46 protein-coding genes and 1 pseudogene (1 of these 47 running past the window's edge) are annotated in these 57671 nt (G+C 72.2%); 27 read left to right on the forward strand and 20 right to left on the reverse strand.

The window, feature by feature from the left end; translation table 11 throughout:
* From J7E97_RS16690 to J7E97_RS16715, 6 genes and pseudogenes are all read left to right on the forward strand, one after another.
* Positions 1-286 (forward strand): annotated as a pseudogene (locus tag J7E97_RS16690) (hypothetical protein); the annotation flags it as partial.
* A gap of 203 nt (positions 287-489) precedes the next feature.
* Positions 490-1332 carry a nitrilase-related carbon-nitrogen hydrolase gene (locus tag J7E97_RS16695; RefSeq protein ID WP_215027835.1) on the forward strand — a complete coding sequence of 281 codons (843 nt, stop codon included), beginning with the start codon at positions 490-492 and terminating at the stop codon, positions 1330-1332.
* Positions 1329-2624, forward strand: coding sequence for an aspartate aminotransferase family protein (locus tag J7E97_RS16700; RefSeq protein ID WP_308346542.1), 1296 nt, complete (start codon positions 1329-1331; stop codon positions 2622-2624). Before J7E97_RS16695 ends, J7E97_RS16700 begins: the two co-directional genes overlap by 4 nt.
* A 193-nt stretch (positions 2625-2817) precedes the next feature.
* On the forward strand, positions 2818-4206 hold the full coding sequence (gene hydA, locus J7E97_RS16705; RefSeq protein WP_215027837.1) for a dihydropyrimidinase: 1389 nt from the start codon (positions 2818-2820) through the stop codon (positions 4204-4206).
* Positions 4207-4255: 49 nt separating this feature from the next.
* Positions 4256-5272 (forward strand): TIGR03842 family LLM class F420-dependent oxidoreductase, encoded by a 1017-nt coding sequence (locus J7E97_RS16710; protein WP_215027839.1) that lies wholly within the window; start codon positions 4256-4258, stop codon positions 5270-5272.
* A 123-nt stretch (positions 5273-5395) separates the two neighbouring features.
* A complete protein-coding gene (locus J7E97_RS16715; RefSeq protein ID WP_215027841.1) occupies positions 5396-6922 on the forward strand; it encodes an NCS1 family nucleobase:cation symporter-1 in 1527 nt (508 codons plus the stop codon).
* Between the two features lie 292 nt (positions 6923-7214).
* Here J7E97_RS16715 and J7E97_RS16720 read toward each other — a convergent pair whose 3' ends face one another.
* Together J7E97_RS16720 and J7E97_RS16725 are read right to left on the reverse strand one after the other, a co-directional pair.
* Complete coding sequence (locus J7E97_RS16720) at positions 7215-7697, reverse strand: iron chaperone (RefSeq protein WP_215027843.1); 483 nt, start codon at positions 7695-7697, stop codon at positions 7215-7217.
* A gap of 107 nt (positions 7698-7804) precedes the next feature.
* Entirely contained in the window at positions 7805-8260 is a 456-nt protein-coding gene (locus J7E97_RS16725; RefSeq protein ID WP_215027910.1) for a carboxymuconolactone decarboxylase family protein, read from the reverse strand.
* A 231-nt stretch (positions 8261-8491) separates the two neighbouring features.
* Between J7E97_RS16725 and J7E97_RS16730 the strand changes: the two genes are divergently transcribed.
* From J7E97_RS16730 to J7E97_RS16765, 8 genes are all read left to right on the forward strand, one after another.
* Complete coding sequence (locus J7E97_RS16730) at positions 8492-10942, forward strand: tetratricopeptide repeat protein (protein WP_308346543.1); 2451 nt, start codon at positions 8492-8494, stop codon at positions 10940-10942.
* Positions 10943-11082: 140 nt separating this feature from the next.
* The gene (locus tag J7E97_RS16735; protein WP_215027847.1) at positions 11083-11748 is read left to right on the forward strand and encodes a hypothetical protein; all 666 of its coding nucleotides are present in this window, start codon (positions 11083-11085) and stop codon (positions 11746-11748) included.
* Between the two features lie 202 nt (positions 11749-11950).
* On the forward strand, positions 11951-12157 hold the full coding sequence (locus J7E97_RS16740; protein ID WP_215027849.1) for a hypothetical protein: 207 nt from the start codon (positions 11951-11953) through the stop codon (positions 12155-12157).
* Positions 12158-12316: 159 nt separating this feature from the next.
* The gene (locus tag J7E97_RS16745) at positions 12317-13141 is read left to right on the forward strand and encodes an inositol monophosphatase family protein (protein ID WP_215027851.1); all 825 of its coding nucleotides are present in this window, start codon (positions 12317-12319) and stop codon (positions 13139-13141) included.
* Between the two features lie 74 nt (positions 13142-13215).
* Positions 13216-14634 (forward strand): NAD(P)/FAD-dependent oxidoreductase, encoded by a 1419-nt coding sequence (locus J7E97_RS16750; protein WP_215027853.1) that lies wholly within the window; start codon positions 13216-13218, stop codon positions 14632-14634.
* A gap of 225 nt (positions 14635-14859) precedes the next feature.
* On the forward strand, positions 14860-16320 hold the full coding sequence (locus J7E97_RS16755; protein WP_374224167.1) for an APC family permease: 1461 nt from the start codon (positions 14860-14862) through the stop codon (positions 16318-16320).
* Positions 16321-16414: 94 nt separating this feature from the next.
* Entirely contained in the window at positions 16415-17368 is a 954-nt protein-coding gene (locus J7E97_RS16760) for a hypothetical protein (RefSeq protein ID WP_215027855.1), read from the forward strand.
* Positions 17369-17486: 118 nt separating this feature from the next.
* Positions 17487-19547 carry a SpoIIE family protein phosphatase gene (locus tag J7E97_RS16765; RefSeq protein ID WP_215027857.1) on the forward strand — a complete coding sequence of 687 codons (2061 nt, stop codon included), beginning with the start codon at positions 17487-17489 and terminating at the stop codon, positions 19545-19547.
* Between the two features lie 13 nt (positions 19548-19560).
* On the opposite strand, the gene J7E97_RS16770 is transcribed toward J7E97_RS16765, so the two are convergent.
* Together J7E97_RS16770 and J7E97_RS16775 are read right to left on the reverse strand one after the other, a co-directional pair.
* Positions 19561-22215: a SpoIIE family protein phosphatase gene (locus J7E97_RS16770; protein ID WP_374224165.1), complete on the reverse strand. Its 2655-nt coding sequence runs from the start codon at positions 22213-22215 to the stop codon at positions 19561-19563.
* A 299-nt stretch (positions 22216-22514) separates the two neighbouring features.
* The gene (locus J7E97_RS16775; RefSeq protein WP_215027859.1) at positions 22515-23510 is read right to left on the reverse strand and encodes a GlxA family transcriptional regulator; all 996 of its coding nucleotides are present in this window, start codon (positions 23508-23510) and stop codon (positions 22515-22517) included.
* Positions 23511-23638: 128 nt separating this feature from the next.
* Between J7E97_RS16775 and J7E97_RS16780 the strand changes: the two genes are divergently transcribed.
* Both J7E97_RS16780 and J7E97_RS16785 read left to right on the forward strand, forming a co-directional pair.
* The gene (locus tag J7E97_RS16780) at positions 23639-24250 is read left to right on the forward strand and encodes a cysteine hydrolase family protein (protein ID WP_215027861.1); all 612 of its coding nucleotides are present in this window, start codon (positions 23639-23641) and stop codon (positions 24248-24250) included.
* A 144-nt stretch (positions 24251-24394) separates the two neighbouring features.
* Positions 24395-25741: a (2,3-dihydroxybenzoyl)adenylate synthase gene (locus J7E97_RS16785; protein WP_251054684.1), complete on the forward strand. Its 1347-nt coding sequence runs from the start codon at positions 24395-24397 to the stop codon at positions 25739-25741.
* A 76-nt stretch (positions 25742-25817) separates the two neighbouring features.
* Here J7E97_RS16785 and J7E97_RS16790 read toward each other — a convergent pair whose 3' ends face one another.
* Positions 25818-26966: a glycerate kinase gene (locus tag J7E97_RS16790; protein ID WP_215027863.1), complete on the reverse strand. Its 1149-nt coding sequence runs from the start codon at positions 26964-26966 to the stop codon at positions 25818-25820.
* A 144-nt stretch (positions 26967-27110) separates the two neighbouring features.
* Between J7E97_RS16790 and J7E97_RS16795 the strand changes: the two genes are divergently transcribed.
* From J7E97_RS16795 to J7E97_RS16805, 3 genes are all read left to right on the forward strand, one after another.
* Positions 27111-28841, forward strand: coding sequence for a BCCT family transporter (locus J7E97_RS16795; protein ID WP_251054685.1), 1731 nt, complete (start codon positions 27111-27113; stop codon positions 28839-28841).
* 120 nt (positions 28842-28961) lie between these two features.
* Complete coding sequence (locus tag J7E97_RS16800; protein ID WP_215027865.1) at positions 28962-29462, forward strand: NUDIX hydrolase; 501 nt, start codon at positions 28962-28964, stop codon at positions 29460-29462.
* Between the two features lie 52 nt (positions 29463-29514).
* A complete protein-coding gene (locus tag J7E97_RS16805; protein WP_215027867.1) occupies positions 29515-29943 on the forward strand; it encodes a hypothetical protein in 429 nt (142 codons plus the stop codon).
* A gap of 93 nt (positions 29944-30036) precedes the next feature.
* Here the strand turns inward: J7E97_RS16805 and J7E97_RS16810 are convergent, their stop codons facing one another.
* From J7E97_RS16810 to J7E97_RS16860, 11 genes are all read right to left on the reverse strand, one after another.
* Complete coding sequence (locus J7E97_RS16810; protein ID WP_215027869.1) at positions 30037-30558, reverse strand: methylated-DNA--[protein]-cysteine S-methyltransferase; 522 nt, start codon at positions 30556-30558, stop codon at positions 30037-30039.
* Positions 30559-30615: 57 nt separating this feature from the next.
* Positions 30616-32094, reverse strand: a complete 1479-nt coding sequence (locus J7E97_RS16815) for an AlkA N-terminal domain-containing protein (protein WP_215027870.1) — start codon at positions 32092-32094, stop codon at positions 30616-30618.
* Between the two features lie 243 nt (positions 32095-32337).
* Complete coding sequence (gene pssA, locus J7E97_RS16820; protein WP_215027920.1) at positions 32338-33120, reverse strand: CDP-diacylglycerol--serine O-phosphatidyltransferase; 783 nt, start codon at positions 33118-33120, stop codon at positions 32338-32340.
* Between the two features lie 70 nt (positions 33121-33190).
* Positions 33191-33847 (reverse strand): phosphatidylserine decarboxylase, encoded by a 657-nt coding sequence (locus tag J7E97_RS16825; RefSeq protein WP_215027872.1) that lies wholly within the window; start codon positions 33845-33847, stop codon positions 33191-33193.
* A 185-nt stretch (positions 33848-34032) separates the two neighbouring features.
* Entirely contained in the window at positions 34033-35238 is a 1206-nt protein-coding gene (locus J7E97_RS16830; RefSeq protein ID WP_215027875.1) for an acyl-CoA dehydrogenase family protein, read from the reverse strand.
* Between the two features lie 4 nt (positions 35239-35242).
* Positions 35243-35755 carry a MaoC family dehydratase gene (locus J7E97_RS16835; protein ID WP_215027877.1) on the reverse strand — a complete coding sequence of 171 codons (513 nt, stop codon included), beginning with the start codon at positions 35753-35755 and terminating at the stop codon, positions 35243-35245.
* A gap of 4 nt (positions 35756-35759) precedes the next feature.
* Positions 35760-36752 (reverse strand): CoA ester lyase, encoded by a 993-nt coding sequence (locus tag J7E97_RS16840; protein ID WP_215027879.1) that lies wholly within the window; start codon positions 36750-36752, stop codon positions 35760-35762.
* Positions 36749-38854 (reverse strand): protein meaA, encoded by a 2106-nt coding sequence (locus J7E97_RS16845; protein ID WP_251054686.1) that lies wholly within the window; start codon positions 38852-38854, stop codon positions 36749-36751. The genes J7E97_RS16840 and J7E97_RS16845 overlap by 4 nt, the downstream gene beginning before the upstream one ends.
* Before the next feature lie 31 nt (positions 38855-38885).
* Entirely contained in the window at positions 38886-40223 is a 1338-nt protein-coding gene (ccrA, locus tag J7E97_RS16850) for a crotonyl-CoA carboxylase/reductase (RefSeq protein ID WP_215027881.1), read from the reverse strand.
* 450 nt (positions 40224-40673) lie between these two features.
* Entirely contained in the window at positions 40674-41543 is an 870-nt protein-coding gene (locus J7E97_RS16855; RefSeq protein WP_374224166.1) for a TetR family transcriptional regulator, read from the reverse strand.
* 166 nt (positions 41544-41709) lie between these two features.
* Complete coding sequence (locus tag J7E97_RS16860; RefSeq protein ID WP_215027885.1) at positions 41710-43533, reverse strand: 3-hydroxyacyl-CoA dehydrogenase family protein; 1824 nt, start codon at positions 43531-43533, stop codon at positions 41710-41712.
* A gap of 470 nt (positions 43534-44003) precedes the next feature.
* Between J7E97_RS16860 and J7E97_RS16865 the strand changes: the two genes are divergently transcribed.
* Positions 44004-44573 carry a HEAT repeat domain-containing protein gene (locus J7E97_RS16865; RefSeq protein WP_215027887.1) on the forward strand — a complete coding sequence of 190 codons (570 nt, stop codon included), beginning with the start codon at positions 44004-44006 and terminating at the stop codon, positions 44571-44573.
* Here J7E97_RS16865 and J7E97_RS16870 read toward each other — a convergent pair.
* From J7E97_RS16870 to J7E97_RS16880, 3 genes are all read right to left on the reverse strand, one after another.
* Positions 44566-44991: a RidA family protein gene (locus tag J7E97_RS16870; RefSeq protein ID WP_215027889.1), complete on the reverse strand. Its 426-nt coding sequence runs from the start codon at positions 44989-44991 to the stop codon at positions 44566-44568. The two genes, J7E97_RS16865 and J7E97_RS16870, sit on opposite strands and share 8 nt — an antisense overlap.
* Before the next feature lie 74 nt (positions 44992-45065).
* A complete protein-coding gene (locus J7E97_RS16875; protein ID WP_215027891.1) occupies positions 45066-46652 on the reverse strand; it encodes an alpha/beta hydrolase in 1587 nt (528 codons plus the stop codon).
* A gap of 135 nt (positions 46653-46787) precedes the next feature.
* The gene (locus J7E97_RS16880) at positions 46788-47879 is read right to left on the reverse strand and encodes an Rv2578c family radical SAM protein (RefSeq protein ID WP_215027893.1); all 1092 of its coding nucleotides are present in this window, start codon (positions 47877-47879) and stop codon (positions 46788-46790) included.
* A gap of 291 nt (positions 47880-48170) precedes the next feature.
* Between J7E97_RS16880 and J7E97_RS16885 the strand changes: the two genes are divergently transcribed.
* From J7E97_RS16885 to J7E97_RS16900, 4 genes are all read left to right on the forward strand, one after another.
* Positions 48171-48614, forward strand: a complete 444-nt coding sequence (locus tag J7E97_RS16885) for an SRPBCC family protein (protein ID WP_215027895.1) — start codon at positions 48171-48173, stop codon at positions 48612-48614.
* Positions 48615-48865: 251 nt separating this feature from the next.
* On the forward strand, positions 48866-49699 hold the full coding sequence (locus tag J7E97_RS16890) for a M55 family metallopeptidase (protein WP_215027897.1): 834 nt from the start codon (positions 48866-48868) through the stop codon (positions 49697-49699).
* A 1-nt stretch (position 49700) separates the two neighbouring features.
* Positions 49701-51068, forward strand: a complete 1368-nt coding sequence (locus J7E97_RS16895) for a M20/M25/M40 family metallo-hydrolase (protein WP_251054687.1) — start codon at positions 49701-49703, stop codon at positions 51066-51068.
* Positions 51068-53245: a prolyl oligopeptidase family serine peptidase gene (locus tag J7E97_RS16900; protein ID WP_215027901.1), complete on the forward strand. Its 2178-nt coding sequence runs from the start codon at positions 51068-51070 to the stop codon at positions 53243-53245. The genes J7E97_RS16895 and J7E97_RS16900 overlap by 1 nt, the downstream gene beginning before the upstream one ends.
* 72 nt (positions 53246-53317) lie before the next feature.
* Here J7E97_RS16900 and J7E97_RS16905 read toward each other — a convergent pair whose 3' ends face one another.
* On the reverse strand, positions 53318-54031 hold the full coding sequence (locus tag J7E97_RS16905; protein WP_215027902.1) for a hypothetical protein: 714 nt from the start codon (positions 54029-54031) through the stop codon (positions 53318-53320).
* 34 nt (positions 54032-54065) lie between these two features.
* On the opposite strand from J7E97_RS16905, the gene J7E97_RS16910 reads away from it, so the two are divergent.
* The 3 genes from J7E97_RS16910 to J7E97_RS16920 all read left to right on the forward strand — a co-directional run.
* The gene (locus tag J7E97_RS16910) at positions 54066-54641 is read left to right on the forward strand and encodes a GNAT family N-acetyltransferase (protein WP_215027903.1); all 576 of its coding nucleotides are present in this window, start codon (positions 54066-54068) and stop codon (positions 54639-54641) included.
* Positions 54642-54645: 4 nt separating this feature from the next.
* Positions 54646-55545, forward strand: coding sequence for an arginase family protein (locus J7E97_RS16915; RefSeq protein ID WP_215027904.1), 900 nt, complete (start codon positions 54646-54648; stop codon positions 55543-55545).
* A 197-nt stretch (positions 55546-55742) separates the two neighbouring features.
* Positions 55743-57671, forward strand: partial view of a DUF5107 domain-containing protein gene (locus tag J7E97_RS16920; protein WP_215027905.1) — the 5' portion only. It continues 42 nt past the right edge of the window; 1929 of the gene's 1971 nt are visible here — the first part of the coding sequence; its start codon is at positions 55743-55745; the stop codon falls past the right edge of the window.

Raw genomic sequence — 57671 nt, forward strand, 5'->3', positions numbered from 1 at the left:
CGGCCCGGCCGACTGCGAAGCCCTGCTGCGCCAGGGCGCGGCCCGCCCGGCGGCGGAGATCGCCGAGGCGGCCCTCGTGCTCGGCGAGGCCGGCCGCTCCCGCGAGGCCGACGCGCTCCTCGCGGCCTTCGTCCGGGTGCGTACCGCCGAGGAGTCGGCCCGGCTCGCCCGCCGGGACCCGGGGTGGTTCGCGCCCCGGCTGCTCCGCGCGGCCGAAGCCCTCTCGGGGTCCCACCACCGGGACTTGCTGCACGCCCTGCGCGTCGCGAAGCTGCCCGTCCCCTGACCGCAAACGATCACGTGGCGACGTATCCACGGCGCATCGCCGACGCATCCGCCGCCATCCGGGGCATAACTTGATCGACTACTCCAACCGCGCACGGCGGTCTTGCCCCGCGCTGTAGCGAGGCCTACCTTCAACTCCCTACGCGCAGCCGTGCAGCCCTCTACGTGCGTAGAAGCCGGCGTACCCGTCGCGAGGAGCAGCTCATGGCCCAAGTCGTCCGCGCCGCACTGGTCCAGGCCACCTGGACCGGGGACACCGAATCGATGATCGCCAAACACGAGGAGCACGCCCGCGGGGCCGCTGCCCAGGGCGCGAAGATCATCGGCTTCCAGGAAGTCTTCAACGCACCCTACTTCTGCCAGGTCCAGGAGCCCGAGCACTACCGCTGGGCCGAGGCCGTACCCGACGGCCCCACCGTCCAGCGGATGCGGGCCCTCGCCCGCGAGACCGGCATGGTGATCGTCGTACCGGTCTTCGAGCTGGAGGCCGAGGGCTTCTACTACAACACCGCCGCCGTCATCGACGCCGACGGCAGCTACCTCGGCAAGTACCGCAAGCACCACATCCCCCAGGTCAAGGGATTCTGGGAGAAGTACTACTTCCGTCCGGGCAACCTCGGCTGGCCCGTCTTCGACACCGCGGTCGGCCGCATCGGCGTCTACATCTGCTACGACCGGCACTTCCCCGAGGGCTGGCGCCAACTCGGTCTCGCCGGAGCCCAGTTGGTCTACAACCCGTCCGCCACCCACCGCGGACTCTCCGCCCACCTCTGGCAGTTGGAACAACCCGCCGCGGCCGTCGCGAACGAGTACTTCATCGCGGCCATCAACCGCATCGGCCAGGAGGAGTACGGGGACAACGACTTCTACGGCACCAGCTACTTCGTCGATCCCCGCGGCCAGTTCGTCGGGGAGGTCGCCAGTGACAAGGAGGAGGAACTCCTCATCCGCGACCTCGACTTCGACCTGATCAAGGAGGTCCGCGACCAGTGGGCCTTCTACCGCGACCGCCGCCCCGACGCCTACGGAGGGCTCGTACAGCCGTGACCAACCCGATCCCCCTGCACAACCGCCACCGCACCGTACTGCCCGACTGGCTCGCGCTCTACTACGACCGCCCCATCGAGCTCACCCACGGCGAAGGCCGCCACGTCTGGGACGCCGACGGCAACCGCTACCTGGACTTCTTCGGCGGCATCCTCACCACGATGACCGCACACGCCCTGCCCGAGGTCACCAAGGCCGTCTCCGAACAGGCCGGGCGGATCATCCACTCCTCCACCCTGTACCTGAACCGGCCGATGATCGAACTGGCCGAGCGGGTCGCCGCGTTGTCGGGAATCCCGGACGCCCGGGTCTTCTTCACCACCTCCGGCACCGAGGCCAACGACACCGCCCTGCTGCTCGCGACGACGTACCGCCGTTCCAACCAGATCCTGGCGATGCGCAACAGCTACCACGGCCGGTCCTTCTCCACCGTCTCGATCACCGGCAACCGGAGCTGGTCCCCGACGAGCCTCTCCCCGCTCCAGACGTACTACGTGCACGGCGCCGTCCGCTCCCGCGGGCCCTTCGCGCACCTGAACGACGCCGACTTCACCGCGGCCTGCGTCGCCGACCTCGAAGACGTCCTCGGCCAGGCCCGCGGCGGTCTCGCCGCGCTCATCGCCGAACCGATCCAGGGCGTCGGCGGCTTCACCTCCCCGCCGGACGGGCTCTACGGGGCCTTCCGCGAGGTCCTCGACCGCCACGGCATCCTCTGGATCAGCGACGAGGTGCAGACCGGCTGGGGCCGTACCGGCGAACACTTCTGGGGCTGGCAGGCCCACGCCCAGAACGGCCCGCCGGACATCCTCACCTTCGCCAAGGGCATCGGCAACGGCATGTCCATCGGCGGGGTCGTGGCCCGCGCCGAGGTGATGAACTGCCTCGACTCCAACTCCATCTCCACCTTCGGCGGTTCGCCCGTCACCATGGCGGCCGGCGTCGCGAACCTCGCGTACCTGCTGGAACACGACCTCCCGGGCAACGCCCGCCGCGTCGGCGGCCTGCTGCTGGAGCGCCTGCGTGCCATCGCCGCGACCGTGCCCGCCGTACGGGAGGTCCGCGGCCGGGGCCTGATGGCCGGACTGGAGCTCACCAAGCCCGGCACCGACCGGGCCGACCCGGACGCGGCCGCCGCCGTACTGGAGGCCGCCCGCGCCGGCGGCCTGCTGCTCGGCAAGGGCGGCGGCCACAACACGAGCGTGCTGCGCATCGCGCCGCCGCTCTCCCTGACCGTCGCCGAGGCGGAAGAGGGCGCCGACATCCTCGCCGGGGCCCTGCGCGGCCTCAACTAGCCTCGCCCGCCCGTGTCACGGGGCGAACGCGTCCGCGTCGCGGGGTGAACGACGCAACGCACGGCGGCGTGACGGACGGTTGTCGGCGTCGTTACACCCGCTTCTGCCGCCGACCGGTACGCCGCCTTCATCGCGGTGTCCCGGTCGGCGGCCCTCCAAGTCCCGCATTCCGACGGGAAGGGATTTCTCAGGTATGACCAGAACTCTCATTACCGGTGGCCTCGTGATCACTGCTGCCGAAGAGTTGCATGCGGACGTTCTGATCGAGGACGGCCGCGTCGTGGCGATGGCGACCACGGGCAGCCAGGACTGGACTGCCGACCGTGTGATCGATGCCGCCCACAAGTATGTGATTCCGGGCGGGGTCGACGCACACACGCACATGGAGCTGCCGTTCGGTGGCACCTCCGCGTCGGACACGTTCGAGACCGGGACGCGAGCCGCCGCATGGGGCGGGACGACGACGATCATCGATTTCGCGGTGCAGTCACAAGGGCGGTCGCTCCGCGCCGGCTTGGACGCCTGGTACGCCAAGGCCGACGGCCAATGCGCGATCGACTACGCATTTCACATGATCGTGTCGGACGTCAACGAACGCACGCTCAAGGAAATGGATGGACTCGTCGAAGAAGGCGTGAGTTCGTTCAAGTTGTTCATGGCGTACCCGGGGGTCTTCTATTCGGATGACGGGCAGATCCTGCGCGCCATGCAGAAGGCCTCCGGCAACGGCGGGCTGATCATGATGCACGCCGAGAACGGCATCGCGATCGACGTGCTGATCGAGCAGGCCCTGGCGCGCGGGGAGAGCGACCCCCGTCACCACGGCGAGGTCCGCAAGGTGCTCCTGGAGGCCGAGGCCACCCATCGGGCGATCCAGCTCGCCCGGGTCGCGGGCGCCCCGCTCTACGTCGTCCACGTCTCGGCGGAGGAGGCCGTGGCCGAGCTGGCCGCCGCGCGGGACAAGGGTCTGCCGGTGTTCGGGGAGACCTGCCCCCAGTACCTGTTCCTGTCCACCGACAACCTGGAGGAGCCGGACTTCCAGGGCGCCAAGTACGTCTGCTCCACCCCGCTGCGCCCGCGCGAGCACCAGGCGGCGCTGTGGCGGGGCCTGCGGACGAACGACCTCCAGGTGGTCTCCACCGACCACTGTCCGTTCTGCTTCCGCGGTCAGAAGGAGCTGGGCCGCGGGGACTTCTCGAAGATCCCGAACGGGCTTCCGGGGGTGGAGAACAGGATGGACCTGCTCCACCAGGCCGTCCTGGACGGGCACATCAGCCGCCGCCGCTGGATCGAGATCGCCTGCGCGACCCCGGCCCGGATGTTCGGCCTCTATCCGCAGAAGGGCACCATCGCGCCGGGCTCCGACGCCGACATCGTCCTCTACGATCCGCACGCCGAGCAGGTCATCTCCGCCGAGACGCACCACATGAACGTGGACTACTCGGCGTACGAGGGCAAGCGGATCACCGGACGCGTCGACACCGTGCTCTCGCGCGGCGAACTGGTCATCGACCGGCGCGAGTTCACCGGCCGGGCCGGCCACGGGGCCTTCATCCACCGCTCCACTTGCCAGTACTTGTAAGCCGTAAACCGTAAGCCGTAAGCCCGCACGCAGCAGCTAGGAGCCATGCATGGACTTCGGCCTCGTCCTGCAAACCGACCCGCCCGCCTCCCAGGTCGTCAGCCTCATGAAGCGCGCCGAACGCAACGGCTTCCGCTACGGCTGGACCTTCGACTCCGCCGTGCTCTGGCAGGAACCCTTCGTCATCTACAGCCAGATCCTGGCCAACACGCAGAAACTGCACGTCGGACCGATGGTCACCAACCCGGGCACCCGCACCTGGGAGGTCACCGCCTCCACCTTCGCCACCCTCAACGACATGTTCGGCAACCGTACGGTCTGCGGCATCGGGCGCGGCGATTCGGCGATGCGGGTGGCCGGCCGCGCTCCGAACACCCTGGCCCGGCTGGGGGAGGCCATCGACGTCATCCGGGACCTGGCGGAAGGCCGCGAGGCGCAGGTCGACGGCAACCCGATCCGCATCCCCTGGGTCACGGACGGGAAGCTCCCGGTATGGATGGCCGCCTACGGGCCCAAGGCGCTGGCCCTGGCCGGGCAGAAGGCGGACGGGTTCATCCTCCAGCTCGCCGACCCGTATCTGACGGAGTGGATGGTCAAGGCGGTGCGCGCCGCGGCGGTGGAGGCCGGACGCGACCCCGCCGCGATCAGGATCTGTGTCGCCGCGCCCGCCTATGTCACCGCCGACGACTCGCCGCAGGCCCTCGCGCACGCCCGTGAGCAGTGCCGCTGGTTCGGCGGCATGGTCGGCAACCACGTCGCCGACCTCGTCTCCCGTTACGGCGAGCACTCCGGCATGGTTCCCGAGGCCCTCACCGCGTACATCAAGGCCCGCAAGGGCTACGACTACTCCCACCACGGGCGCGCCGACAACCCCGACACGGCGTTCGTGCCGGACGAGGTGGTCGACCGGTTCTGCCTGATCGGCCCGGCCGAGGTCCACATCGAGAAGCTGAAGGCACTGCGTGGCCTGGGGGTGGACCAGTTCGCGGTCTACGACATGCACGACGCCAAGGAAGCGGTGATCGACGCCTACGGCGCGCAGATCATCCCGGCGCTCACGCCATGACCGGCATGACTGCCGTGACCGCCATGACCGCCATGACCGCCGTCTCCGGCACGACCGGCACGACCGGCACAACCGGCACGACCGCCACGACCGTCCGCACCGGCAGCTGAAAGGCCCCGCAGCATGACCGCGACCGTCCCGCCCGAAGGACCCATAACCGACCCGGCGGGACGCGTCGAACTCCCGCCGGCCACCCGCCTTCCCGACCACCGCTTCGTCAACGACGACCTGCTGCCCGTACCGGTCGCCCGCCGGCAATGGACCACGTACAACTTCGTGGCCCTGTGGATCGGCATGGCCCACTGCATCCCGTCCTGGACCCTGGCCTCCGGCCTGGTCGCGCTCGGCATGGACTGGAAACAGGCCGTGCTCACCATCGCGCTCGCCAACGTGATCGTGCTGCTGCCGATGCTGCTGACCGGGCATGCCGGACCCAAGTACGGCATCCCGTTCCCGATCCTGGCCCGCGCCTCGTTCGGGATACGTGGAGCGAATCTGCCAGCCATGGTGCGTGCCGCGGTGGCCTGCTGCTGGTTCGGCATCCAGACGTGGATCGGCGGGCAGGGCATCTTCGTGCTCCTCGGGAAGATCTTCGGGGGGTGGGGCGACGCGTCCGAGGTCGGCGGCTACCCGTGGACCCTCTGGCTGTGCTTCGTCATCTTCTGGGCGCTCGAACTCGCCATCATCCACCGGGGCATGGAGGCCCTGCGCCGCTTCGAGAACTGGGCCGCTCCCTTCGTCCTCGTCGGCGCCGTCGTCCTGCTGGTCTGGATCGCGAACAAGGCGGGCGGCTTCGGCCCGCTGCTGCACGAGCCGTCGAAGGTCGGCTGGGGCGTGGACTTCTGGAAGGTCTTCTTCCCGGGCCTGATGGGCATGATCGGCTTCTGGTCCACCCTGTCGCTCAACATCCCGGACTTCACACGCTTCGGTAAGGGCCAGCGTGCCCAGGTCTGGGGCCAGACCCTCGGCCTGCCCACCACGATGACGGCCTTCGCCCTCATCTCCGTTCTGGTGACGGCCGGTTCGCAGAAGGTCTACGGCGCGGCGATCTGGGACCCCGTCGAACTGGCCGCCAAGACCGACAACGTCTTCGGCCTGCTCTTCGCCCTCGTCACCGTCTTCGTCGCGACGATCTCCGTGAACATCGCCGCGAACGTCGTCTCACCCGCGTACGACCTCGCGAACCTGGCGCCCAAGGTCATCAACTTCCGTAGGGGAGCGCTCATCACGGGTGTCGTCGGCGTCCTCGTCATGCCGTGGAAACTCACCTCCACGCCCGAGCTGTACATCTTCACCTGGCTCGGCGTGGTCGGCGGTCTCCTCGGCACGATCGCCGGGATCCTGATCGCCGACTACTGGATCATCCGCCGTACCGTGCTGCACCTCCCGGACCTGTACCTGGCAGGCGGCGGCTACTGGTACGCCGCCGGGTGGAACTGGCGGGCGGTCGCGGCCTTCGCGGTCGGCGGGGCGCTCGCCGTGGGCGGCTCGTACTCGACCCTCGACGCGAAGGGCGACAAGGCGGGCCCGTTCCCCACCGACGGCATCATCCCGCTGCTCAAACCGCTCGCGGACTACGGCTGGGCCGTCGGACTCGGCGTGTCACTCGTCGTGTACGTGGTCCTGATGGCAGGCCGGAGGCGCGGATGAGCGGCACCGTCTTCGGCCAGTCGTCCCTGGTAGCGCTCGGTCATGCCCGTGAGGACGGCGAGGGGAGTGGCGAGGGAGGGCGCCCTCACCGGTCTCACGCCTCAACCGCCTTTGGCCGCGTCAGTCGCCGCGGACTTCACGACCGCCCTGGAGAGGACCGCCGAGCAGTCCGACTGACACCCGCGTCCGGCTCCCTGCCCCTCGGGGGTGACGCCCCCGGCGCTGCCCGGACACATCGGGCCGGCCGGGACGTCATCACCGCAGGGGAGAGGGCCGCCCACCGAGGAGGGGGTCAGTTCGCTGCCTTCTTCACCAGGGTGGCGATCCGGACCTCGTCGGCCGGGGTCAGCCGCGTCAGGCCGTACGAGGTGGCCCACATGGACCCCTCGTCGAGGTGGGCCTGGTCGCTGAAGCCGAGGGTGGCGTAGCGGGCCTTGAACTTCTCCGCGCTCTGGAAGAAGCAGACGACCTTGCCGTCCCTGGCGTACGAGGGCATGCCGTACCAGAGCTTCGGCGCGAGGTCCGGGGCGTTCGCCGTGACGATCCCGTGGATGCGTTCGGCCATGACCCGGTCCGCGTCCCGCATTTCGGCGATCTTCGCGAGAACGGCGGCTTCCTCCTCGGCCGCCCTCTCGGTGCGCGACATGCGGCGTGCGGAGGCCTTCAGCTCCTTCGCGCGCTCCTTCATCGCGTCGCGCTCCTCGTCCGTGAACCGCTCGGACGTCGTGTCGGTGGCGGAGGACTTGCCGGTGGCGGGCTTCTGCCTGGCGGTCATCTCGGGTTCCTTCCGGGTTGCGGATCGGTTCGTTCGTGGCACCGTCGTGCGGGGGGCTCTGCGGGGCTCTGCGGGGCTCTGCGGGGCTATGTGGGGCTGTGCCGGGCTCAGCCCCACGCGCCGGCGATCTGCCGGGTCGTGGCGTTCAGGCGGTTGAACAGGTTGGTGACGCCGACCATCAGTACGATCGCGGCCAGCTGCTTCTCGTCGAAGTACGTGGCGGCCGTGTCCCAGACCTCGTCGCTCACCGGGTCGGGACGGTCGGCCAGCCGGGTCGCGGCCTCGGCCAGGGCGAGGGCCGCGCGCTCCTCGTCGGTGAAGTACGGGGCCTCGCGCCAGGCGACGACCGTGGCCAGGCGCTCCTCGCTCACACCCGCCTTGCGGGCCGTCTTGGTGCCGCCGTCGACGCAGGCGCTGCAGCCGTTGATCTGGCTGACCCGCAGGTGGACCAGCTCCAGGGTCTGACCGTCCACGCCGCCGGAGTGCACGGCTTTGATGATCTCCTGGATGGGCCGCATCGCGTCGGCCAGGACGACGGCGGGGTTTCGCATGCGGGACTGCATCATGGTTCGCTCCTCTTGTCGCTTCGTCGCTTCGTCGCTTCGTCGCTCTTCCGTGCCCCGTGCTCCCCGGGGTGTGACTCCATGACAGCCGTTCCGGCCGCGCACGACGACGGCCGTGGGACGGGCCGGGACAGTCGGATCAGCCTTGACCAGCGGAGAAAGCGGCCGGAATACTTCTGGCGCGGCGGGACAGAGGTGCGGGGACGCCGGGGAGCGGGGGAAGCGGTGGACGTGGAACGGCGCACGGCGAGCGGTGACCCGCGGGAGGAGCTGGCCGCCCGGCTGCGGCTGCTCCAGCAGCTGTCCGGGCTCGGCGTGCGGGCCCTGGCCAGGGACGCCGGGCTCAGTTCCTCCTCGCTCTCGCGCTACCTCAGTGGGCAGACCGTGCCGCCCTGGCCCGCGGTGATCGCCCTCTGCCGGGTCGTGAAGCGTGATCCGCGTCCCCTGCGGCCCCTGTGGGAGCGGTCCTCGAACCCGTTGCCGGCGCCCCCGAAGGCCAGTCGGCAGGCCCAGCCGCGGCCCCGCAACGATCTGCCGCGCGACGTAACCGACTTCACCGGACGCGTGGATCAACTCGCCGCCGTGCTCGGCGCGGTGGAGAGACATCAGGTGGTCGCCGTCGACGGCATGGCCGGCGTCGGGAAGACCTGCTTGGCCGTGCACGCCGCACATCGGCTCGCCGCCGATTATCCGGACGCGCAGCTCTACGTGGACCTGCACGGGTTCACGGAGGGACGGGAGCCGCTCGGTCCCGACTCCGCGCTGCGGATGCTCCTCGGAGCCCTCGGCGTGCCGTCCGAGAAGGTCCCGCAGGAGGGCATCGAACAACTGGCCGCCTGCTGGCGGGCGGAGCTGGCCGGACGGCGGGCCGTCGTGGTCTTCGACAACGCCGCCGACGCCGACCAGGTCCGCCCGCTGCTGCCCGGCGCCGGCCCCTCCGTCGCCCTGATCACGAGCCGCAACCGGCTGCTGGGCCTGGACGGGGTGCCCCCGGTGTCGCTGGACGTGCTGAGCCCCGAGGAGAGCGCGGAACTGCTGGCCCGTGCCAGCGGCGACCCCGGCGGCCCCGACGGGCGGCTCGGCCGGGATCCGGAGTCCGCCGCCGAGGTGCTGCGGCTGTGCGGCCACCTGCCGCTGGCCCTGCGGCTCGCCGCGGCCCGGCTGCGCCACCGGCCGGGCTGGACCGCGGGCATCCTCGTCGAGCGGCTGTCGCAGGGCGCGAGCGAGTTCGACGCCGCGTTCGCCATGTCCGTCAAGCAGTTGGACCGGAGCCAGGCCCGGTTGTTCCGGATGCTGGGTCTGCTGCCCGGTACCTCCTTCGACGAGTACGCGGCCGCCGCCCTGGCCGACGTACCGCTGCCGAGCGCACGGGCGATGCTCGAGGACCTGCTCGACGCGCACCTGGTCCAGCAGCCGACGGCGGGCCGCTACCGGCTGCACGACCTGGTCCACGAGCACGCGCGCCGGGCCGGTGAGCAACAGGATGCGCGGGCCGAGCGGGGCCGGGCGCTCGGGCGCTTCCTCGACTACTACGTGCACGCGGCCGCGGCCGCCGACGCCGCGATACCGGTCCTGTCGCCCGGCCGGTCGGTCACCGCGGGCCGGCCGCCGGCCGAGCTGCCCCGGTTCGAGGACAAGCACGCGGCCCTCGCCTGGCTCGTCGCCGAGTACGAGGCGATGATCGCCGCGTTCGAGATGGCGGTCGCCATCGGGGCGGACGTGCACGTGTGCGAGCTCCCGCGCTTCCTACGGGCGTACTTCGCCCGGCGCTGCGGCACCACCCACCTCAACTCCCTCTTCGAGCGGTCGCTGGTGGCCGCCCAGCGCCTGGGCGATCCTTTGCAACTGGCCGAGGCACACAGCGACCTGGGCTTCGCGCGCTACAACGCGGGCCGGATGGCGGAGGCGAGCGCCGCGTACGAAGCGGCCGAACTCCAGGTGTCCCGGGCGGGAGACGTGCGGTTCGAGGCCGAACTGGCCATGCGGCGGGGATATTTGAGCTGGGACGAGGGGAGTGTCGAGGAGCCGCTCGAACTCTTCGGCCTCGCCGGGAAGTTGTTCGAACAGATCGGCTGCCCGACGGGCGTGGCCCATGCGGCGGCTTCGCAGGCCTGGGCGATGCTCCAGCTGGGGCACCGCGAGGAGGCGGCGCGGCGGGCGCGTGAGGTGCTGGCCGTTCCCCACCCGGACCCCGCGTGGCCGCCGACGCTGACGGCGCGGATCACCCTGGGCGTGGCCATCGCCGCCGAGGCGCCCGACGAGGCGGTGGAGCACCTGCACCGGGCGCTGGAGCTGGCCCGCGAGGACGGGCACATGAACAACGAGGCGTGGTGCCTCAACTGCCTGGGCGTCGCGCTGCGTCACATGGGCCGCTACGAGGAGGCGCTGGCCGGTCACCGGCAGGCGTTCGCGCTGCTGGACGAGTTGTTCGAGGAGCACTGGAAGATCCACTTCCTCAACGGCTACGCCGAGACCTGCCGGCTCGCCGGCCTGCCCGAGGAGGCTCTGCGGCTGCACCGGCAGGCGCTGGAGCTGGCCCCGCGGCTCGGGAACCGGTACGAGGAAGCGCTGGCCCACGAGGGCATCGCGATCGTGCTCGACGCGACCGACCCGGCCGCGGCCGCCGGGCACCGCGCGGCGGGCCGGGCCGTCCTGCGCGAGCTGGACCCCGGGGATCGCTGACCGTTCCGGTGGGGTCCCGGCCGACCTATGCTGCCCGGATGGGGACGCATCGTTCCAGGGGCAGGGGCAGGGGCAGGGGCAGGAGCAGGAGCAAGGGCGCGGACACGGGTCGGACCGGGGCGCGGCGCGCCCTGGTCGTGATGTCCGTGTACACCGGCTTCGTGTGCCTGGCGCTCCTGGCGGTGAACGTCCTCTCCCTGACGGGCAGTTGGAGCAGGGCTCCGTACCTCGCCGAAGGGCTGTGCACGGTGGTCGACAGCTCGGTGATCCACCGGCTGGTGCCCGACGCCGTCGACGCGCGGGACAGCCAGGGCCGGATGCGGCCGGGACGATCGGATCCCAGGAACTTCCGGGCGGACTGCCGGATCGTGAGCGGCGCCCCGGCGGCCGGGGACCCGGCGGCGCTGGAATTCGGTCTCGTGCGCTTCGACGGCTGTACGCCCTATCTCATCGGCGCCTCCTGCGCCGCGGCGCCGGTGCGGGCCCGGGACCAGTACCGGGCGCGGGCCGCGGGCAGCAAGGCGGGGGTTCGGCGTGATCGGAGAGGTCCGTCGGGCGGTCCGCCCGGTCCGGACGGGTACGAGGAACAGACCGGGATCGGGGACGCCGCCTACCTCGTCACGCACTCCTACGGGCCCGACGGCCTGGGTGTCCAGGGCGTCCACTTCATCGAGCTGACCGTCCTGCGCGGCGCCGACCTCTTCGCGGTCCGCTATACGGGGCGGCCCGGGCAAGGAACGGAGTCCGTGCGGTCGGCGGCGGCCCCGGTCGGGCGGGTGCTGGCGTCCGCGAGGCCGGGCCCGTAAGACGGCGCCGACCGGTAGGCCCCACCGCGCCGGACAACGGAAGCGGGCGGCCCCCGACCCGGAGCCCCGAGCCCCGACCCCGTGCCCGGAGCCCCGAGCCCAGGAGATCGCCCCGACTCTGTTGCAGGACGCCGCCCGCGCCTGACAGCCTGGTCCCCGAGCCTGCCCGCCCGAGGGCCGGCCGGATCCGGGGGGGACCACCGTGAACGCCAGAGCCGCAGCCATAGCCGCCACCGCAGCCTTCGCCCTGACCGCGCTGGGCGCGGTCCCGGCCCTCGCGGACAACCATGCCGCCGTCGCGCCGCAGGGCCAGGACGGAGCCTTCGAGCACCTCGACCCGCAGCAGCGGCTCGCCGTCGACGGCGAGTCCGAGCACCTTGCCCCGCAGGGTACGTCGGACGGCGCGTAGCCGTGAACGCAGGCGGGGGAGCGGGGAATGCCAGGTCCCGGCCGGTCTGGCGCGGGCAGGGGGCGCCCCCCCCAGGAGGTGACCCGGGTTCCGGTCCGACCGGGCCCGCGGCCGGGTCCGTCGGTGGGGATTGTCAGCTGGTCGTGCTTTGCTGGAGGCATGATCGAACCATTCCTCGCCCATGACCTGTCAGCCGTCGACGAGGCCGTCCGCAAGGCGGCGGCGATCGAGATCATGCCGAGATTCCGCCGGCTCGCCGAGCACGAGGTGGACCAGAAGAGCGGCCCGCACGATCTGGTGACCGCCGCCGACCGCAAGGCCGAGGAGTACCTCACGGCCGAGCTGACCCGACTGCTGCCCGGCTCGGCGGTGGTCGGCGAGGAAGCGGTGCACGCCGACCCGACGGCGTACGGGGCGCTGCGCGAGGACGCCCCCGTGTGGATCGTGGACCCGGTCGACGGGACCCGGCAGTTCGTGCACGGCGACCCGGCGTTCTGCACGCTCGTCGCGCTCGCGCACCGCGGGGAGATACTCGCCTCCTGGACCTTCGCCCCGGCGCTGGAGGAGATGGCCACCGCCGTGCGCGGGCAGGGCGCGTACGTCAACGGCGTGCGCGTCCTCAGCGGTTCGCCGGAGCCGGGCGCGGACCTGCGCGTGGCCATCGCGCACCCGCTGTACACCTCCGAGGACGACCGGCGGTCGCTGGCGCGCCTGGAGGTGCCCGGAGTGGCCCCCCGCCCGTGCGGTTCGGCCGGGCTGGAGTACCTGCGGGTGGCCCGTGGCGAGATGGACGGCCTGGCCTTCACCTGGCCCTCGGCCTGGGACCACGCGGCCGGGCTGCTCCTGGTCGCGGAGGCGGGTGGCGCGCAGAGCACCGTGGACCGTGTCCCCTTCCGGGTGGACCGGGACAACGCGCTTCCCTTCGCGGTGGGCCGGGACGACGCCACCGCGGTACGGATCCGAGAGCTGCTCAGGGGAGAGTGAGCCTTCACCTATAGCGCGTATGGACAAGCGCAATACCCTGGGGGCGGTGGCGCCGCCGGACGAAGGAGTCGCAAGTGCCGTCGATTCTCGATGCGGTCGTGGTGGGGGCCGGGCCCAACGGGCTGACCGCCGCCGTCGAACTGGCCCGGCGCGGCTTCTCGGTGGCCGTCTTCGAGGCCGCGGACACCGTCGGCGGCGGAGCCCGGACCGAGGAGCTCACCCTCCCCGGCTTCCGGCACGACCCCTGCTCGGCCGTGCACCCGCTCGGGGCCGGCTCGCCGGTCTTCGCCACCATGCCCCTGAAGCGGTACGGGCTGGAGTGGCTGCACGCCCCGCTGCCCATGGCGCACCCCTTCGATGACGGCACCGCCGCCGTGCTCTCCCGCTCCGTGGCGGAGACGGCCGCGTCCTTCGGGCCGCGCGACGCGGGCGCGTACCGACGCCTGGTGGAGCCGTTCCTCGGCAAATGGGACACCCTGGCCCGGGACTTCATGTCCCTGCCGGGCACCGCCCTGCCCCGTGACCCGATCACCCTCGCCCGCTTCGGGCTGGCCGGGCTCCCGCCGTCCACCTGGCTGCTGAGCCGCTTCCGGGACGACCGGGCGCGCGCCCTGTTCGCCGGGCTCGTCGCGCACGTCATCGCCCCGCTGGGAGGGATCGGCACCGGTGCCGTCGGCCTGGTCTTCGCCCTCGCCGCGCACGCCGGCGGCTGGCCGATGCCGCGCGGCGGCTCGCAGTCCATCTCCGACGCCCTCGCCGGATACCTGCGCGACCTCGGCGGCGCCGTCCACACCGGCTTCGAGGTCAAGCGGCTCGACGACCTCCCGCCGGCCAGGGCGTACGTCTTCGACACCTCGCCGACCGCGCTGGCCCGTATCGCGCGCCTGGGCCGGGTGTACGACGGCTACCGCTACGGCGCCTCCGTGTTCAAGCTGGACTATGCCCTGGACGGCCCCGTCCCCTGGACCGCCGAGGAGGCGCGCCGGGCCGGCACCGTCCAGGTCGGCCCGCGCACCCGCGACATCGACGCCGCCCTGCAGCTGGCCTCCAGCGGGCGGGCTCCGCGCACCCCCTTCCTCATCGCCGCGCAGCCGAGCCTGGTCGATGCGGGGCGGGCGCCCGAGGGCAAGCACACCTTCTGGGTCTACGGGCACGTCCCGTCGGGCTGGGACGGCGACCTCACCGACGCCGTCGAACGCCAACTGGAGCGCTTCGCCCCCGGCTTCCGCGATCTGGTGCTCGCCCGCGCCACGGCCGGCCCGCCGCAGCTCGCCGCCCGCAATCCCAACTACGTCGGCGGGGACATCGCCTGCGGGGCCGCCACCGGGCTCCAGCTCCTGCTGCGCCCCAAGCTCTCCCTGGCCCCGTACTCGACCAGCCATCCGGCCGTCTTCCTCTGCTCCTCGGCGACCCCGCCCGGCCCCGGCGTGCACGGCATGTCCGGCCACAACGCGGCCAAGGCGGTCTGGCGCCACCTGCGGAAGGGATCCTGACACCCCGCAGATCGGACACCCCGCATCAGACTGGTCCCGTACAACGAAATCCGAAGCACCGGATCGTCGATGCGGATGAAGTGCGCCTCCGAATGGGATGTTCACCAAAGAAACCGACCAGTAAGGCTTGTGCCTTCCTCCTGCCGTGTGCATGATCATGCACCTGTACGTGGTGGTGAAGAGGGAGAGTCAGTGGGCAAGCGGGCCGGTAGATACGGAGGTGGCCTGCGAGCCGGTTCTCTGGGGACGTTCGACTCCGTGGTCATGGCGGTCGCGGGCTGCGGGCCGGCGTACACCGTCGCCGCGACCCTCCCGGTACTCGTCGCCACCGTCGGCGTCGCCGGCCCCGCGGTGCTCCTGTACTGCGCCATACCGATGGTCGGCATCGCGCTGGCCTTCCGCCACCTCGGACGCCTCGACGTCAACGCCGGGGCGAGCTACGCCTGGGTGGCGCGGGCCCTCCACCCCTTCCTCGGCTTCCTCAGCGGCTGGGCCCTGGTCGTCGCCGCGACGGCCTTCCTCGTCTCCGCCACCCTCCCCGCCGGCAGTGCCACGCTCGCCCTCATCAGCCCGGACCTGGCCGCGAACACCGGCCTGGCCACGGCCGTCGGCGCCGGCTGGTTCCTGCTCATGGCGGGCGTGGTGGCGCAGGGCGCCCGGATCAGCCCGTACGCCCGCCGGATCCTCGCCGGTGTCCAGCTCGCGCTGCTCCTGGCCTTCGCCGTCGCCGCCCTGGCCAAGGACGGGAACGCGGCGGACTTCTCGCTCTCCTGGTTCGGCTTCGGGCACTTCGACGCGTCGCACAGCTTCGTCGCCGGCGCGCTGATAGCGGGCGTCAGTTACTGGGGCTGGGACGTCTCCAGCAACCTCAACGAGGAGACCCGCACCGGTCGCCGCTCCTTCGGCCTCGGCGGCCTGATCGGTGTCGTGGTCTCCTTCGCGGTCTTCGTCGTCTTCACCATCGCCACCAACATCCTCATCGGTGCGGACGCGGTACGGAAGAACCCCGACGGCTTCCTCTCCGTGCTCGGCGACGCCGTCTGGCCGGGCTGGGGCGGCCGGCTGCTCGTCCTCGCCGTCGTGCTGTCCATGGTCGCCACCCTGGAGACGAGCCTCCTCCAGGCGACCCGCACGCTCTTCGCCATGGGCCGCGACCGCACCGTGCCCGCCGTGTTCGGCCGCATCCACCGCGACTGGCAGACGCCCTCCGTCGCCACGGCCACCGTGGCCGCCGTGGCGCTCCTGTTCGTCACCGTCTCCGCCGCGGCCGGCTCCGGCGCGCAGTTCGTACGGGACGCCGTCAGCGGCATCGGCCTGCACATCGCCTTCTACTACGCCCTCGCCGGCCTGTCGGTCGTCGCTGCCTACCGCAAGGTGCTGTTCAGGTCCGTGGGCACCTTCCTCTTCATCGGGCTGTGGCCGCTCGGCGGAGCCCTGTTCATGATCTGGATTTTCGCCATGTCGGTTCCCCAACTGACCGGCAGTGCGCTGGCCATCGGCCTCGGGGCGCTCGCGCTGGGCCTGATCCCGATGACCTTCTCCCGGCTCCAGGGCGTCTCGTACTTCCGGCCCCGGCCGCTGGATCCCGAACAGGCGGACGCGGTGGACGAGTTGCACGGGGGAGCGGCCGCCGCCGGGGGCCTCGCGGCGGCGGAACGGCGCGACGGGATCCTCACCGACTTCTGAAGTCCGACGACCCCGAGGACCCCAAGGACCCGAGGAACCCAGAGGTCCCGCGGCCCGCGTCCCCCATCGAAGAGAACCGAATCGAGGAATGTGCATGGCGGCCTGGCTGCGCCGGCGTTCAGGAGCACCGGTCTACGATCACGCGTTCGGCGATCGCGGTCTCGAGGAATGCCGCCAGGACATGGTGATGGGCCGCTGGGAAGGGGCCCGCGACCTCCTCGCGGAACACCCCCGCGACGACTGGGACCGGCGTGCGCACCGCATACGGCTGCTCGCGGACGCGGCGGCGAGCAGCCGGACCGTGGACGTCTGGCACGCCGCCGACCCGGCCAACCCGGACGCCGCCATACTGCGCGCGGAGACCGAGGTGATGCGGATGTTCGCCGCCGCGCGCAGCGGGGCGATGCCCCCGAAGGACGGCCTGGACCAGGTGGCCCGGACCTGCCTGCGGGCCTGCGACCTGGCACCCGCCGACCCGCACCCCTACGTCTCCCTCGTCACGCTCGGCAGACTGTACGAAGGCGGCGACCCGAACATGGGCCACTGGTGGCGGGAACTGCGGGCCCGCGCCCCCCACCACCGCGAGGGCCACCACCAGGTGCTGCGCTACTTCTCCGCCCGCTGGCACGGTTCGCACGGAGAGTCCTACAATTTCGCCTGGGACGGCGCCGTTTACGCTCCCCCCGGTTCGCCCCTCGCGGTGCTTCCGCAAGTGGCACGCGCGGAGCAGTACCGGCACGAGAGCGAGACCCAGGGGCGGTCGGCGATCGCGCTGGCCACCCACTGGAGCGGCGAGCGGGCACGCTGGGACCTGCGTACGGCGCTGGAGAACTGGATCGCGCGGCGCACCAGGCCCTACGCCCAGGACGTCGCGGACCTCAACTACCTCGCCCACGGTCTGGTCCACGCGGGCATGGAGGAGGAGTCCGTGGAGGTCTTCACCCTCCTGGACAACCGGGCCACACGGATCCCGTGGTCGTACAGCGGCGATCCGGAGAGCCTCTTCAGCCGCTGGCGCGACCGGGCGGCACTCGGCGCGTCACGCTGAGGCCGTGACCCCGCGCACGGCCGCGTCGGGCCGGGGCATCCCCACACAGCGCCGCTCCCCGCACCCTCGGCTAGTGTGATTCGGTAGGAATCGGGCCCCCCGGGGTGAGGTCGGCGCATTGGACACGTACCAGGAGACGAGCGAGGTACCGGACCAGCCGGGGGCTGCTGTCGGGTACGCGGGCGTCCTGAGCGAGCTGCTTCCCATCGCCCTGTGGCGGGAGGACGCCGACGGGCGCGTCGTCGAGTGGTCGCTGGCCGCCCAGGACCTGCTCGGCCACCGCCCCGAGGACATCCTCGGGCGGTTCGGGTCCTCCGTGCTCGTCCCCGAGGCCAATCACGAGCTCGCCGACCAGCTGACCCGCCGGGTCCAGGCCGGAGAGACCGTGGTCGGCACCCTGCCCGTGCGCCACCGGGACGGCCACCGGGTCCCGATGGAGATGTGGATCCTGCCCGCCCCCGACCCGCAGGGGCGCACCGGGGCCATGCTCATCGCCGTGGAGACCACCGAGGTGCTGCGGATGCGCGATTCGCTCGCCGCCCTCCAGAGCCTCTTCACCCAGTCGCCCATCGGCCTCGGCACCCTCGGCACCGACCTGCGCTTCCTGCGCGTCAATGACGCCCTCGCCCGGATGAACGGGGTGTCGGCCGCCGAGCACATCGGCAAACGGCTCACCGAGGTCGTGCCCGGGGTCAACGCGGCCGCCCTCGAACGCCTCATGCGGCAGGTACTGGAGCGCGGGACGGCCGTCGTGGACGTGCGCCGCACCGGCCGCACCTCCGCCGACCCCGACCACGACCGGACCTGGTCCTGCTCCTACGCCCCGCTGCTCGACGGCTCCGGGCGGCCGCTCGGCGTGATCGCCTCCCTCATCGACATCACCGACGGTCAGCGCGCCCAGGCCGAGGCCGAGCGGGCGCGGAGCCGGTTCGCCCTGCTCGCCGAGGCCGGCACCCGCATCGGCACCACGCTGGACCTCAGCCAGACGGCCCAGGAGCTCGTAGAGGTGCTGGTACCGCAGCTCACGGACTCGGCCGACGTACAGCTCCTGGAAGCGGTACTGGAACCCGACGAGGCCGCCGCCTCCACCCGGGGCGTGCTCCGGCGGCTGGCCGCCGTCTTCCCGGACCCGGCCGCCCCCACCGCCAAGCTGATCGCCGGGCAGACCTTCCAGATCCCCGTCGGCACCGCGTACGAGCAGGTCATCACCGACGGCCAGGCCATGAACCTCTACACGGCCGACATCCCGGCCCTGATCAAGGATCCGCGCGCGGCCGCGCTGCGCGCCTACCTGGCCACCCTCGGCTGCGCCCGGATGGTCCCCCTGGTGGCCCGCGGCCGGGTGCTCGGCGTGGTGGTGGTGACCCGGGCGCGCGGGCGCGAGGTCTTCGACCACGAGGACTGCGTCCTGATCGACGAGGTGGTCGCGCGGGCGGCCCTGAACATCGACAACGCCCGGATGTACACCAGCCAGCGCGCGGCGGCCCTGACGCTGCAGCGCAGCCTCACCAACAACGCGCTGCCCGAGGTCGCCGGCCTGGAGCTGACCGGCCGCTACCTGCCGGCCAGCGACCACGACGTGGGCGGCGACTGGTTCGACGTGATCCAGCTCCCGGACGGCCGGACCGGCCTGGTGATCGGCGACGTGATGGGCCACGGCATCCACGCGGCCGCCGTCATGGGCCAACTGCGCACGGCGGTACGGACGCTGGCGCGGCACGCCGTGGAGCCCGAGCAGATGCTCCGCTCGCTGGACGCGGTGGTGGCCGACCTCGGCGAGGACGAGATGGCCACCTGCGTCTACGCCGTCCACGACCCGGCGACGGGCGCGTGCGTCATCGCCCGCGCGGGCCATCCGCCCCCGGCCGTGGTCACGGCGGCCGGGGCCGTGAGCTTCCTGGACGGCCCGCCCGGAACCCCGCTCGGCACGGGCGGCCGGGAGTTCCGCACCGAGGAGGTGCGGCTGCCCCCGGGGAGCCTGCTGGTGCTCTACACGGACGGCCTGATCGAGTCGCGGGACCGCGACCTGGACGAGGGGATGACGGGGCTCGCGGCCGCCCTGGAGGGCACGGAGCAGCCACTGGAGGCCCTGTGCGACGACATCCTGGCCCGGCTCCTCCCGGCGGCCCCGCAGGACGACGTGGCGGTCCTGCTGGCCCGGACCCTGGAACTGCCCTAGGGTGGCGGTTGCCCTACCAGGCCAGGTCTTCGAGGGCGTCCAGGTCCGGGACGACCGGGTCCGGCGCCGCCCCGTCCGACAGGGCGAGCTCGGCCCAGATGACCTTGCCGCGCTCCGTGTAGCGGGTGCCCCAACGTTCCGCGTACTGGGCGACGAGGAACAGGCCGCGGCCGCCCTCGTCGGTCGTGGCCGCGTACCGCAGGTGCGGAGAGGTGCTGCTGCCGTCGGAGACCTCGCAGATCAGCGTGCGGTCGCGGAGCAGCCGGACCCGGATCGGCGCGGTTCCGTAGCGGATGGCGTTGGTGATCAGCTCGCTGAGGATGAGCTCGGCGGTGAAGGAGACGTCCTCCATGCCCCACGCGGTCAGTTGGGCCACGCCCGCCCTGCGCACCCGGGAGACGTCGGAGGGGTCGGGGAGCACCGCCCACTCCGCGATCCGCTCGGCCGGCAGCCGACGGGTGTCCGCGATGAGCAGGGCGATGTCGTCGCTCGGCACCGGGAACAGCAGCGCGGACAGTACGTCGGAGCAGGCCTGGTCGGGGGTGCGGTCCGGCCTGGACAGGGTCTCGGTCAGCAGGTCGAGGCCGGTGTCGAAGTCCCGCTCGCGGTCCTCCAGCAGCCCGTCCGTGAACAGCACCAGGCGGCTCGCCTCGGGCAGCTCCAGCTCGACGGCCTCGAAGGGCATCCCGCCGACGCCCAGCGGCAGCCCGATCGGCAGCTCCGGGTACTCGACCTCCCCGTCCGGGCAGACCAGCGCGGGGCCCGGGTGACCGGCGCTGGCCATCGCGCAGTGGCCCGACACCGGGTCGTAGACCGCGTAGAGGCAGGTGGCGCCCGTGATGCCCGAGGCCTCGCCCGCCCCGTCGCCCTCGCCGTGGTCCGCGCCCGCAGCGGATTCGTCCTGGTCGATCCGGACGATCAGCTCGTCCAGGTGCCCGAGCAGCTCGTCGGGCGGCAGGTCGAGCGTGGAGAAGTTGTGCACGGCGGTCCGCAGCCGGCCCATCGTGGCGGCGGCGTGCACCCCGTGCCCGACCACGTCCCCGACGACCAGGGCGACCCGGGCACCGGCGAGCGGGATCACGTCGAACCAGTCACCGCCCACCCCCGCCTTCGCGGGCAGGTACCGGAAGGCGACGTCCACGGCGCTCACCGCCGGCAGCGCCCGGGGCAGCAGGCTCCGCTGGAGGGTCACCGCCACCGCGTGCTCGCGCGTGAAGCGGCGGGCGTTGTCGATGGAGACGGCGGCCCGCGCGGCCAGCTCCTCGGCGAAGGACAGGTCCTCCTCGACGAAGGGCTCGGGGGTGTCGGCCCGCCAGAAGTTGGCCATGCCGAGGACCACGCCGCGCGCCTGGAGCGGTACGGCGATCAGCGAGTGCAAGCCGTAGTCGAGGGCGACGCGGGTCCCTTCCTGGTCCTGGGCCCGCCAGCCGAAGGCGGCGCTCAGATCGGCCGCGAGGACCGCCCGCCCGGTATCCAGGGCCGCCGCCATCGGCGCGGTCGGCACCACGAAGCGGATCGTGTCGCCGACGGGCTGGAGCGGCTGGTCGCCGCGGATCCCGCTCATCGCCGCCCGGCGCATCTCGGTATGGGTGCCGACCGTGGGTTCCTCGCCCCGCAGTACGGGCTCCAGCAGCTCGACGGTGACGAAGTCGGCGAAGCGCGGCACCGCCACCTCGGACAGCTCCTCGGCGGTGCGCACCACGTCGAGCGTGGTCCCGATGCGCACGCCCGCGTCGTAGAGCAGCTGGAGGCGGTCGCGGGCCACCGCGGCCCGGCCGGAGAGCGCGGCGAGCTCGGTGGAGTCGCGCAGGGTCATGACGGTGCCGGAGGGGCGACCGCCGTAGGGCTTGGTCGGCCGTACGTTGACGGCGATGAGCCGGTCGCCCGACAGGTGCACCTCGTCGGTGGCGACCCGCCCCGAGGCGAGCAGCGCGGCGGTGCGCGGATCGAGGCCGAGGTCGCCGACGTGCCGTTGCTCGGCGTCGGGCGGCAGCCCGAGCAGCCGTCGGGCCTCGTCGTTGGCGAGGACCAGCCGGCCGTCGGCGTCGATGATGAGGACGCCCTCGCGGACGGCGTGCAGAACGGCCTCGTGGTGTTCGTTCATCCGGGTCATCTCGGCCTCGCCGAGGCCCCGGGTCTGGCGCCGCAGCCGTCGGCTGACCAGGGCCGCGCCGCCGGTGCCGAGGAGCAGTGCGCCGCCCGCCGCGCCGATGAGGAGGGGCAGCTGGCCCTCGACGACGTCGCCGACGTTGGCGATCTCGATGCCGGTGGAGACCAGGCCGACGACCTTGCCGGAGGAGTCCCGTACAGGTACCACCGCGCGGACCACGTCGCTCGGCTTGCCCTCGAAGGTCTCGGTGAAGGGCTGCCCGGCCACGGCGCGGGAGAAGTCTCCGGTGGAACGCCGGCCGATCAGCTCGGGGCGGGAGTCGGTGTAGCGGGTCCCGTCGGTGTTCAGGACGGCGATGAAGTCCACGCCGGAGGACCGGCGCGCGCCCTCGGCCAGGGGCTGGAGAACGGCGGTGGGATCGTCGGACTTCAGCGCGTCCGGGAGGCCGGGGGCGTGGGCGAAGCCTTCCGCCGCGGCGAGGGAGCGGTTGCGGGCGTCGCGCTGGCTGTCGTAGCGGGCCTGGAGGAACAGGGCCAGGGTGGCGGCGCTGATCAGCACCAGCACGATGATGGCCTGGAGGGCGAAGACCTGGCCTGCGACACTGCGCGCGCCGAGTGACGGGCCCGCGGAAAGCTTGCTGAAGGGGCGCGTGAACCACCGCGCGAACCGGCGTGCGCGACCGCGCGGGGCGCTGTGCCGGGCGCTGCCACGGGCGCTGTGCCCGGTCCCGCTCCCGGCCTCGGCCGCTCCGGGAGGAAGGCCGGACGGGGGCCCGGACGAGGGCCCGGACGAGGGCCCGGACGGCGACCCGTCCTGGGGAGCTCCCTCAGGGCCCTGGGGTGGGCCGAAACGTCCGGTCATGAGCCATTTCTAACACTGTCCGTGGGGTCTGGGGGAGGTCCTGACGCGTTGGCGGCCGCGCGGTAGGCGCGGGGGCTCGTGCCGACGTGCGCCGTGAAGTGCTGGCGGAAGGTGACCTCGCTGGTGAAACCGGCCCGGCGGGCCACCTCGGTCACCGGATGGTCGGTCCGCTCCAGCAGTTTGCGGGCCTCGTCCAGACGGTGGCCGAGGAGCCATTTGTGCGGGGTCGTGCCGGTGGCGGCGGCGAAGTGCCGGGCGAAGGACCGCGGCGACATCCCGGCCCACCGGGCCAGCGTGGCCACGTCCAGCGGCTCCCGGAGCCGCCCCAGCGCCCGTTCCCGTACGGAAGCCAGTGCCTCGGCGGTCCGGTCGGCGGCCGGGGTCGGGCGGTCCAGGTACTGGGCGTGGTCGCCGGTGCGGAAGGGTCCCGTCACCATCGAGCGGGCGATGGCGGCTGCCGCCTCGGCTCCGTGGGCCCGGCGGACCAGGTGGAGGCAGAGGTCGATGCCGGAGGCGACCCCGGCCGAGGTCCACAGCCCGTCGTCCTCCACGTAGAGCGGGGCCTCCTCGACGAGCACGGCCGGGTGGCGGCCGGCCAGCGTCGGGGCCAGCGACCAGTGGGTCACGGCTCGGCGCCCCGCCAGCAGCCCGGCCTCGGCGAGGATGAACGCGCCCGCGCACAGGGCGGCCACCTGGATGCCCCGGGCGTGCGCGTCGCGCAGGGCGGCGAGGACCGGCTCCGGCGTCGGATCGCAGGGCCGGGCCAGCGCCGGTACGACGACGAGGTCGGCGCCGGCGAGCCAGTCGAGCCCCCGGTCGGGGGTCAGCTCCAGTCCGCCCGGGAGCGGGATCGGGCCGGGGGCCAGGGCGCACCGGCGCAGCTCGAAGGGCGGGACTCCGAGCGGGCTGCGGTCGGGACCCCAGATCTCGGTGATGACGGCCAGGTCGAAAGCGCGGATGCCGGGTTGGGCGACGATCGCGACGCGGTGCATGACGTCGAGTCTGCCACGGGGCCGTTCCGGCCCCCGGCGGACGCAGCCCTGCCAGCCTGGCAGGATCCCATCGGTTCGGGTCCCGGACGGTCCTGTTCCGGGGACCCCACGCCGCGCAGGATGGAGCCATGACGAACGAGATCGAGATCGCCCCGAACAGTGCCCTGCTGGTCATCGACGTACAGAAGGGCTTCGACGACGACGCCTTCTGGGGCCCGCGCAACAACCCGGCCGCTGAGGCCAACATCGCCGCGCTGATGGACGCCTGGCAGGAGTCCGGCCGCCCCGTGGTGATCGTCCGGCACGCCTCGCGCCAAACCGGCTCCGTCCTCTCGCCGGACCAGCCGGGGTACGCCCTCAAGGACTTCGTCGCCGAGCGCGCGGAGCGGGCCGCCCTGCACATCACGAAGTCCGTGAACTCCTCCTTCTACGGCACCCCGGACCTGGCCGACTGGCTCACCGGGCAGGACATCGGACAGCTCGTCGTCGCGGGGATCCAGACCAACATGTGCGTCGAGACCACCGCCCGGATGGCCGGGAACCTGGGCTACGACGTCCTCGTACCCCTCGACGCCACCCACACCTTCGACCTGGCCGACGAAGCGGGCCCGGACGCGCGGCGCCTGACGGCCGACCAGCTCGCCACGGCCACCGCGGTCAACCTCCAGGGCGGCGGCTTCGCCCGGATCGTCACGACCGGCCAGGTCGTCGACGCGGCCCGGGCCGGCGCCGACGTGTAGGACCGGCGCCGCTCTTCGCCGCCGGCGCCACTTTGGTCTTTCCGCTGACGGAGCCCGGCGGCCATGGTTCGGAAAGCGCATTGCCGGGATGGGGGTCGACGGATTGGATGGGAAAGATCAAGAAACCGGTACAGAAGGAAGCGGATGACCCCCATGCTCGCCGGCTGTACACCCTGGCCCGAGGAGTTCGTCGACCACTACTGGGCGTCGGGCCACTGGCGCGGCACCACGCTGGACAACCTGCTGCGCGGCTGGGCCCTGCAGTACGGGCCGCGGACCGCGCTCGTGCACGGGGACACCCGCGTCACGTACGCCGCCCTGAACCGGCGCGTGGACCGCATGGCCGCCGGTTTCCGGCTGCGGGGGCTCCGGCGCGGGCAACGGGTGGTCGTCCAGCTGCCGAACGTCCCCGAGTTCGTCACCACCGTGTTCGCGCTCATGCGGGCCGGCGTGGTCCCCGTGCTGTGCCCGGTCTCGCACCGCGCGTCCGAGCTCTCCCACCTCGTACGGGTCTCCCAGGCCACCGGCTACGTCGGTCCCTCGACGTACCAGGGCTTCGACCACACGGCGATGGCCGCGGGCATCGCGGCCGAAGGACCCTTCCTGCGGCGGGTGTTCCCCCTCGAAGCGCCGGGCGGCTCGTCCCCGTACGGCGGTTTCACGACCGACACGTCGGGCTGCCACTACTTCCCGCTGGCCTCCATCGACTCGCCGCCCGAGCCGGCGCTCGCGCAGAGCGCCGGCGAGGTGGCGTTCTTCCTGGTCTCCGGCGCCGCGACCGGGGCGCCCAAGCTCGTTCCGCGCACGCACAACGACTACGCCTACCAGGCGCGGGCCGCCGCCGAGCTGGTGTCGCTCACCGAGAACGACGTGTACCTCGCCGCGCTGCCCGCCGAGTCCAACCTCGCCTTCGGCGGCCCCGGCATCGTCGGCACCCTCACCTTCGGCGGCACCGTCGTCCTGACGCAGGACCCGGGCCCCGCCGAATGCCTCGCGGCCATCGAGCGGGAGCGGGTCACCGTCACGTCGGCGGCGCCCGCCGTGGTCCGGCGCTGGCTCGACGCGCTTCCCACGGTCCGGGCCGACGTGAGCAGTCTGCGTCTCGTGCAGATCGGCGGCGCGCCCCCGGACCGGGAGACCGCCGAGCGGACGGGCCCCGAACTGGGCTGCCGCCCCCAGCAGGTCTTCGACATGGCCGAGGGGGTGCTCACCCTCACCCGGCCCGCCGATCCGGACGGGACCGTGCTCGCCACGCAGGGCCGCCCGCTCTCGCCCGAGGACCAGATCCGCGTCGTCGACGCCGAGGGCGAGGCCGTGCCCGACGGGGAGAGCGGCGAACTCCTCGCCCGCGGTCCGTACACCCAGCGGGGCTACTACCGGGCGCCCGAGGACGACGCGCGCTCCTTCACCGAGGACGGATACTTCCGCACCGGCCACCTCGCGCGCCGCACACCGGACGGAAACCTGGTGGTGACCGGCCGCAGGCCGTGAGCGATCCGGGGAACGGCAGAGGCCCGGACCCACCCGGTGAATTCCAGGGGGTCCGGGCCTCACGCGCTCAGGGGTGTCAGAGGACGTCGGCCGCGATGTTCGCCGCGACCCGCTCCAGCAGCGGCCCCGCGTTCGCGATGCACACCGCCGGGTCCGGCTCGATCTCCGTGAGCGGGTACGCCCGACGGATCCCGGCCGCCTGGAGCGCCTCCCGCGTGAGCAGCAGGCGGCCGCAGACCGCGACGACCTCCTTGCCCGCCGCGCGGGCCGCCGCCGCGACACCGGCCGGAGCCTTGCCGTGCAAGGTCTGCTCGTCCAGCGAGCCCTCACCGGTGATGACCAGCGTCGCCCGCTCCAGGGCCGGCGCGAAGCCGAGCACCTCCAGCATCAGCTCGATGCCGGGACGGAACGAGGCTCCGAGCAGCAGCGCCCCGTAGCCGATGCCACCCGCACCGCCCGCCCCCGGCGAGAGCGCCGCCTCCGCGGCCAGGGAGCCGATCGACTTCTCCAGGACCTCCGCGAAGTGAGCCAGCGCCGCGTCCAGCGCCGCCACGTCCTCGGGCGACGCCCCCTTCTGCGGGCCGTAGATCGCCGGAGCGCCCTTCGGACCCGTCAGAGGGTTGTCCACGTCGCTCGCCAGGACGAAGTCGACCTCCTTGATGCGGGGGTCGACGCCCGACAGGTCGGCCGAGGCCAGCGCGGCCAGCGCGCCGCCGCCCGGACCGACCGGTTCACCGTTCGCATCCAGGAACACCGCGCCCAGTGCGGCCAGCATGCCCGCGCCGCCGTCCGTGGTGGCGCTTCCGCCCACACCGAAGACGATCGAGCGCGCTCCCGCGTCGAGCGCGGCCTTCAGCAGTTCGCCGGAGCCGTAGGTGGTCGCCGTCAGCGGGGCGAAGACACCCGCGGGCAGCAGCTGGAGGCCGGAGGCCTCCGCCATCTCGACCACCGCGGTGCCCTCGCGCAGCGCGAAAGCGGCCGTGACCTGGTCACCGAGGGGTCCGGTGACCCGTACCTCCCGGCGTTCGAAACCGGCCGCCACGGCGGCCGCGACCGTACCGTCGCCGCCGTCCGCGACGGGGAGGGTCTCGATCTCCACGCCCGGTACGGCCTTGCGAAGGCCGGCCGTCACCCGCTCCGCGACCTGAACGGCCGTGAGCGAGCCCTTGAATTTGTCCGCGGCGATGAGCACGCGCGCGGTCTCAGTTACTGCTCCGTCCGTCACCTTGCTAATCCCTTGCTATCGAACAGTGCAGTCGCGCCCGCCCTGAGCCTATCCGGAGGATCCTCCTATGCCCATGGGTGGCCTGGGCCACACCCGGCGTGCCATGCCCCTAAATGCGGATATACGCCTGCATAGTGTGGCCGCATGCGTACGGATTCACTGGAGCAGGCAAGTCCGGATCCCCCAGGTGGGGGCTCCGCGGGCCCGGACGACGGCACTCCCGACCGTACCGTCGTGACCATCGGAGTGATCTCCGTACTGGCCGTCGTCGCCTGGGCGGCGCTCGGCAAGAGTTCCTTCGACACGGCGTCGAGCACGGCGCTGGCCTGGGTGCTGGACAACTTCGCCTGGCTGTTCGTGATCGCCGCCGACGTGTTCCTCGTGATGTGCGTGGTCCTCGCGATCGGCCGCTTCGGCCGGATCCGGCTCGGCAGGGACGACTCGGAACCCGAATTCACGAACCTCGCGTGGATCGCGATGATGTTCAGCGCCGGCATGGGAATCGGCCTCATGTTCTACGGGGTGGGGGAGCCGCTCACCCACTACCTGAATCCGCCGCCCGCCAGCGGGGCGGCCCCCCGCACCGGGGACGCGGCCCGCGCCTCGCTGGACTACTCCTTCTTCCACTGGACCCTCACCCCCTGGGCGATCTACGGCATCGCCGGCCTGGCCCTGGCCTACGCGACCTTCCGCAAGGGCCGCGGCAACCGCCTCAGCTCCGCCTTCGTCCCGCTCATGGGCGAGGAGCGGGCCAACGGCTGGCAGGGCAAGTCCATCGACCTGCTCGCCGTCTTCGCGACCGTCTTCGGCACCGCCACCAGCCTCGGCCTCGGCGCGCTCCAGGTGTCCAAGGGCCTCGACATCACCACCGGGATCGAGGACTCGACCACCGTCGAGCTGATCATCATCGGGTCCCTCTCCGCCGCCTTCGTGCTCTCCGCCTTCTCCGGCCTGCACAAGGGCGTCAAATGGCTCAGCACGATCAACATCGTGCTCGCCGCGGCCCTGATGCTCTTCGTCTTCGTCCTCGGCCCGACCGTCTACATCCTCGACGTGATCCCCGCGAGCGTCGGCAGCTACCTGCACGAGCTGCTCCCCATGGCCTCCCGTACCGGAGCCTTCACCGACAGCGCCTGGCTCGGGGCGTGGACGATCTTCTACTGGGCCTGGTGGCTCTCCTGGGCGCCGTTCGTCGGCACCTTCATCGCCCGCATCTCGCGCGGCCGCACGATCCGCGAGTTCCTCGTCGGCGTGCTCCTGGTGCCCAGCGGCGCCACCGTCGTCTGGTTCTGCGTCATGGGCGGCACCGCGATCCGCCTCGACTCCACGGGCGTCGCCGACATGGCCGCCAAGGCCGAGGAGGGCACCGAAGCCTCGCTCTTCGCGATGCTCGACGCCCTCCCGCTCGGCTCGCTCACCTCGTGGATCGCGATGCTGCTGGTGATGACGTACTTCGTCACCAGCGCCGACTCCGCCTCCCTCGTCATGGGCTCCCTCACCAGCCGCGGCTCGCTCCACCCGCCGACCTGGCTCGTCGTCACCTGGGGCGTGCTGATGGCCGCGGTGGCCGCCGTGCTCCTCGTCGCGGGCGGCCTGAAGTCCCTCCAGACGGCCACCATCCTGGTCGCGCTGCCCTTCGTGATCGTGATGCTGCTGCTCTGCTGGGCCCTGGTGAAGGAACTGCGCGAGGACCCGGGAGCGGGCCCCGCCCGCCACCACGCCCTGCACGGCCTGCGCGACGCCGTCAAGGCCGTGGTCGGCGACGCCGTCACCGAACGGGGCCCGGCCCGCCACCCCAGGCTCCGCCGCCTGGCCGAGTCGCGGAACCGCGACCACGAGGGCGGCGGTACGGGAAGTGCGGGCGGTACGGGGTAGTACGGGCGGTACGGGAAGTACGGGCGGTACGGGGTAGTACGGGCGGTACGGGGAGTACGGGCGCGGGCGGTTCCGAGGTGTGATCGGCGCCTCCGCGGGGCGGTTGGTTAGGGTGGCGGCGTGACCACCACGGATGACTACGCCACCTACATCGCGAGCCTGCCCCGGGTGCTGGCCGGTGCGGCCGCCCTCTACCGGGACGCCCGGGGCCGGGTGCTCCTCGTCGAGCCCAACTACCGGGAGGGCTGGGCCCTGCCCGGCGGGACCATCGAGTCCGACCAGGGCGAGTCCCCGCGCACGGCGGCCCGCCGCGAGAGCGCCGAGGAGATCGGCATCGACATCCCGCTCGGCCGGCTGCTCACCGTCGACTGGACCGTCGGTGCGGGCCGGCCCCCGCTCGTTGGATACCTCTTCGACGGCGGCGTGCTCGATGCCGAGCAGCTCGCCTCGATCAAGCTCCAGGAGGAAGAGCTGATCTCGTGGCGGCTGGTCGAACCGGCCGAACTGACGGCCTACCTGCCGGGGCCGCTGGGGCTGCGCACCCAAGAGGCCTACCGGATCCTGCAGTCGGGCGAGGGCACCGCCGAGCTCGAGAACGGGCTCCGGCCGCAGGCCTCGTAGCCCGTCCCGCTCGTTATTCCGTGCCTACACCGAGCAGGACAGAATTCAGCAGATGATCACGATGTACGCCTGGCCCAGCACCGCCGACGGGCCCGACGCCCTGCCCATGGTCCACTTCACCACCGAGCAGCAGGCCGGTGGCGAGGTCACCCCCGACGGGGTGCGGGTATGGATGTTCGACACCGCGATCCGCGAGGGCGGCTGGGCCCCGTTCACCGATTTCGAGGCCTGGTCCGCGCCCGCCGCGGACTGGCAGGCCTACTACCGCCGCGAGGACGACGTCCTCGCCGTCACCGGCCCCGGCTCCTGCGAGGGCTGGTACCAGGGCAGCCTCGGCGCCGACGCCGAGTGGGTGGGCGCGGCCGCGGCCCAGCAGAGCGTGGTGCTGCTGGCCGCCCCCGTGCAGCACCCGTCCCTGTACGGCTACGCCGTCGAGGCCGGGGCCGCCTTCGCCCTGCTGGTCCCGCTCCTGGTGATCTGAGCCGAGGCCCCGGGGCACTCGACCCCGGCACGACGCGGCCAGTGCTACTCGGCGAGAGCTGCTCGGCCAGGGTTGGCGGCCAGATCCGCCCGGCTAGAGCTGCTCGGCCCCGGATTCGAAGGCCAGCAGCCGCACCTTGCGGTCGATGCCGCCGCCGTAGCCGGTCATGGAGCCGGACGACCCGATGACGCGGTGGCACGGCACGATGATGCCGACCGGGTTCTTCCCGTTGGCCAGGCCCACAGCGCGCGAGGCGTTCGGCTTGCCGAGGCGGGCCGCCAGCTCCCCGTACGACCAGGTCTGCCCGTAGGGGATCCGTACGAGCTGCTCCCACACGCTGCGCTGGAAGTCGGTGCCCTCCAGCCGGACCGGCAGGTCGAACTCGGTGAGCGCCCCGGCGAAGTAGGCGGTCAGCTGCCGCACCACCTCGGGGAAGGGATCCTCGCCGGCGGCGACCCGCTCGCCGAAGGACTCCTCGGCGGGGCGGTGGCGCTGACCGCTCATGTAGAGGCCGCTGAGGAAGCCGTCGGTGGCGACGAGGGTGAGCGGCCCGTAGGGGCTGTCGACGACGGTGTGCCGCTTGTTGTTGCTGCTGTTGCTGTTGGTGGTGGACATGGTGCTCGTACTCCTCGGGCGGATCGGCTGATCTGCGGATCGGGCGCTGCGCGCCGGTCAGGCGGGCAGGACGTTGATGGCGTGGTCCTCGGTGGCCCACAGGTACTGGACGGCGTACGCGCGCCAGGGCCGCCAGTGCGCCGCGCGGGCCGTGAGCGCCGCCGGGGTGGACGGCAGCCCGAGCCCCTTCGCTGCCCGCCGGATCCCGAGGTCGGCGGGGATGAAGGCATCCGGGTCGCCCAGCGCCCGCATCGCGATGATCTCGGTGGTCCACGGTCCGAAACCGGGCAGCGCCGCCAGCCGGGCGCGGGCCGTGTCCCAGTCGCTGTCGATGCCGAGCGGGAGGGAGCCGTCGGCGAGCGCCGAGACGAGCGTGGTCAGGGTGGAGCGGCGGCTGCGCGGCAGGGCCAGGGCCTGCGGGTCGAGCTCGGCCAGTGCCTGCGAGGACGGGAACAGGTGGGTCAGCCCGCCCTCGGGGTCGGGGTCGGTCACCCGCTCGCCGTGGGCGCTCACCAGCCGGGCCGCGTGGGTGCGGGCCGCCGCGGTGGACACCTGCTGGCCCAGGACCGCCCGTACGGCGAACTCCTCCGCGTCGACCGTACGGGGCACCCGGCGCCCGGGGGCCTTGGCCACGAGCGGCGCGAGCAGCGGGTCGGCGCTCAGCAGCTCGTCGACGGCCTCGGGGTCGGCGTCCAGGTCCAGGAGCCGGCGGCAGCGGCTGATGGCGATGGTGAGGTCGCGCAGGTCGGTGAGGGCCAGCTGGCAGCCGATGTGGTCGGGCTGCGGGGTCAGCGCGACCACGCCGGTGCCGTACGGCAGCCGCAGCGTGCGGCGGTACGCACCGGCGCGCCACTCCTCGACGCCGGGGACGGCGGTGGCGGCGAGGTGGCCGAAGAGGTTGTCGGGGTTGAGCGGGGTGCGGAAGGGAAGGCGCAGGCTTATGGTGCCGGGGACCTGGTCCTGCTTGGGGCCCTTCTCGGCGCGGGTCCGCAGCTCGCTGGGGGCGAGGGCGAAGACCTCGCGGACGGTGTCGTTGAAGGTACGGATCGAGGAGAACCCGGCGGCGAAGGCGATGTCGCCCATCGGGAGCTCGGAGGTCTCGATCAGCAGCCGGGCGGTCTGCGCGCGCTGGGCGCGGGCGAGGGCCAGGGGTCCGGCGCCGAGTTCGGCGTTGAGCTGGCGCTCCACCTGCCGGGCGGAGTACCCCAGCTTGGCGGCGAGACCCGGGACGCCCTCCCGGTCCACGACGCCGTCCTGGATGAGCCGCATGGCGCGGGCGACGGCGTCGGCGCGGGCGTTCCACTCGGGAGAGCCCGGGGAGGTGTCGGGCCGGCACCGCTTGCAGGCGCGGTAGCCGCTCTGCTGGCAGGCCGCGGCGCTGGGCAGGAAGGTCATGTTCTCGACCTTGGGCGGCACGGCGGGGCAGCTGGGACGGCAGTAGATCCCGGTGGTCCGGACGGCGGTGAAGAACCAGCCGTCGAAGCGGGCGTCCTTGGACTGGACGGCCCTCACGCAGCGCGCGGTGTCGGTGTACATGGATCCATCCTCCCGGCGGGGCGGTCCCCGGGCTGGCGGTTTTCCGACATCAAGGCTAGCGGTGGCTGGAGCCGCTCGGCCGGCCTCTGGGTGCGTCCCCCGGTGCGTCCCTTGGTGTGCTGCCCGGAAAGGTTCACCGGGTCAGGGCGCCCGGCACGGCGTCCCGCGGCGCTGCGGGGATGCGGAAGGGCCCCCGGTCGCCTTGCGGCGGCCGGGGGCCCTCTCACGTGCGTACAGCCGTGCTTACGGGGCCTGCGTGGCCCTCGCCTCGCGCCGGTTGTGGCGGAAGGTGTTCGCGCGACGGGTCGTGGCGAACAGCGGGATGGTCGCCGCCAGGGCGATCTGGAGCGCGCAGCCCGTCTGGAGGAGCAGCCCGCCGCCCGGGGCGTCGAACGCCCAGGCCGCCAGCAGCCCCATCGCCCCGACGATCCAGCTCAGCATCGCCACCGCGAGGACACCCCGCGGCTTGGGGTACTCGACCCGGCTCACCATCAGCCACGCCACCCCGACGATCGCCAGCAGCGTCGGTACGAACGGCAGCTCCAGCAGCACGATCGAGACGACCGTCAACGCGCCGAAGGGGCTCGGCATGCCCTGGAACATGCCGTCCTTCATCGTCACGCAGCTGAATCTCGCGAGCCGCAGCACGACGGCCAGCAGCACCACGATCGCCGCCAGCGCCGACATCTTCTGGACCGCGTCGTCGGCGACCATGCCGTAGACGAGGACGAAGTACGCGGGCGCCAGCCCGAAGCTGATCAGGTCGGACAGGTTGTCCAGCTCCGCGCCCATCGGCGAGCTGCGCAGCTTGCGGGCCACGATGCCGTCGAAGAGGTCGAAGACCGCGGCGAGCAGCATCAGTATCACGGCCGTCGCGGCGCTGCTGCGGGCCATGCCCGACTCGCCGCTGCCGGTGAGGTGCGGGATGAGGATGCCCGTGGTGGTGAAGTACACCGCCATGAATCCGCAGGTGGCGTTGCCGAGGGTGAGGGTGTCCGCTATCGACAGCCGCAGTGACAGCGGCATGTCGTCCTCGGCGGACTCCTCCTCGGACGTGGACGCCTCCGGAACCCAGCCGGTGGCCGGAGTCTCAGGGTCAGTCACGGTCAATTCGGGTCACCCCCGCGGTGGTGGTCTGCCCGACCTCGACCGCGACCTCGACGCCCTCGGGGAGGTAGATGTCGACGCGGGAGCCGAAGCGGATCAGACCGATGCGTTCGCCCTGCTCCACCTTGGTGCCGGCCGGCAGGTACGGGACGATGCGACGCGCGACGGCGCCGGCGATCTGCACCATCTCGATGTCACCGAGCTCGGTGTCGAAGTGCCAGACGACGCGCTCGTTGTTCTCGCTCTCCTTGTTGAACGCCGGAACGAATCCACCGGGGACGTGTTCCACGGACGTCACCGTGCCCGCGAGGGGCGCGCGGTTGACGTGGACGTTCAGCGGGCTCATGAAGATCGCGACCCGGGTCCGTCCGTCCTTCCACGGCATGATGCTCTGCACCACACCGTCGGCGGGCGAGATGACCCGGCCCTGTGCGATCTCACGCTCGGGGTCGCGGAAGAACCACAGCATGCCCGCCGCGAGCGCGGTGGTGGGCACGGCCACTGCCGCCCAGCGCCCGGACTTCCGGGCCAGGGTGAGGCTGAGAGCGGCGGTGGCGACGGTCGGCAGAAGCCACGGCGATGCTCCGCGCGCGAGGCGTCCACCGAGGAGGCCGACGCGAGGTGCAGAGGTTTGGCTGTGGGGCATGGATGACCTTCGTAGCGGGTGGTGCCGCGCCGCAAATAGGGGGACGGGACGGCGGCTTTACTGGAATGCTATCGGTTGCGCGCAACAACTGGGCAAGCCAGAAGCCGAGTCGGTGGCCGGTGGCCGGTGACTGCTAGTGACTCTTTTGCGGAAAACCACTGGATGATTTACCACAAAAGGGACATTTAGCCCTGGAGCTTGTACTCCTCAAGCAGGCGTCGCCCGATGATCATTTTCTGAATCTCGGCGGTACCTTCACCGATGAGCAGCATGGGTGCCTCTCGGTAGAGACGCTCGATCTCGTACTCCTTCGAGAAGCCGTAGCCACCGTGGATGCGGAACGCGTCCTCCACCACCTCCTTGCAGTACTCGGAGGCGAGGTACTTCGCCATCCCTGCTTCGAGGTCGTTTCGTTCCCCGGAGTCCTTTTTGCGTGCCGCATTGACCATCATCGCATGGGCGGCTTCGACCTTGGTAGCCATTTCGGCGAGCTTGAACTGGATCGCCTGGTGCTCGGCGATGGCCTTGCCGAAAGTGTGACGTTGCTGGGCATATGAGACACCCAGCTCGAACGCACGCTGTGCTACGCCGCAGCCACGGGCCGCCACGTTGACGCGGCCGACCTCGACCCCGTCCATCATTTGGTAAAACCCTCGGCCCGTCTGGCCTCCGAGCACCCGATCGGCCGGAATGCGCAGTCCGTCCATGATCAGCTCGGTGGTGTCGACGCCCTTGTAGCCCATCTTGTCGATCTTGCCGGGGATGGTCAGGCCGGGACGGACCTCGCCGAAGCCGGCCTCCTTCTCCACCAGGAACGTCGTCATCGACTTGTGGGGGGCGGTGCCCTCCGGGTGTCCTTCGTCACTGCGCACCAGCACGGCGACCAACGTGGACGTGCCGCCGTTCGTCAGCCACATCTTCTGGCCGTTCAGGACGTACTCGTCGCCGTCCTTCACCGCCTTGGACGTGATGGCCGACACGTCGGAGCCCAGCCCCGGCTCGGACATCGAGAACGCGCCGCGCACCTCGCCCAGCGCCATGCGCGGCAGGAAGTGGTCCTTCTGCTCCTGCGTGCCGTGCTGCTTGAGCATGTACGCCACGATGAAGTGCGTGTTGATGATGCCCGAGACGGACATCCAGCCCCGCGCGATCTCCTCGACGCACAGCGCGTAGGTGAGCAGCGACTCACCCAGGCCGCCGTACTCCTCCGGGATCATCAGGCCGAAGAGGCCGAGTTCCTTGAGGCCGTCGACGATCGCCTGCGGGTACTCGTCGCGGTGCTCCAGCTCGGTCGCGACCGGGATGATCTCCTTGTCGACGAACTCCCGGACGGTCTTGAGGATGTCCCTCTGGTCGTCCGTCAGGCCGGCGGTCTGGGCAAGTCGGCTCATGGTTCTACCTCCCCTGTTCCTTCAGCGTGGGGCGGCCGGGCTGCTCGCCGCCGCGCTCCTTGATGTACGTCTCGGTCGGGACCATCACCTTGCGCCTGAAGACGCAGACGAGGGTGCCGTCCTGCTTGTAGCCCTTGGTCTCGACGTAGACGATGCCGCGGTCGTTCTTCGACTTCGACGGGGTCTTGTCGAGGACCGTGGTCTCGCCGTAGAGGGTGTCGCCGTGGAAGGTCGGCGCCACGTGCCGCAGCGACTCGATCTCCAGGTTGGCGATCGCCTTGCCGGAGACGTCCGGCACGGACATGCCCAGCAGCAGCGAGTAGATGTAGTTGCCCACGACGACGTTCTTGCCGAAGTCGGTGGTGTTCTCCGCGTAGTTGCTGTCCATGTGGAGCGGGTGGTGGTTCATGGTCAGCAGACAGAAGAGGTGGTCGTCGTACTCGGTGACCGTCTTTCCGGGCCAGTGCTTGTAGACCGCCCCGACCTCGAACTCTTCGTACGTGCGTCCGAACTGCATGGCCCTACGCCTCCGCCGTCTTCTCGATCGAGGGGTGTTCGAACTTGGTGGTGCGCTGCATGCCCGCGGCGCGGCCCTTGCCGGAGATGACCAGGGCCATCTTGCGGCTGGCCTCGTCGATCATCTCGTCGCCGAGCATCGCCGAGCCCTTCTTGCCGCCGGCCTCCGAGGTGCACCAGTCGTACGCGTCGAGGATCAGCTCGGCGTGGTCGTAGTCCTCCTGGGAGGGGGAGAAGACCTCGTTGGCCGCGTCGACCTGGCCGGGGTGCAGCACCCACTTGCCGTCGAAGCCCAGCGCCGCCGCGCGCCCGGCGACCTCGCGGTAGCCGTCGACGTTCTTGATCTGGAGGAAGGGGCCGTCGATCGCCTGCAGGTCGTGCATGCGGGCCGCCATCAGGATCCGCATCAGGATGTAGTGGTAGGCGTCCGCGCCGTAGCCGGGCGGCTGCATGCCCACGACCAGGGACTTCATGTTGATGGAGGCCATGAAGTCGGCCGGCCCGAAGATGATGGTCTCCAGCCGCGGGGAGGCGGCCGCGATCGCGTCGACGTTGACCAGGCCCTTGGCGTTCTCGATCTGCGCCTCGATGCCGATCTTGCCGACCTCGAAGCCCATGGTCTTCTCGATCTGCGTCAGCAGCAGGTCGAGGGCCACCACCTGCTGGGCGTCCTGCACCTTCGGCAGCATGATGCAGTCGAGGTTCTGGCCGGCGCCCTCGACGACCGTGATCACGTCGCGGTACGTCCAGTGCGTGGTCCAGTCGTTGACGCGCACCACACGGGTCTTGCCGGTCCAGTCACCGTTGTTCAGCGCGTCCACGATCGTGTGGCGGGCGCCCTCCTTGGCGAGCGGGGCGCAGGCGTCCTCCAGGTCGAGGAAGACCTGGTCGGCCGGCAGGCCCTGGGCCTTCTCCAGGAACCGGGGGTTGGAACCCGGCACCGCGAGGCAGGAGCGGCGCGGCCGCAGCCGGTTGACCGGGGAAGGGGGCGTGGTCATGCGGGGACCTCCGTGCTTGCAGCTGTGTCGATGGCGTCGTTGGTGTGGCTGTCGTCGGCTTCGCCGAGCGGGTGGAGCTTGTTCGCCTTGCGGATCTCGTCGACGATACGGCCGATGATCTCCGTGATGCCGAAGTCCTTCGGGGTGAAGACGGCGGCCACCCCGGCCGCCTTGAGGGCCACGGCGTCGGCATTCGGAATGATGCCTCCGAGGACGACGGGGATGTCACCCGCCCCCGCCGCACGCAGGCGTTCCAGGACGTCCGGCACGAGCGCGCTGTGCGAGCCGGACAGGATGGACAGTCCCACGCAGTGCACGTCCTCGGCCAGCGCCGCCGAGGAGATCTCCTCGGGGGTCAGCCGGATGCCCTGGTAGACCACCTCGAAACCGGCGTCGCGGGCCCGTACGGCGATCTGCTCGGCCCCGTTGGAGTGCCCGTCCAGGCCCGGCTTGCCGACCAGCAGGCGCAGCCGGCCGGAGCCCAGCTCGTCGGCGGTACGGGAGACCTTGGCGCGGACGAGGGCCATGGGGGTCCCCTCCTCGGCGGTCACGGCCACCGGCGCCGACGAGACCCCGGTCGGCGCCCGGAACTCCCCGAACACCTCCCGCAGCGCGTTCGACCACTCGCCGGTGGTGACACCGGCGCGGGCGCACTCCAGGGTGGCTTCCATCAGGTTCTCGTCGCCCGCCGCAGCCTCCTTCAGCCGGTCCAGGGCCTGCATCACCGTCGGGAAGACGAACGGGTCGCCGCCGCCCTGTCGGTCCGCGGACTCCTGGCGCTCGGCCCGCCAGCGGCCGATGCGCTCGACGGTCTGCGCCTCCAGCGCCCCGTCCACCGTCATGATGGCGCCGTCCAGGTCGGCGGTGAGGGGGTTCTCCTCGGTCTGCTGGAAGCAGTTGACACCGATGATCTTGTCCTCGCCGGCCTCGATCCGGGCCCGCCGCGCGGCGTGCGAGGAGACCAGCTCGCCCTTGAGGTACCCGGATTCGACGGCCGCCATCGCACCGCCCATCTCCTGGATCCGGTCGATCTCCGCCAGGCACTCGGCCACCAGGGACTCGACCTTGGCCTCGATGACGTGGGAGCCCGCGAAAATGTCCTCGTACTCCAGCAGATCGCTCTCGTGGGCCAGGACCTGCTGGATGCGCAGGGACCACTGCTGGTCCCAGGGCCGGGGCAGGCCCAGCGCCTCGTTCCAGGCCGGCAGCTGCACGGCGCGGGCGCGGGCGTCCTTGGAGAGGGTGACCGCGAGCATCTCCAGCACGATGCGCTGGACGTTGTTCTCCGGCTGCGCCTCGGTCAGGCCCAGGGAGTTGACCTGGACGCCGTAGCGGAAGCGGCGCTGCTTCTCGTTCTCGATGCCGTAGCGCTCGCGGGTGATCTTGTCCCAGATGCGGCCGAAGGCGCGCATCTTGCACATCTCCTCGATGAAGCGGACGCCCGCGTTCACGAAGAAGGAGATGCGGGCGACGACCTCGCCGAACCGCTCCGGCGGGACCTGGCCCGAGTCGCGCACGGAGTCCAGTACGGCGATGGCCGTGGACATCGCGTACGAGATCTCCTGGACCGGCGTGGCCCCGGCCTCCTGCAGGTGGTAGCTGCAGATGTTGATCGGGTTCCACTTCGGGATGTGGTTGACCGTGTACGCGATCATGTCCGTCGTCAGGCGGAGGGACGGCCCGGGCGGGAAGACGTGCGTCCCCCGCGAGAGGTACTCCTTGACGATGTCGTTCTGTGTGGTGCCCTGGAGCTGGGCGATGTCCGCGCCCTGCTCCTCGGCGGCCACCTGGTAGAGCGCCAGCAGCCACATGGCGGTGGCGTTGATCGTCATCGAGGTGTTCATCTGCTCCAGGGGGATGTCCTGGAACAGCCGCCGCATGTCGCCCAGATGGGAGACCGGGACCCCGACCCGGCCGACCTCGCCGCGGGCGAGGATGTGGTCGGGGTCGTATCCGGTCTGCGTCGGCAGGTCGAACGCGACCGACAGGCCGGTCTGGCCCTTGGCGAGGTTGCGGCGGTACAGCTCGTTGGACGCCTCGGCCGTGGAGTGGCCGGCGTACGTCCGCATGAGCCACGGACGGTCCTTCTGGCGCTCTGTCATCTCAGGCTGTCCCTTTGGCCTTTGAGGCGTCTCAGATGTTGCGGAAGCGGTTGATCGCGTCGAGGTGCGTCGCGCGCATCTCGTGGTCCCGGACGCCCAGGCCCTCCTCGGGGGACAGCGCGAGGACGCCGACCTTGCCCTGGTGGAGGTTGCGGTGGACGTCGTAGGCGGCCTGGCCGGTCTCTTCCAGGGAGTAGACCTTCGACAGGGTGGGGTGGATCTTGCCCTTCGAGATCAGGCGGTTGGCCTCCCACGCCTCGCGGTAGTTCGCGAAGTGCGAGCCGATGATCCGCTTGAGCGACATCCACAGGTAGCGGTTGTCGTACTCGTGCATGTAGCCCGAGGTCGAGGCGCAGGTGGTGATGGTGCCGCCCTTGCGGGTGACGTAGACGCTCGCGCCGAAGGTCTCGCGGCCCGGGTGCTCGAAGACGATGTCGATGTCCTCGCCGCCGGTCAGCTCGCGGATGCGCTTGCCGAAGCGCTTCCACTCCTTCGGGTCCTGGGTGTGCTCGTCCTTCCAGAACTTGTAGCCCTCGGCGTTGCGGTCGATGACCGCGGTCGCGCCCATCGCGCGGCAGATGTCCGCCTTCTCGGGGCTGGAGACCACGCAGATCGGGTTGGCCCCGCCGGCCAGCGCGAACTGGGTGGCGTACGAGCCGAGGCCGCCGCTGGCGCCCCAGATCAGGACGTTGTCGCCCTGCTTCATGCCGGCGCCGTTGCGCGAGACCAGCTGGCGGTACGCGGTGGAGTTGACCAGGCCGGGGGAGGCGGCCTCCTCCCAGCTGAGGTGGCCGGGCTTGGGCATGAGCTGGTTGGACTTGACCAGGGCGATCTCGGCGAGGCCGCCGAAGTTGGTCTCGAAGCCCCAGATGCGCTGCTCCGGGTCGAGCATCGTGTCGTTGTGGCCGTCCGAGGACTCCAGCTCGACCGAGAGGCAGTGGGCGACGACCTCGTCGCCGGGCTTCCAGGCGTTCACGCCGGGGCCGGTGCGCAGGACGACGCCCGCGAGGTCCGAACCGATGACGTGGTACGGGAGGTCGTGGCGCTTGGTGAGCTCCGAGAGGCGCCCGTAGCGCTCCAGGAAGCTGAAGGTGGACACGGGCTCGAAGATCGAGGTCCACACGGAGTTGTAGTTGACCGAGGAGGCCATGACGGCCACCAGGGCTTCGCCCGGGCCGAGTTCCGGCACCGGGACCTGGTCCAGGTGCAGGGACTTGCGGGGGTCCTTCTCGCGGGTGGTGAGCCCGGCGAACATCTCCGCCTCGTCCTTGTGCACGGTGATCGCGCGGTACGAGTCGGGGAGCGGCAGGGCGGCGAAGTCGGCGGACGTAGCGCTCTGCGACTGGATCGCGTCCAGGATGTCCTTCACGGTGTTGCCTCCGGCCGTGCGCTGATGAGGGTGCGCTGAGGGAAAGGGGTTGCGTGGAGCGGTGAAGCGGTGGATCTGGTGAGGGGCGCCGTCGATTCGGCTGAGGTGCTGCTGCGCGTTGCCTGTGGTGGGGCGTTGCGGGGGGCCTGGTGACGCAGGCATCCGGGGCGCGTTCCGTGCCGAGTGGGCTGGGCCGCGGGGACATCCGGACGAGATTCAACGTATGGCACCCCGTGTCACTCAGCAAGGCACCGCGTGCCAAAACTTTCTCTCATTTGCCGATTGACCTGCACGGATGAGCGATGATCGATCAAAGTTACTCGCGAGTATGGGCAAGCCGGACAAACAAAAGCGGCCGCCCCCGGAAAGGGAGCGGCCACTGTGACGCGAGCTACACGCGAGCTACGCGCGACCTGTGCGCGGCGAGGGGCGCGAGCTACGCGCGAGCGTCTACGACTTGTTCCTCAGTGCCTCTTCGATGGTCCGCATGACCTCGTCCAGCGGCGCGTCCGTACGGGCCACCGCCACCAGCACTTCGCCCCGCGTACGGACCGAGGCCGGGGCCGGCTCCGGGGCCGCGCCCCCGGCGGATCCCCGGGCCGCGGCCGTGGTGTGTCCCGCCGTGCCCGAGCCCAGCGTGCGCCCCGCGCCGATGCCGGAGCCGAAGGTCTTGCGCACGATCGAGAAGGCGTGGTCCAGCTGCGCCTCCACGTCCCCCTGGCCGCCCGCCCGCAGCCAGCGCCGCAGCACGTGGTTGTGGGCCGTGACCACCGCGGAGGCGGCCACCTCGGCCAGCAGCGGATCATCGTTGCCGTCGTGGTGGTCCTGCTCGTCGAAGTGCGCGAGCAGATAGCGGGTGAACAGCCGCTCGTAGCGGGCGACCGAGGCGATCTCCCGCTCCCGCAGCGCGGGCACCTCGCGGGTGAGCCGGTAGCGCTCCACCGACACCGCCGGCGAGGCGGCGTACATCTTCATGACTTCCTTGATCCCCCGGCACACCGTGTCGAGCGGGTGCTCGTGCGCCGGGGCCACGTCGAGGACGGCCTCGGCGCGCGTCAGGGTGTCGTCGTGGTCCGGGAAGATGGCCTCTTCCTTGGACCGGAAGTGCCGGAAGAAGGTCCGGCGCGCCACTCCGGCCGTCGCGGCGATCTCGTCGACCGTCGTGGCCTCGTACCCCTTGGTCGCGAACAGCTCCATCGCGGCCGCCGCCAGCTCGCGGCGCATCTTGAGCCGCTGCGCGGCCGCCTTGGTGCCGGCCGGGCTCTCCGTGGCGTCGGAGGCCGAGGAGGCGCGGGTCGAGGTCTTGGCGGGCTGGGACATAGAGCGAACGTACTTCATTTGTGCGGGAGAGCGTTCCCGAGGGTGGTGGGACCGGGGTGGATGCGGGGGAGGGCCCGCACTGGGCTCGGAGGGTACGGCCTGCCGTGAGGGTCCGGCAGACCCGAGCAGCCCTCCCCACGCATCCGGCTCGATGGCCCGCCGTCGGTTACCGGCGGGGGGCGTACTCACGGAATCCGCGGCCGGTCTTCCGGCCCAGGCAGCCCGCCGCCACGAGGTGCTCCAGCAGCGGGGACGGGGCCAGGCCCGGGTCGCGGAACTCCTTGTGCAGGACCTGCTCGATGGCCAGCGACACGTCCAGGCCGACCACGTCGAGGAGCTCGAACGGCCCCATCGGGTAGCCGCCGCCCAGCTTCATCGCCGCGTCGATGTCGTCGATGCCGGCGTAGTGCTGCTCGACCATCTTGATCGCGTTGTTGAGGTACGGGAACAGCAGCGCGTTCACGATGAAGCCCGCACGGTCACCGCAGTCCACCGGGTGCTTGCGGACCTTGGCGCAGATCCCGCGGACCGTCGCGTGCACGTCGTCGGCGGTCAGGACGGTCCGGACCACCTCGACCAGCTTCATCGCCGGAGCCGGGTTGAAGAAGTGCATGCCGATCACGTCCTGCGGACGCGAGGTCGCGCGGGCGACCGCGATCACCGGCAGCGAGGAGGTCGTGGTGGCCAGCACCGCGCCGGGCTTGCAGACCTTGTCCAGGGCCCGGAAGAGCTCCTGCTTGACCTCCAGGTTCTCGGCGACGGCCTCCACGGCCAGGTCCACCTCGGAGAACGCCTCCAGCGAACCCGCCGGCGTGATCCGGTCCAGCGTGGCCGCGGCGGCCTCCTTCGTCAGCCGGCCCCGGTCCACCGCACGGGACAGGGCCTTGCCGATCGCGGCCTTCGCCGCGTCCGCCTTCTCCTGGCCGCGGGCCGCGAGCACCACGGGGAAACCGGCCTGGGCGAAGACCTGGGCGATGCCGCTCGCCATGGTGCCCGAGCCGGCCACGCCGACCGAGTTCACCGGACGGCTCGCGCGGACCAGGTCGCCGTCCGGCGGGGTCTGCAGGTCGCGGACGATGACCTGACTGCCCGGGGCCTCGTACGTGTAGAACCCGCGCCCGGACTTCTGGCCGGTCAGGCCCGCCTCGGCGAGGTGGCCGAGGATGGGGGCCGGAGCGTGCAGCCGGTCGCCGGAGGCCGTGTACATGGCCTCCAGGACGGTGCGGGCGGTGTCCACGCCGATCAGGTCGAGCAGCGCGAGCGGGCCCATCGGCAGGCCGCAGCCCAGCCGCATCGCCGCGTCGATGTCCTCGCGGGAGGCGTACTTCGCCTCGTACATCGCGGCGGCCTGGTTGAGGTAGCCGAACAGCAGGCCGTCGGCGACGAAGCCGGGCCGGTCGCCGACCGAGACGGGCTCCTTGCCGAGCTCGCGGGCGAGCAGGGTGACCGCCTCGACGGCCGGCGGGGCCGTCAGCACGCTGGAGACGACCTCGACCAGCTTCATCGCCGGGACCGGGTTGAAGAAGTGCAGGCCGACCACGCGCTCCGGGCGCTGCGACTCGGCGGCCATCCGCGTCACCGACAGGGCGTTGGTGCCGGTGGCCAGGATCGTGCCGGGCCGGACGATCGCGTCGAGCTCGCGGAAGACGCGCTGCTTGAGCTCGTAGGACTCGGGCACGACCTCGATGACGAGATCGGCCTCGGCGGCGGCGCCCAGCTCGGAGAAGGTGCGGAAGCGGGCGAGCACGCCCTCGCGCTCCTGCTCGGTGAGCCGGCCCTTGGCCACGGAGCGGGCGGTGGCGGCGGCGAGGGCCGTGGTGGCCCGGCGGCCGGCGGCCTCGCTGATGTCGATGCCGATGACCTCGCGGCCGGCCCGGGCGAGGACCTCGGCGATGCCGGTGCCCATCGTGCCGAGGCCGACGACGGCGATGGTCTGCAGGGCGGGCCGGGAGGTGGGGGAGGACTGACTGGACGTGGACGGAAGGTCCATCGCGGGACTCCAGTGGAAGAGGGTGACGACTGAGGGAGCGCGCGGCGCACGGCGCGCGCGGTGCCGTACGGAAGGCCGTACGGAGATGCCCGGGGGCCCCTGAGGGAGGGAGCCCGTAGGGAAAGAACCCGGCGGGAGCGGGAACGAACCCGGAGAAAAGGAGCCCGCGGGCAGTAGCCCGGGGAAAGCCCCGGAAAGAACCCGGAGGGCGGAAACGGCGGAGCCCTGTCCCGGGGTCACGCCGTGAGGATGTGCTGAGGGTGGTGCTGAACCGACTGGTACGAGGTGGCTGCGTCACCAGGCCGCCCCGTACGTGTTGTAGGGACAGTAACCCGTTGGTAACTGGTCCGCCAGAGCGCGGAGATGTGACCTGTACCGCCCAAATGTACCGATCATCGATCATCGATCAAGCGCCCTGCTCTACGGGAACCCGGAGCGCCGGTCGGCCCCGGGCCCCTAGGGTGGCCCGCGTGAACGACGTGTTGGAGCGCCTGCGGGCGGAAGCCTCCCGGGCACCTGAGTACGAGGCCGAGTACGAGGCGCTGCTCGCGGCCCACCCGGACGGCCTGGCGGCCTCCCTGACCGAGCCCGGCCGGCCGCTGTGGGCCCGCGAGCTGGCCGCGTACCGGCTCGGCCTGGCGGGCGACCGGCGCGCCTTCGAACCGCTCGTCCTGCTGCTCAATCACCGGGACCCGCCGCGCTGCGAGGCCGCCGCGCAGGCGCTGGCCGTCCTCGGGGACCCGCGCACCGCACGCGCGGCGGCGGCGCTCGCGACCAACGAACTGCGCACGGCCTACGCCCTGCACCCGGTCCGGCTGCTGACGGCGCTGCGCGCCCCCGAGTCCGCGCCGGCCCTGATCCGCACCCTGGCGCGGCTGCTCGCGCCGAACGACCCGTACTGGCGCGTGGCGCTGGCCTGCGTGGAGGGGCTGGGCGCGCTGGCGGACCAGCGCGCCCGGGAGGTCCTGACCCGGGCCCAATCGCACCCCCGGCTGGCGGTGGCGGCGTCGGCGGCCCTGCGGGGCCTGGACCTCAGCTGATCCGCTCCGCGGGGACGATCGCGAACGCCTCGACCTCCAGCAGCAGTTCGGGCCGGAACAGCGCCGCCACCTGGACGGCCGAGGAGGCCGGGAGGCGGTCGGCGGCGATCACCGCGTCGCGGGCCCCGCGTACCGCGGGGAGGTCGGCGACGTCCGTGACGAAGTAGGTCAGCTTGACCACGTCGTCGAAGGTCGCCCCGGCCGCCGCCAGGCACCGCCGCAGGTTCTCGAAGACCTGCCGGGCCTGGGCGGCGGCGTCGCCCTCGCCGACCACCTGGCCCTTCTCGTCGAAGGCGCACTGCCCGGACACGGCGACGAACCGCCCGGTGCCCCAGACGACGTGGCTGTATCCGGTGCCCGCGGCGACGCCCTCGGGAGCGGCGATCCGGGTGAGGTGGCTGTTGGTTGTGGTGGTCATGGACGCGATTGTGCCCGGTGCGGACCGGCGCCGGACCTTCACCCCCGGCGCACCGCCCACCCCGGCACAACCGCCTACCCCCGGAAGCCCAGCAGGCCGTGCAGTGCCGCGCCGCCCGCGGACGGCGGGACCGCGCGGGTCGCCGGGAGCGGCTTGGGGGCCGGCTGGGCGGGGCAGACGGCGTCCGCGGCCTTGCCCGTCAACAGGTACGAACCGAGCTTCTCGTCCAGGCACTTGTTGCCGCTGAGCGAGATGCCGTGGTTGCCGCCGCCCTCCTCGACCACCAGCGCCGAGCCCGCGAGCTTGCGCCGCATGCTCAGCGCGCCCTCGTACGGGGTCGCCGCGTCCTCCGTGGCCTGGAAGAGGAGCGCCTGCGGCAGGGCGGTGTTCGTGACGTCCGGGGCTTCGAGCGGCTGCGTCGGCCAGAACGCGCACGGGGCGTTGTACCAGGCGTTGTTCCAGGTCATGAAGGGCGCCTTGGCGTGCGTGCGCCACATGTCCGCGCGCCACTGGTTCCAGTCCCTCGGCCAGGCCGAGTCCCGGCACTGCACCGCCGTGTACACGCTGTAGCTGTTGCCCGCCGACGGCTCCACCGCCCCGAACTTCTCGTACGCCGCGATCAGCGGCTTCTGGTCGCCCTCCACGGCGTACGCGGAGAAGGCCGCGGCGAGGTGGGGCCAGTAGCCGTTGAAGTAGCCGCCCGGCATGAAGGTGTCCTCCAGCTCGGCCGGCCCGACCTTGGCGCCCGCGGGGGTCGTGCGCAGCGCGGAGCGCATCGCGTACCAGCGGGCCTCGACCTCGGAGGGGTTGGCGCCGAGGTGGTAAGTGGCGTCGTACCGGGCCACCCACGCCAGGAAGGACTTGTGGCGGGCGTCGAAGGCCTGGTCCTGCGCGAGGTTGTCCTCGTACCAGACCCCGGCCGGGTCGACGACCGAATCCAGGACCAGGCGGTGGATCCGGTCGGGGTGCAGCTTGGCGTACACCGCGCCCAGGTAGGTGCCGTAGGAGTAGCCGAAGTAGCTGAGCTTCTCCGCGCGCAGGGAGGCGCGCAGCACCTCGAGGTCGCGGGCGGCGGAGACCGTGCCGATGTACGGGAGCACGTCGGCGTGCCGGGTCTGGCAGGACTCGGCGAAGGACTTCACCCGCTCCAGGTTGGCCCGCTCGGTCTCCTCGTCCAGGGGTACGGAATCGGGTCGCACGGGCGTGAAGTGCCCGGCGCCGCAGTCCAGGACGGGCTCGCTCTTGCCGACGCCCCGGGGGTCGAAGCCGATCACGTCGTACTGGCCGGCCACGTCCTTGGGCAGCGCGGAGGCGATGTGTCCGGCCAGGGCGCGGCCGCTGCCGCCGGGGCCGCCCGGGTTCACCAGCAGCGGGCCCTGGGAGCGGGCGGCCGTGTGGGGGACCCGGGTCAGGGCGAGGGAGATCTGGCGGCCGTCGGGGCGGTCGTGGTCGAGGGGGACCTTGAGGGAGGCGCACTGGAGCGTCGGATAGCGGGAGGTCGCGCAGTTCGACCATTGCAGGGGCGCCGGCGCCGCCCCGCGCGACGCGGGCGCGGACGGGGCGGCGGCCGTCACCGGGCTCGCGAGGGCGGCCGCGACGGTGGTGACCGCCAGCAGGACGGCGGCGCGCTTCTTCAGGGGCGGACGGATCGTGGCGCTCATGGGGCCTCCCAGCCGAGGGTTCTGGGCGGAATCGTCCCGGAACCTGTGCTCGGAAGGGGGGATTGGGCGGCCGATTGGCCCGATGTGATGACCCTTCAGTCGGTCGTACGGTCGTACGGGCGCTCCCGGGGAGGCTCAGAGCAGGGTCAGCTGGGTCGGCCCGGCGGGCGCGGGCCCGGCCGGCCGCTCCGGTACGACGATCCGCCGGGCCGGTCCACGGCCGCCGGGGCCGATGCCGAATTCGGCGGCGAGCTCGTGGACTTGGCGGGTGATCATGCGCTGGTACCAGGTCGGCGCGTACGAGCCGCCCGCGTACATCCGCTCGTACCGCTCGACCAGATGGGGGTGGTGCTCGCCCAGCCAGGCCGTGAACCACTCCCGGGCGCCGGGCCGCAGATGGAGTACCAGGGGTGTCACGGAGGTCGCGCCCGAGGCGGCGACGGCCCGGACGGTGTCCCGCAGCTGCTCCGGGGAGTCCCCGAGGAAGGGGATCACCGGGGCCATCAGCACCCCGCACTCGATGCCGGCGTCGGTGAGGGTGCGCACGGCGTGCAGTCGGGCGGCGGGGGAGGGGGTGCCGGGTTCGACGGTGCGCCACAGGGCGGTGTCGGTGAAGCCGACGGAGACCGAGATCCCGACGTCGGCGACGGCGGCGGCCTCCTGGAGGAGGGGGAGGTCGCGCAGGATCAGGGTGCCCTTGGTGAGGATGGAGAAGGGGTTGGCGCGCTCGCGCAGCGCCCCGATGATGCCGGGCATGAGGCGGTAGCGGCCCTCGGCGCGCTGGTAGCAGTCGACGTTGGTGCCCATGGCGACGTGCGCGCCGGTCCAGCGGGGGGAGCCGAGCTCGCGGCGCAGCAGCTCGGGGGCGTTGGTCTTGACGACGATCTGGGAGTCGAAGCCGATGCCGGTGTCGAGGTCGAGGTAGCTGTGCGTCTTGCGCGCGAAGCAGTAGACGCAGGCGTGGCTGCAGCCCCGGTAGGGGTTCACGGTCCATTCGAACGGCATCCGCGAGGCGCCGGGGACCCGGTTGAGGATCGAGCGGGCGCGGACCTCGTGGAAGGTGATCCCGCGGAATTCGGGGGTGTCGAAGGTGCGGGTCACGACGGCGCCGGTCCCGAAGAGCGCGGCGGGTCCGGTGGGCGCGGCGGGCTCGGTCGTTCCGCGGCCGGATCCCTTGCCCGCGTTCTCGGGCCCGTCGGCTTCGTCGCTCAGATTGTCCCAGCGCATGGTGCGCCTCCCTCGGTAGCTCTGGCCTGAGAATAGAACAAACGTTCCCATGATCGTGCGGGCCGAGAAACAGGCTGGTCAGAGTGGTGCGAGGGGTGTGCTCGGAGCGCGCGGGCCCTCCGAGCGGACCGGCGCACCGCCCGCCGGGGCCGCAGCGGGCCCATTGCGCCGGTCTGCCGGCCGACACCCTCCTCGTCGGCGTCCGCTGCCACGTCCGACCCGGATTTGGGCCCCCGCCCCGGAGGTGGTTGGCTTGCCGCGACGACGGACACAACTGCTGGAGGAACAGCCATGGCGCAGGTCGAGGCCACCACGGAGCGGATCATCGAGGCCGACGCGGAGACCGTGTTCGACGCGCTGGCCGACTACACCGGGACCCGGGGAAAGCTGCTGCCCGAGCACTTCAGCGAGTACGAGGTGCGCGAGGGCGGTGACGGCGAGGGCACCCTCGTCCACTGGAAGCTCCAGGCCACCAGCAAGCGGGTCCGCGACTGCCTGCTCGAGGTCACCGAGCCCACCGACGGCCAGCTGGTGGAGAAGGACCGCAACTCCTCCATGGTCACCACCTGGACGGTCACCCCGGCCGGCGAGGGCAAGTCCAAGGCCGTCGTCACCACCGTGTGGAACGGCGCGGGCGGCATCGGCGGCTTCTTCGAGCGCACCTTCGCGCCCAAGGGCCTGGCCCGCATCTACGACACCCTGCTCGCCAACCTGGCCGCCGAAGTCAAGGGCTGAGCAAGGGCGTTGCCGGTGAGGCCGGGGACACGGCCTCACCGGATCGGGTGAACCGGGGCGCGGCGGGGGTGCGGCGGAACCGCGGCACGCATCCGGACGCATCCGGACGCATCCGGATGCGCCCGGGCGCGTCCGTGAGCCCCCGGAAGCGTCCGAGCGTGCGCCCGACGTGGCCTGGCGTGGCCCCGGGACCCATGGGGTCCGGGCGGTTAGGGTGGGGGCCTGAGCGCTACCGACCGCCCGGGGGCCCGATGAAGATCCTCATCTCCGCCGACATGGAAGGCGCCACCGGCGTCACCTGGCCCGCCGACGTGCTGCCCGGGACGCCGCAGTGGGAACGCTGCCGGACGATGTTCACCTCCGACGTGAACGCCGCCGTACTCGGCTTCTACGACGGCGGCGCCGATCAGGTCCTCGTCAACGAGGCCCACTGGACCATGCGCAACCTGCTGCTCGAGCGGCTCGACGAGCGCGTCGAGATGCTCACCGGCCGCCACAAGTCCCTCTCCATGGTCGAGGGCGTCCAGCACGGGGACGTGGACGGCATCGCCTTCGTCGGCTACCACACGGGCGCCGGCGCGGAGGGGGTCCTCGCCCACACCTACCTCGCCAACTCCATCACCGGCGTCTGGCTGAACGGCACCCGGGCGAGCGAAGGAGTCCTCAACGCCCACGTGGTCGCCGAGTACGGGGTCCCGGTCGTCCTCGTCACCGGAGACGACCTGACGTGCGTCGACGCCGCCGGCTACGCCCCGGACGCGGTGACCGTCGCCGTCAAGGACCACGTCTCGCGCTACGCCGCCGTGTGCCGCACCCCCGCCCGCACGGCCGCCGACATCAGGGCCGCGGCCAAGGCGGCGGCACACCTGGCGATCCGTCACGAACCGGTTCGGGGCGGGCCGTTCACCGTGGAGGTGGAGTTCGACGCCGAGCACCTGGCGATGGCCGCCACGGTGGTTCCCGGCGTCGGCCCGTCGGGTGAGCGCAAGGTCGCGTACACCAGCGGGACCATGTACGAGGGGATCCGGACCTTCAAGGCGGTCACGACGATCGTCTCGGCAGCGGTGGAGGAACAGTATGGCTGACATGTCCGACCCCAGACCCGGCTCGGTCCTGGAGTCCCCGGTCGACGAGTCCCCGGTCGACGGGGTGGCGCTCGACGAGGTCGTCGAGTTCACTTCCGGGCTGATCCGCATCGACACCACCAACCGGGGCGGCGGCGACTGCCGGGAGCGGCCGGCCGCCGAGTACGTCGCCGAGCGGCTCGCCGCCGCAGGCCTGGAACCGGAGCTGCTGGAGCGGACCCCGGGCCGCACCAACGTGGTGGCCCGGATCGCGGGCACCGACCCCGCCGCCCCCGCCCTGCTGGTTCACGGCCACCTCGACGTGGTGCCAGCCGAGGCCGCCGACTGGAGCGTGGACCCCTTCTCGGGCGAGATCCGGGACGGTGTGGTCTGGGGCCGCGGCGCCGTCGACATGAAGAACATGGACGCGATGGTGCTGGCCGTCGTACGGGCCTGGGCGCGGGCGGGGGTGAGGCCGCGCAGGGACATCGTCATCGCCTACACCGCCGACGAGGAGGACAGCGCGATCGACGGGTCCGGCTTCCTCGCCGACCACCACCCGCACCTCTTCGAGGGCTGTACCGAGGGCATCGGTGAGTCCGGAGCCTTCACCGTGCACGCCGGCCCCGGCCGTGCGCTCTACCCCATCGCCGCCGGTGAACGCGGCACCGCGTGGCTGAAGTTGACGGCGACCGGCACCGCCGGGCACGGCTCGAAGCCCAACCGGGCCAACGCCGTGAGCCGGCTCGCCGCCGCCGTGGCCCGGATCGGCGAGCACCGGTGGCCGGTCCGCCTCACCGACACCGTCACCGCCTGCCTCACCGAACTCGCCGCCCTCCAGGGGATGTCGGTGGACCCGCGCACCCCCGGCTTCGACCTCGAAAGGGTCCTGCCGCTGCTCGGCCCGGCCGGCGCCCTCGTCGAGGCGACCGTCCGCAACAGCGCCAACCCGACCATGCTCAGCGCCGGTTACAAGCTCAACGTCGTCCCGGGAACCGCCACCGCCTACGTGGACGGCCGGATCCTGCCCGGCGGCGAGGAGGAGTTCACCGCCACCCTCGACGCGCTCACCGGTCCCGACGTGCGCTGGGAGTTCCACCACCGCGAGGTGGCCCTCGAAGCCCCCGTGGACGGGCGGACGTACGGGATCCTGCGCGAATCCGTCGAGAAGTTCGACCCGGAAGGGCACGTGGTCCCCTTCTGCATGGCGGGCGGCACCGACGCCAAGCAGTTCTCCCGCCTCGGCATCACCGGCTACGGGTTTTCCCCGCTCAAGCTGCCGCCGGGCTTCGACTACTGGTCGCTCTTCCACGGAGTGGACGAGCGGGTCCCCGTCGACGCCCTGCACTTCGGCGTCCGCGTCCTCGACCACGCGCTCCGCACCCTGTGATGGGAGTCCGGACGGCGCCCTACGGCAGCTGGCCCTCGCCCATCGACGCGGCCCTCGCCGCCTCGCTCGACGGGCGGCCCGAGTACGTGGGCGCGGTCGGCTCCGAGGTGTGGTGGACCGAGCCCCGGCCGGCCGAAGGAGGCCGCCGCACCCTGGTCCGCAGGCCGGCGGACGGCGGGCCCGTGACCTCCGTACTGCCCGCGCCGTGGAACGTGCGCAGCCGGGTCACCGAGTACGGCGGTCTGCCTTGGGCGGGCACCCAACAGCCCTCGGGCGGGCCGCTGGTGGTGTTCGTGCACTTCGCCGACCAGCGGCTGTACGCCTACGAGCCGGACGGACCGGCGGGCGCGGAGGGGGCCGGCGGTCCCGGCGGCTCCGTCCCCCGCCCGCTGACCCCGGTCTCGGCTGTCGGCGGCGGGCTGCGCTGGGTCGATCCGGTGCTGCGCGGCGACGAAGTCTGGTGCGTGCTGGAGGAGTTCACCGGACCCGGACCGGCCGACGTGCGCCGCGTCCTGGCCGCCGTACCCCTGGACGGGTCGGCCGCCGGGGACCGTTCGCGGGTACGGGAGCTGACCGACGACCGGTACCGCTTCACCACCGGTCCCCGCCTCTCCCCGGACGGGCGGCGGGCGGCCTGGCTGGTCTGGGACCACCCCCGAATGCCGTGGGACGGAACGGAGTTGAGGCTGGCCGAGGTCACCGAGGACGGCCGGCTCGTGCGGTCGCGTACCGTACTCGGCGGACCGGAGGAGGCCGTCGCGCAGGTCGAGTGGACCGGCGACGGGAGCCTCCTCGCGGTGAGCGACCGGGGCGGCTGGTGGAACCCGTACCGGGTGGACCCGGAGACCGGCTGGGCCGTCAACCTGTGCCCCCGGGAAGAGGAGTTCGGCGGACCGCTCTGGAAGTCCGGACTGCGGTGGATCGCGGCGCTCCCGGGGGGCGCCGGCCAGGCCGCGGGTGCCGGGGGAGGACTCGTCGCCGTCCTGCACGGCCAGGGCTCCTCGGTACTCGGCGTGCTCGACCCGGAGAGCGGGGACCTGGTGGACGCCGCCGGTCCGTGGACGGCCTGGCAACCCACGCTCGCCGTCATCGGCAGCCGGGTCTACGGGGTCGCGGCCAGCCCCCGCAGCGCCTACGAGGTGGTGGAGCTGGACACCGTCACCGGGCACGCCCAGGCGGTGGGCGGGCGCGGCCCGTCGGGGGCGCACGGGACGCGCGGGGCGGCAGGGGCGGACGGGGCCACAAGGGCGGACCGGGCCGCAGGTGCGGACGGGGCCGCAGGCGCGGACCGGGTGGCAGGGGCGGGCCGGGTGGCAGGGGCGGACCGGGCGGACCGGATCGATCCGGCGTACTACCCGGAGCCGCAGAACAGGACCTTCTACGGCCCGGGCGGCCGCGAGATCCACGCCCACGTCTACCCGCCGCACCACCCCGCGCTGCGGGCCCGCGCCGACGAGCTCCCCCCGTACGTGGTGTGGGCGCACGGAGGCCCCACCGACCACGTACCACCCGTACTCGACCTGAACATCGCCTACTTCACCTCGCGCGGCATCGGCGTGGTCGAGGTCAACTACGGCGGCTCCACCGGCTACGGGCGCGCCTACCGGGAAAGGCTGCGCGAACAGTGGGGCGTGGTCGACGTCGAGGACTGCGCGGCCGTGGCGCGCGGACTGGCCGCCGAGGGCACCGCGGACCGGCACCGGCTCGCGATCCGGGGCGGCAGTGCGGGCGGCTGGACGGCCGCGGCCTCGCTGGCCGCCACCGACCTGTACGCCTGCGCGGCCGTCATCTACCCGGTGCTGGAGCTGCTCGGCTTCGCCGAGGAGACCCACGACCTGGAGTCCCGCTACGTCTTCGCCCTCGCCGGACCGCCGCGGACCCTGGCGCTGCGCAGCCGCGAGCGCTCCCCGGTGGCCCGCGCCGACCGGATCACCGCACCGTTCGTGCTGCTCCAGGGACTGGACGACCCCGTCTGCCCGCCGGCGCAGGCGGAGCGACTGCTCGCCGCCATGCGCGGGCGGTCGGTTCCGCACGCCTACGTCGCCTTCGAAGGAGAGGGGCACGGCTTCCGGCGGGCGGACACGATGGTCCGGGCGCTGGAGGCCGAACTCTCCCTCTACGCCCAGGTGTTCGGCTTCGAGCGGACGGACGTGCCCCTGCTCCCGCTGGAGCCGTGACCGCTCAACCGCCGTGACCGCTCAACCGCCGTGACTGCTCAGCCGTCGTGACCACTCAGCCTCCGTGACCGCTCAGCCGCCGTGGACCCAGACGCGGAGCGGGCCGATGGCGGCGAAGCCCTGGCCCAGCGCCGTGTCGAGGTCGTCGCCGGACTCGTAGCCGACGACCGCGAGGCCGGGCCAGAGCGAGTCGACCAGGGTCAGCGCGCCCGCCCAGGCCTCCTCGTCCGGAGTCCCGTCGACCGAGAACGCGTTGGAGACGCCGACGACCTCCCCGGTGCGGTTGGCGGTGGCTCCGGCGAGGATCCGCCCCTGCGCGTCGCGGCCCGCGAGGAAGGCGATGTCCCCGTCGTGGTCGGTCAGGAGGCCCGGGTGGAACAGGCCGGTGCTGTCCCCGCCGTTCCAGGCCGCCTCCCACGCCTCCAGCTCCGCGGGGCCGGCGACCGGGGCCCACTCCAGGGCCGGGGCCGCGGCCGGAGCGCCCGCCGGGCGGTGGATCCACTGGGCGCCGAAGAGCACCTCGAAGCCGGCCGGCGTCAGGTCGAGCGCGGCGAAGCTGTCCTTGACCGAGGCGCCCGGGGAAACGGTGTCGATCCCGGCGACCAGCGCGGCCGCGTCGGTGCCCCCGGTCAGGGTCACGGCGTCCGGATAGTAGGGCGGCGTCCGGCGGGGACTGATCCAGGCCCCGGCGGTGAACCGCCCGTCGCGGGAGACGGCGGCGCACCACGCGGCGTTGTTGTGCGCGGCCGCGAGGAGGAGTTGTCCGGTGTTCGGGGTGATGATCACGCCGGGATCCTGCCACAGGTCCTAAGCTGGGGCGATGCGTTATTCCACGTACCTGGCGGAGGGAAACCGGGTCGCGCTGCGCCCCTTGCGGACCGCTGACGGACCCGAGTTCCCCGCTCGGGTGCGCGAGAGCCGAGAGCTGCACCGGCCGTGGTTGTTCCCGCCCGCCACGATCGAGGAGTACGAGCCCTACGCGGCCCGGCTCGCCGAGGAGGCCGGCGCCGACCGGGCCGGGTTCCTGGTCTGCGAGCTGGGCAGCGGCGCCATCGCCGGGTTCGTCAACGTCAACAACATCGTGCGCGGCGCCTTCCGGTGCGGCGCCCTCGGGTACGGGGCCTTCGCGCACGCGGCGGGCCGCGGGCTGCTCGGCGAGGGGCTCGATCTGGCCATCGGCCGCGCCTTCGACGCGGACGGGCTGGACCTGCACCGGCTCGAGGCCAACATCCAGCCCGGAAACACCACCTCGATCGCGCTCGTGCGCGGGCGCGGCTTCCGTCTGGAGGGGCTGTCGCCGGACTTCCTCCACGTCGACGGAGCCTGGAGGAACCACGAACGCTGGGCGATCACGGCCGAAATGCCTCGTCCCGGGGTCCGGCATCACACAGGATGAGTCCATGCGAACCCTCGTACTCCTCGACGCGCCGTCCAACCTCGGGCTCCGGCCGCCCGCACCGGGCTCCGTACCCGGCGTCTACAAACTGGCCGGCGCCCTGCGGGAACAGGGCCTGCTGGCCCGGCTCGGCGCGCGCGAGGGCGGGGTCGTCGTCCCGCCGCGCTACGACCGGGGCGACTGGCAGGAGGGCGACGGCGTGTTCCACGCCGGGCCCCTCGCCGCGTACACCGTCACCCTCGCCGACCGCATCGAACGCCACCTGCGGGCCGGGGAGTTCCCCGTCGTACTCGGCGGCGACTGCTCCATCCAGCTGGGCGCCGCACTCGCCATGCGCCGCCTCGGGCGGTACGGGATCGCCGCCATCGACGGCTCCGCCGACTTCCGCCACCCCGGCAACGAGGCGGTCAACGGACCCGTCGGGGCGGCCGGCGGCGAGGAACTGGCCCTCTCCACCGGGCGCGGCCAGGCCGATCTCACCGACCTGGAGGGGCTCTCGCCGTACGTGCGGGACGAGGACGTACGGCTCTTCGGACTGCGCGACGGGGACCCGGACCTCGTCGAGCTGCGCGCCGCCGGGATCTTCGCCGCCACCGTCGGGGCAATCCGCGACCGGGGCGCCGGGCCGGTGGCGCGCACGGCCCTGACCGGACTGCAGCCGCCGGCCACCGCCGGATTCTGGGTCCACCTGGACGCCGACGTCCTGGACCCCTCGGTCATGCCGGCCGTCGACAGCCCGGACTCCGGTGGGCTGATCCCGGACGAACTCGCTGAACTCCTGGGCGTCTTGATCAGCTCACCGCGCTGCGTGGGCCTCAACGTCACCATCTACGACCCGGATCTGGACCCGGAGGGTCGAGCGGGAGCCCTGCTCGCGGATCTGGTGGCGGGGGCGTTCGCCTAGCGACTCCACGGGGGCGGGGCGAGGCGGGGCGGGCGCGGTGCGGTACGGGCGCGGGGCGGGGGCGGTGCGCGGGCGAGCTGCCCATGACCTCCGTGATCGGCCACCGGACCGTGCCAGGACAGGCTTTGCGTAATCCTGACCGGTGGTGATCCGCCGAATCCCTGTGCACCGGCCGCCGTGGCGTGTTCCATTTCCCCATGGCCACCACCGTCAGCCGCTCCGTACTCACCCTCCCCGCAACGCCGTTGGGCCCGGAGAACCCGCTGCCCGCCCTCCGTGCGCCCAACGGCGTGCACGCGCTCGACGAGCGCTCGCGCGCGGGTCTGCCGCGCGACATGGCCCGTCAGATCGGGTACGAGCCGCTGCGGTCACTGCTGCCCGTCCGCATCCGCGACGGATACCAACGGCAGCGCTCGGAGCGGGACATCGAGACGATCGTCATCGAGAACGCGCACCTGCGCGTCACCGTCCTGCCCGGACTCGGCGGCCGGATCCACTCGCTCGTCCACGTCCCCACAGGACGCGAACTGCTCTACCGCAACCCGGTGTTCCAGCCCGCCAACTTCGCCCTCAACGGCGCGTGGTTCTCCGGCGGCATCGAGTGGAACATCGGCGCCACCGGCCACACCACCCTCTCCTGTGCTCCGCTGCACGCAGCCCTCGTACCGGCGCCCGACGGGGGAGCGATGGTGCGGCTGTGGGAGTGGGAGCGGCTGCGCGACATGCCGTTCCAGGTGGACCTGTGGCTGCCCGAGGACTCGGAGTTCCTCTACGTCGGGGTCCGCGTGCGCAATCCGCACGAGCGCCCCGCGCCCGTGTACTGGTGGTCCAACATCGCCGTACCCGAGGGCCCGGGCACCCGCGTCCTGGCCCCGGCCGACGAGGCCTGGCACTTCGGGTACGAACGGTCCCTGCGGAGCGTCCCCGTCCCCCAATGGGAGGGCAAGGACCGCACCTACCCCCTGAACAGCACCTACCCGGCCGACTTCTTCTACGAGGTCCAGGAGGGGCACCGGCCCTGGATCGCGTCCCTCGACGCGGACGGGCACGGCCTCGTACAGACGTCGACGGCCCGGCTGCGCGGCCGCAAGCTCTTCGTCTGGGGCGCGGGCGAGGGCGGCAGGCGCTGGCAGGAGTGGCTGACGGAGCCGGGCACGGGCGGGTACGCGGAGATCCAGGCCGGGCTGGCCCGGACCCAGCTGGAGCACGTACGGCTGGAGGCCGGAGCGGAGTTCAGCTGGCTGGAGGCGTACGGGGCGCTCGCCGCGGATCCGGCGGCCGTGCACGGCGACGACTGGGCGGCGGCGCGCGGCTCGGCCGGGGCGGCGCTGGAGTCGGCGCTGCCCGGGGCGGCCGTGGACGCGGCCTACGAGGCCTGGCGCGCCTGCGCCGACACCGAACCGGGAGAGCGGCTGGCAGCCGGCTCCGGCTGGGGCGCGCTGGAGGCGTTGTGCGGGGGCCACACACTGCCCGGCACCCCGTTCGGCGAGGACACGCTCGGCGAGGACCAGGAGCCGTGGCTGGAGCTGTGGCGCACCGGGGTCTTCCCCGCCCCGCGCCGGGCGGCGCCGCCCGGTCCGAGCCTGGTGGCTCCGCACTGGCGGGACATGCTGGAAACGGCGCGGGCGGACCCGCTCACCGAATACCACCTCGGGGTCGCGCAGTGGCACGCCGGGGACATCGCCCAGGCGGTACGCAGCTGGGAGCGCGGGCTCGCGCTGGCTCCCTCGCGGTGGCCGCTGCTGAGGTGCCTGGCGGTGGCCGACGACCTGGCCGGGGACCGGGAGCGCGCGGCCCGCTGGTACGCCGAGGCCTTCGTGGACCTGGCCCAGGAGAGCCGGGGCGGCACGAACTGGCTGGCGGCCGAATCGGCCCTGGGCCGGGAGGCGATGGAGGCCCTGCTGGCGGCCGGCCAGCCGGCGCGGGCCCGTTCGGTCTGGGACCGGCTCCGGCCCGCCCTGCGCGACGAGGGCCGCTTCCGCCTGGCGGCGGCCCGACTGCTGGCGGCGGAAGGCCATGTCGTCGCGGCCCGCCGGGTGTTCGAGGAGGACTTCGAGCTCGCCGACCTCCGCGAGGGCGAGGAGATCCTCTCGGAGGTCTGGTCCACCCTGACGGACCGCCCCCTG

Origin of the sequence: Streptomyces sp. ISL-66 (assembly GCF_018614135.1) — a bacterium.
Taxonomy (GTDB): domain Bacteria; phylum Actinomycetota; class Actinomycetes; order Streptomycetales; family Streptomycetaceae; genus Streptomyces.

Excerpts from the sequence above, each read along its gene's own strand:
- J7E97_RS16805 (WP_215027867.1), top strand. The coding sequence starts at position 29,515 with ATGATCACGATGTACGCCTGGCCCAGCACCGCCGACGGGCCCGACGCC.
- J7E97_RS16910 (WP_215027903.1), top strand. The coding sequence starts at position 54,066 with ATGCGTTATTCCACGTACCTGGCGGAGGGAAACCGGGTCGCGCTGCGC.
- J7E97_RS16695 (WP_215027835.1), top strand. The coding sequence starts at position 490 with ATGGCCCAAGTCGTCCGCGCCGCACTGGTCCAGGCCACCTGGACCGGG.
- J7E97_RS16795 (WP_251054685.1), top strand. The coding sequence starts at position 27,111 with ATGCGTACGGATTCACTGGAGCAGGCAAGTCCGGATCCCCCAGGTGGG.
- J7E97_RS16870 (WP_215027889.1), bottom strand. The coding sequence starts at position 44,991 with ATGACCACCACAACCAACAGCCACCTCACCCGGATCGCCGCTCCCGAG.
- J7E97_RS16775 (WP_215027859.1), bottom strand. The coding sequence starts at position 23,510 with ATGCACCGCGTCGCGATCGTCGCCCAACCCGGCATCCGCGCTTTCGAC.
- J7E97_RS16855 (WP_374224166.1), bottom strand. The coding sequence starts at position 41,543 with ATGTCCCAGCCCGCCAAGACCTCGACCCGCGCCTCCTCGGCCTCCGAC.
- hydA (WP_215027837.1), top strand. The coding sequence starts at position 2,818 with ATGACCAGAACTCTCATTACCGGTGGCCTCGTGATCACTGCTGCCGAA.
- J7E97_RS16715 (WP_215027841.1), top strand. The coding sequence starts at position 5,396 with ATGACCGCGACCGTCCCGCCCGAAGGACCCATAACCGACCCGGCGGGA.
- J7E97_RS16880 (WP_215027893.1), bottom strand. The coding sequence starts at position 47,879 with ATGCGCTGGGACAATCTGAGCGACGAAGCCGACGGGCCCGAGAACGCG.
- J7E97_RS16830 (WP_215027875.1), bottom strand. The coding sequence starts at position 35,238 with ATGAGCCGACTTGCCCAGACCGCCGGCCTGACGGACGACCAGAGGGAC.
- J7E97_RS16900 (WP_215027901.1), top strand. The coding sequence starts at position 51,068 with ATGGGAGTCCGGACGGCGCCCTACGGCAGCTGGCCCTCGCCCATCGAC.
- J7E97_RS16810 (WP_215027869.1), bottom strand. The coding sequence starts at position 30,558 with ATGTCCACCACCAACAGCAACAGCAGCAACAACAAGCGGCACACCGTC.
- J7E97_RS16835 (WP_215027877.1), bottom strand. The coding sequence starts at position 35,755 with ATGCAGTTCGGACGCACGTACGAAGAGTTCGAGGTCGGGGCGGTCTAC.
- J7E97_RS16860 (WP_215027885.1), bottom strand. The coding sequence starts at position 43,533 with ATGGACCTTCCGTCCACGTCCAGTCAGTCCTCCCCCACCTCCCGGCCC.
- J7E97_RS16735 (WP_215027847.1), top strand. The coding sequence starts at position 11,083 with ATGTCCGTGTACACCGGCTTCGTGTGCCTGGCGCTCCTGGCGGTGAAC.
- J7E97_RS16915 (WP_215027904.1), top strand. The coding sequence starts at position 54,646 with ATGCGAACCCTCGTACTCCTCGACGCGCCGTCCAACCTCGGGCTCCGG.
- J7E97_RS16895 (WP_251054687.1), top strand. The coding sequence starts at position 49,701 with ATGTCCGACCCCAGACCCGGCTCGGTCCTGGAGTCCCCGGTCGACGAG.
- J7E97_RS16780 (WP_215027861.1), top strand. The coding sequence starts at position 23,639 with ATGACGAACGAGATCGAGATCGCCCCGAACAGTGCCCTGCTGGTCATC.
- J7E97_RS16815 (WP_215027870.1), bottom strand. The coding sequence starts at position 32,094 with ATGTACACCGACACCGCGCGCTGCGTGAGGGCCGTCCAGTCCAAGGAC.
- J7E97_RS16760 (WP_215027855.1), top strand. The coding sequence starts at position 16,415 with ATGGCGGCCTGGCTGCGCCGGCGTTCAGGAGCACCGGTCTACGATCAC.
- J7E97_RS16875 (WP_215027891.1), bottom strand. The coding sequence starts at position 46,652 with ATGAGCGCCACGATCCGTCCGCCCCTGAAGAAGCGCGCCGCCGTCCTG.
- J7E97_RS16890 (WP_215027897.1), top strand. The coding sequence starts at position 48,866 with ATGAAGATCCTCATCTCCGCCGACATGGAAGGCGCCACCGGCGTCACC.
- J7E97_RS16885 (WP_215027895.1), top strand. The coding sequence starts at position 48,171 with ATGGCGCAGGTCGAGGCCACCACGGAGCGGATCATCGAGGCCGACGCG.
- J7E97_RS16745 (WP_215027851.1), top strand. The coding sequence starts at position 12,317 with ATGATCGAACCATTCCTCGCCCATGACCTGTCAGCCGTCGACGAGGCC.
- J7E97_RS16840 (WP_215027879.1), bottom strand. The coding sequence starts at position 36,752 with ATGACCACGCCCCCTTCCCCGGTCAACCGGCTGCGGCCGCGCCGCTCC.
- J7E97_RS16785 (WP_251054684.1), top strand. The coding sequence starts at position 24,395 with ATGACCCCCATGCTCGCCGGCTGTACACCCTGGCCCGAGGAGTTCGTC.
- J7E97_RS16710 (WP_215027839.1), top strand. The coding sequence starts at position 4,256 with ATGGACTTCGGCCTCGTCCTGCAAACCGACCCGCCCGCCTCCCAGGTC.
- J7E97_RS16725 (WP_215027910.1), bottom strand. The coding sequence starts at position 8,260 with ATGCAGTCCCGCATGCGAAACCCCGCCGTCGTCCTGGCCGACGCGATG.
- J7E97_RS16720 (WP_215027843.1), bottom strand. The coding sequence starts at position 7,697 with ATGACCGCCAGGCAGAAGCCCGCCACCGGCAAGTCCTCCGCCACCGAC.
- pssA (WP_215027920.1), bottom strand. The coding sequence starts at position 33,120 with ATGCCGCTGTCACTGCGGCTGTCGATAGCGGACACCCTCACCCTCGGC.
- J7E97_RS16845 (WP_251054686.1), bottom strand. The coding sequence starts at position 38,854 with ATGACAGAGCGCCAGAAGGACCGTCCGTGGCTCATGCGGACGTACGCC.
- J7E97_RS16825 (WP_215027872.1), bottom strand. The coding sequence starts at position 33,847 with ATGCCCCACAGCCAAACCTCTGCACCTCGCGTCGGCCTCCTCGGTGGA.